Consider the following 55,732-nt stretch of genomic DNA (forward strand, 5'->3'; position numbering starts at 1 on the left):
GGCGGCGTCGCCAGCGGCGTGGTGCAAGAAGATGTTGCGGTGTCCGGTGGCAGCCTCGCGGCCAGCGGCACGTTGACGATCGCCGATGTGGATGCGGGCCAGTCGAACTTCGCGTCCCAGGGGAGCACCGCCGGCAGCAACGGCTATGGCAGCTTCACGCTCGCGGCCAATGGCAGTTGGACCTTCACGGCCAACAACGGCCAGGCGGCAATCCAGCAGCTTGGCGCCGGTCAATCGATCAGCGACAGCTTCACCGCNCGGCTATGGCAGCTTCACGCTCGCGGCCAATGGCAGTTGGACCTTCACGGCCAACAACGGCCAGGCGGCAATCCAGCAGCTTGGCGCCGGTCAATCGATCAGCGACAGCTTCACCGCTGTGTCGTCCGACGGAACCGCCAGCCAAGTAGTGACCGTGACGATCACCGGCACCAACGACGTACCGACAATTGGTGGTGTGGCCAGCGCTGCGGTGCAAGAAGACGTTGCGGTGTCCGGGGGCAGCCTCGTGGCCAGCGGCGCGCTGACGATTGCCGATGTCGACGCGGGTCAGTCCAGCTTCACAGCCCAAGGCGGCACCGCCGGCAGCAACGGCTACGGCAGCTTCGCATTGGCAGCCAACGGCAACTGGACTTACACGGCCAACAATGGCCAGACGGCAATCCAGCAGCTGGCTGCAGGTCAATCGATCAGCGACAGCTTCACCGCGGTCTCGTCCGACGGGACCGCCAGCCGGGTGGTGACCGTGACCATCGCCGGCACCAACGATGCACCGGTCCTGAGTGCTGCCGCGACGCCCGCCCTGGCATCGGTCAACGAGGACGCCGGCGCACCGGTCGGGGCTGTCGGGACGCTCGTATCGAGCCTGGTGAACCTGAATCCGCCGGTCGGCGGCCTCGACAACGTGACCGATGCGGACAACGGCGCCATCACCGGAATTGCGTTGTCGGGCGTGAATGCGGCCAACGGAAGCTGGTGGTATTCCACCAACGGCGGCGCCAGCTGGGCAGCGGTGGGTGCGGTGTCGAACGCGTCCGCGCTGCTGTTGGCCGCCGACGGGAACACGCGTGTCTACTTCCAGGCGAATTCGAACTTCAATGGAACAGTCAGCGATGGCATCACCTTCCACGCCTGGGACCAGACGAGCGGCACGGCGGGCAGCATGGCCAGCACTTTGACGAACGGAGGCAGCTCTGCGTTTTCGAGCGCCACCGATACGGCGAGCATCACCGTGGCGGCCGTCAACGACAACCCCGCTCCGGCCAGCGACGTGCTCTACGTGTCGAACGGCACCGACGTGACGCTGTCAACCAGTGTGCTGCTGACCAATGACACGGACATTGACGGTGCCGCGCTCAGTGTGATCGCGATCAGCGTCGTTACCGGAACGTTGGCCACCCCGGTCACCATCAACCCGAATGGGACCTTCTCGTTCACGACAGGATCGGCCGGGGGCACGGTAGCCAGCCCGACAGTCGTCACGCTCAACTACACGCTCAGCGATGGCGCCGGCGGGACCGCGACCGGCTCCGTTACGCTGAACGTGCTGGACACGACCTCGGGCGCAAACACCGTCGACCTCACGGGCGTCGCGAACTACCAAGGCTCCTATATCGACGGCAAGGCGGGTGGCGACACCTTGAGCGACGGTGCATTCCAATCGGTTCTCGTCGGCAGCAGTGGCAACGATCAGCTGAATGGCAACTCGGGATCGGACCTGCTGATTGGCGGCGATAACAACGACAACCTCAACGGCGGCGACGGAAACGACGTGCTGCGTGGAGGCGCCAACAACGACAATATCGACGGCGGGGCCGGCACGGAGGATCTGATCGACTTCTCCGATGCGACGGTTGGTGGCCCCGGTATCACCTTCACGCTGACGCAGTCCGGCAGTGACACCACCTTCAACGGACCCAGTTCGCTTGGAACCGATACCTACCGGAACATCGAGGGCGTCATCGGCACTGGCAACGCCGACACCCTCACCGGCAGCGCCTCGAACGACATCATCCGCGGCGGCGGCGGCAACGACACGCTCGATGGGGCAGTTGGCGCCGGCGACCTGCTCGACTTCTCGGACGGCACCGCCGGGCTCACGTTCACGCTGACGCAAAGCAGCAGCACGACGATCTTCAATGCCAGCGCGGCCGGGCTCGGCACCGACAGCTACAGGAACTTCGAGGGCGTCATCGGCACGGCCTTCGCCGACACGATCACCGGTTCGGCGTCGAATGACCAATTGCGCGGCGGCGGCGGCAACGACGTGATCAACGGCCTTGCGGGCGACGACCGCATCGTCGGTGGGGCCGGCGCCGACATACTCACCGGCGGCGCGGGCCACGACACCTTCGTCTTCGACTCGGCACCCAACGCTGTGGATTCGATCACCGACTTCGATGCTTCGGGATCGGTGGCGAACAGCGACCTGATCGAGCTGTCGCGCGGCACGTTCACGGCGCTCACGACTGCAAGCGGAAGCACGCTGTCGGCAGCCGAGTTCGCGTCCTTGAACGGCGGCGGCGCGGGAGACGTGGTGGGGGCGGGCGTGCACGTGATCTACGACAGTGCGACGGGCAACCTGTACTACGACGCCGACGGCCTGGGCGCTGCCAACCGCACGCTCGTGGCAACGTTGACGCTGAGCAATCCGGCCGACACCTTCGACAGCAACGACATCAAGGTCGGCCTGTGAGAAACCGCCCGCCACCCGCGCATGCAGGTGGCAACACCGGAGAGAAATCGACATGAAGCCTCTTCTCCAGCTTCTCGAGCGACCGCTTCTTTTTGTCGCGGGCTTCTCGTTCTTCGTGAACCTGCTGCTGCTCGCCCCAGCGCTCTTCATGCTGCAGGTCTTCGACCGCGTGCTGACGAGCCAGAGCCGGGAGACGCTGCTGGTGCTGCTGCTCGGCGTCGCCGTGGCGCTCGGCCTGATGCTGATGCTGGACTACCTGCGCAGCCGGCTGCAGGGCGTCGCGGGCAATCTGATCGCCGATCAGCTGTCTCCGGTGGTGGCCAAGGTCATGCTGGCCCGCACGGCGCGGCGCGCCGAGCGCGTGCCTTCCGAAGGCTTGCGCGACGTCGCGGCGCTGCGCAGCCTGTTTTCCGCCCAGGGCCTGCTGGCCCTGTTCGATGTGCCATGGACATTCGTCTATGTCGCGGTCATCTGGATGGCGCATCCGATGCTGGGTATGGCCGCCGCTGCCGCGTCGGTGCTGATGCTCGTCCTTGCCGTGGTGAACGACCGCATCACGCGCCGCGATATCGAAGCCCTGCAGAAGGAGGCCGCCAGGGCCACGCGCTACCTCGAAGCCTCGATGCAGAACGCAGAGCTGGCGCAATCGCTCGGAATGGGGGAGGCGGTGATCGGGCGCTGGCGGGATCTCAATGCCGGCGTCGCCGCGCGGCAGGGGCCGACCGCACGCAAGTCGGTGGCGATGGCAGCGCTCACGCGCGCCACGCGCCAGGCGGTGCAGGTCCTGCTGCAGGCACTGGGCGCCTACCTCGTCATCACGGGCGAAGGCACGCCGGGCATCCTGGTGGCTTGCACCATCCTGCTCGGCCGGGCGCTGGCGCCAGTGGAACAGGTGGTGGGGAGTTGGCGCGTGCTGGCCGAGGGGCGCCTGGCCTTCGCGCGCCTGTCCGAGGTGCTGGGTGCCGCCGAGCGGCAGCCGCAACGCATGGCGCTCCCGGCGCCGAGCGGCCGCCTGCACGCGGAGGGCCTCGTGTTCCGTCCTCCGCAGGGCGAGCGGATGATTCTCGCCGGCGTATCGCTGAGCCTGGAGCCCGGCGAGTCGCTGGCCATCACTGGCCCGAGCGGTGCCGGCAAGTCGACCCTGGTGCGCCTGCTGACCGGCCTGTGGCGGCCCCATGCAGGTGTCGTACGGCTGGATGAGGTCGACCTCGCGCAATGGCCGCGCGAAGAACTCGGCCCCTGGCTCGGCTATGTGCCGCAGGACGTCGAGCTGTTCGCGGGCACCGTCGCCGACAACATCGCGCGGCTGGGCGAGGTCGATCCGGACAAGGTCGTGCAAGCGGCGCAGCGTGCCGGCGTGCATGCGCTGATCCTGGCACTGCCCGAGGGCTACGACACCGTCGTCGACAACATGGGCGTGATGCTGTCGCCGGGCCAGCGCCAGCGCATCGCGCTGGCACGCGCGCTCTATGGCAACCCGAAGCTGCTGGTGCTGGACGAGCCCAACTCCAACCTGGACGGGGCGGGCGAACTGGCGCTGGGCGAGGCCTTGAAGGCGCTGCGCGGGCAGGTCACGGTGGTCGTCGTCACGCACCGCAGCGCGCTGGTGCAGCACATGGACAAGCTGCTGGTGCTGGAGGCCGGCCGCGTCAAGCAGTACGGACCGGCGGCGGAGGTGATGCAGACGATCAGGCGTTCGGGCCAGAACGCGGGCAGCGCCCAGGTGGTGATGATGCCGGCGCGCCCTGCGGAGAAGGTGTCATGAGCGCCGCGCCGGGCCGCCCCAAGCAAGCTCGCACCGGAGTGCGAAGCACGGAGGTACTCCGATTTGCCGCGCCGGGCCGCCCCAAGCAAGCTCGCACCGSAGTGCGMAGCACGGAGGTTGTCCGATGACTCACACAGCGCATGCGATCGCGGCCAACGACCCTCTGGCGCTGCATATGCGCGAAGCGCGTCGCCTGACGCAATGGGGCCTGGCCGTGCTGGTCTGCGGATTGCTGCCGGCCGCCGCGTGGCTGGGCTTCGCCCCGCTGTCGTCCGCCGTGGTGGCGCAGGCCCATGTGAAGGTGGACCTGAACCGGCGCCCGGTGCAGCATGCCGAAGGCGGCATCGTGCGCGAGGTTTTGGTGCGCGACGGCCAGCATGTGCGGCAGGGCGAGCCCCTGCTGGTGCTGGGCGACGTCTCGGTCGATGCCGACAGGAACCGGCTGGACCACCGCGTCAAGACCGAGCGCGCCAGCCTCGCGAGGCTCGACGCGGAGCAGACCATGGCACGCGCGATCACCTTCGCTCCCGACGTGGTCGAGACCGCGGCAGCCGACCCGCGCCTGGCAGCGCAGCTGGACAAGGAGCGCGCCCTGTTCGAGGCGCGGCGCGATGCGCTGGTGGGGCAGGTGCGCCTGCTGCGTTCGCAGCGCGAGAAGGTCACTGAGGAGATCGTTGCGCTGCGCGCCCAGATCTTGCAGGCGAGCGAGTCGATGAAGTTCCAGAAGAACGAACTCGAGACCAACCGCAAGCTGCTCAAGGATGGCTTCATCTCGGCCACGCGCATCGCGCAGCTCGAAGGCACCGTGGCCGACTACGGCGTGAAGATCGAGGAGCGGCGCGCGGAGCTGGCGCGCGCCGAGCAGCGCACGGTCGATGCCGATCTGCGCATCCGCTCGCTCGAGAGCGACTACCGCCAGCAGGCGAGCGACCAGCTCAAGGTCACGGCGGCGCGGCTGGCCGAGATCGAGCAGGAGCGGCGCAAGTCGGCCGACGCCTCGGAGCGCCAGGTGATCACGGCGCCGGCCAGCGGCGAGATCATCGATCTGAAGTATTCGACGCCCGGCGCGGTGATTCCGCCGCGCGAGACCATCGCCGACGTCGTGCCGGACGACACCCGCCTGGTGACCGATGCGCGCGTGCGCCCCGAGGACATCGGCCGGATCCAGCGCGGGCAGCCGGCCGAGATCCGCTTCACGGCATTCAAGTACCGCACCACGCAACTGGTGCACGGCAAGGTGGTCTATGTGTCGGGCGACCGCCTGATCGACCATGCGACCGGCGCTCCGTATTACTCGGTGCTGGTCGAGGCCGACCCGGCGTCGCTCGCGACGGCGGGAGACCTGAAGCTGCTCGCCGGCATGCCAGCCGAGATCTACCTGCAGGGAGAGGAGCACACCGCGCTCCAGTACATGGTGGAGCCGATCACCCAGGTGCTGCGCCGCGCCGCGCGCGAGCGTTGATGCGCCGCGGCCCCGCGTGCGGCGGCGCTGGCGCACGGGGGCAAAATGCAGGCATTCGCCGTGCGCGCCTTGCGCTTGAAAAACGTTCATGGTCATTCGTCCGTGCCGTTGCTGGCGGATACCAGAGCAGCAAGGTTTGTCCATCCGCGTCGTCCGGATCGCGCTCCAGTTTCACGCGGCCCTTCCCAACGGCATCGACGCGCTGCGCAAGCTGGCTCGTCAACGAACCGTTGATGAATGCCTGACAGGCCTCGCGGATTGCATCGAGCCTCTTGCGTTGCTGCTTCCCGCTGAGCGCATCAAGTTCGGCGGGCTCGACGGCCTGTCCGATGTCTTCGCGGAACACCGTGATGTCGATGTCCTCAGAGAAGCGGGGGATGAGGTCGAAGGCTTTCGAGGGGAATGTCCCGCCCCTCATAGGCTGTATTCATCGCGACACCGCCGGGGTGCTGCACGCGGGCGAAGGCCTGCGCCGTGAGGCGGCCTTCGCCGGATCAGGCGGATCAGCGGATGGCATCGGGTCGAAGCCAGGAATGGTCCTGAGGAAGCTTTGCATCGCGGGCAAAACGCTGAAGCCTTGCGTCAAGTCGTTCCGGATGCCGTCGCCGTGTTTCGGATCGCCGAGAAGGCGCGCCAGCGTCTTTCTGATGCGATCGCCGTCGCCGGGCAGCGTGTCCTTGAGCCAGTGCAACGCCGTCCGGTGAGGCGGGCGCTTGGTGAGACTGTTGAGGGCAGGGCGGTCGTACAAGCCGCGGTCGATCCGGCGCAACGCGCCACCATGCGTTGCAGCGTCTTGTCGATGGCGGCGCGCGTTCCTGGAAATTCTGTCGCAGCGCCGAGCGACTGCTCCTTGCCAGGGGTCGTCGTTAGACGGTGCCGAGCGCCTGCATGACGGCCAGCCACTGCGCTCGGCTGCTCGCGCCCACCGCCTTGAATGCGGCCTGGAAGTGAACCCGGACCAGGGCCGTGATTTGCTGTTCCAACGCAAGACCCGCTGGCGTCAGAACAAGCTGATGAATGCGCCGATTCTCGGGCGATACCAACGTCTGCACCAGACCCGCGCGATGCAGGTCATTCAGCGGTCGCTGAAGCGCTTGGCGCGATACGCCGATGAAGTCGCGAACCTCCGACACCGGACAGCACGGATGCCGCGCCGTATGAAACAAGATTTTGTGATGCGTTCGCCCCATGCCTTGCTCGGCCAGCTTTTCGTCGGCGCCGTCGACAACGTTGCGAAACGCAACATGGAACGCCACGATGGCTTCGTCGATGGCATCGATCTGAACCAGCGCCCCTGGCTTCGGGTCTGCAAGGGGGGAGGCAGTCTTTCTTGGCGTGCGAGTGGTCATCGGTGCATGTGATGCATGGCGCGAGGGCGATGCGGGATTGTACTTACCGTATCAATAGTAAACAGAGTTGATATTAGCAATGGTATTTATATACTCGCGCTGTGCAGCACGGACCATCGACCGCGCTGTGCCAGCCCCAACGAACCTCACCCGGAGACAAACGACATGACAACACTGAGTGACCAAGAGCGCGTCGCCCTGCAGCGCGCCTGCATCGTCGAGCACATGCGTGGCGAAAATGCGCACGACTGGCCGGCGGTCTACGAGACCTTCATCCGTGATGAACGCGCGTCGTACGACGTTGTGCCGCTTTCGACGCACTTCGCGGGATTCAAGGGGGTGGTCGACTTCTACACGGCGTTCGACGCAGCGGTGCCGGACTTTAAGCTGGTCAACACTGCGGAGTACGACGTGCCTGGCTGCTCCATCCGCGAAGTCACCGTTACTGGGACCCATCGGGCCGAGTTCTGCGGGGTTCCACCCACCGGCCAGAAAGTGAAGTTCGAACTGGCGGCCTTTTACCTGTTCGGCAGCGGCGCTGAATCCGGCAAGCTTCTGACCGAGCGCGTGTACTTCGACCTGGAGACCGTGTTGCGCCAGATGCGCGGTGAGGCAGATGCGCCCACCGGCGTGGGACTGGCCCAACGCGTGGCCTGAGCCCTGGCTTGCGAGTGGCCCCGGTCGGCATTCCAGCGACCGGGGCCGCGTATTCACTTCATCAACGGATATCCCATGCAACGAAAATCAATCACCGGTGGCGGCGGCCTTGCCCTGAGCGTGCTCGACTCGGTCGCGGGCCAGGGCGCTCCCATCATCTTTGTCCATGGCTTCTCCCAGAGTGCGCTCAGCTGGAAGCACCAGTTCGCCAGCCCGCTTCTGGGCCACCATCGCCTGGTGGCGATGGACCTGCGCGGCCACGGCCAGTCCGACAAACCCACCGATGCTGGCCACTACACCGACAGTGATTTGTGGGCGGAGGACGTCGCGCGTCTGATTGACGCAGTCGACGCACCGCAAGTCGTGCTTGTCGGCTGGTCGTACGGGGGGCTGGTAGTGTGCGACTACCTGCGCCGCCACGGGCAAGACCGAGTGGCCGGCTTGGCACTGGTAAGCGCCGTGACCAAAGTCGGAAGCCCGGAGGCGATGGCCCTGCTGGGCCCGAAGCTGACGCAGCACATCCCGGCGCTCTTCAGCAATGACGCGGCCGAGGCAGTCACGACGCTGGGCCAGTTCGTACGCGACTGCGAGGCCGCGCCGATGTCGGACAGCGACTACTACGAGACCCTCGGATTCAACTGCGCGGTTCCGCCGGCGGTGCGGCTGGGACTGTTCAGTCGCCAACTCGACAACGATGACGTGCTCACGTCATTGCAACGGCCGGTCATGCTGGTCCATGGCAGCGACGACGGCATTCTGCTGCCGGCGGGGAGCCAGCATATCCAGGAGCGGGTGCCCGCCGCGAAGATGCATCAAGTCCCGAACGTCGGCCACGCCGTGTTCCGCGAGAAACCGGACGTGTTCAACCGTCTCCTGGCGGACTTTGCGGCAGCTGTTGGCACATAGGAGGGAGGCTAGGGCGCCCGCGATGCTCGGGTGCTGCCCCGGAAGACGCATCCTGCAAGCCCGTAACTCGATGGGAGACCATCATGGACCCCACCTGGGGACTCGCCAGTACGCCCGAATTCTTGGGCGCTGGGGTTGATGAACCGGGACTGGATCGTGCCGACTATGTGACCCATTCGATGCAGCACACAAAGGCGACGTTGATCTATCGACGCACAAAGAACTTGCGCGCGGTGCAGTTGCTCCTCGGGCACTCTAAACTCGAGTCCATGGTGAGATACCTCGGCATCGAGGTGTCACGCGGGCAGGAGTCGGACAACCCTGACCATTGCGGACGGAGCGTGTCGCTGAATCGGAACTGACGCGGCGAACCCGTCGCAGTCGCAGTCGGATAATGCCGTGCGTTGATCGCCCAAGACCTCTCGAAGACCTCCCCCGCCGTGCCCACCGCAGATTTTCCAGTCTTCGACAGCTCCGACTTCAGCGGTGAAGAGGGGGCGTTCTATTTCGACCTCGTGCGGCTCGAGGATCGACCGGATATCCCGCGGGGCTTTCCGCACCGCCACAACTACTATCACCTGCTTTGGATGAGCGAGGCGGCCGGCACGCACCTGCTCGACTTCGAGACCTTCGAGGCGCGGGCCAATGCGGTGTTCTTCGTGTCACCCGGCCAGTTGCATGCCTGGAGTTCGACCGTGCAGCCGAAGGGCTTCGTCATCAACTTCAGCACGGAGTTCTTCGTGCAGATGTTTCCTCGCGCCGACGACATCGCGCAATATCCCTTCTTCCACATCGCCTCCGACTCGCCCGTGCTCTACCTCGACCAGGCCCGGCACGACGCGCTGCTGCCGCTGCTGCAGGAGATGGAAAGTGAAATGCTCGGCGGGGCCGAAGGACGGCTGGACATCGTGCGCTCCTACCTGCTCGTGCTGCTCACGAGGCTGCGGCGGCTCTATCCGGCGCGCAGCGCCCACGGCGCGTCGCCGCAAAGCTACTCCCTGACCAGGCGCTTCAAGGTCCTGATCGACCAGCACTACCTCGACTTCGGTCCGCTGCGCGACTATGCGCAACGGCTGCATGTCACCGAGCGCCAACTCAACGACGCGGTCAAGCGAACGCTCGGCAAGACCGCCGGTGAACTGGTGCACGAGCGCCTCGTGCTCGAGGCCAAGCGGCTGCTGTCCAACACCGACAAAGGGGTCGCGGAGATTGCATTCCACCTTCACTTCGAGGACCACGCCTACTTCAGCCGCTTCTTCAAGAAGCGAACACAGCTGACGCCTGGCGAGTTCAAGAAGCGCTACGGCACGCCTCGCTAGCGGGTTGCCGAAAAGTACAAGACGAGCTCGCAATCGTCCTACCACCCCAGGCGCTCGGCTGCCTAAAGTTCATCCCTCCTCAACTCCGCCGCCGTGATGGCGGTCCGATGGCTGGCGATGAACGACTCCCCTAAACTCCGTACCGGCGGCCAACTGATCGTCGACGCGCTTCTCGCGCAGGGCACCGACACCATCTTCTGCGTGCCGGGCGAAAGCTACCTCGATGTGCTGAATGCACTCCATGCGCAGCAGGACGCCGTGCGCGTCGTGGCCTGCCGGCACGAAGGCGCTGCTGCCTTCATGGCGGAGGCCCACGGCAAGCTCACCGGTCGGCCCGGCATCTGCATGGTCACGCGCGGCCCAGGCGCCACCAATGCGAGCATTGGCGTGCACACCGCCTTTCAGGACTCCACACCGATGATCCTGCTGATCGGCCAGGTGGGGCGCGACATGATCGAGCGCGAGGCCTTCCAGGAGATCGACTACCGGCGCATGTTCGGCCCGTTCGCGAAATGGGTGGCGCAGATCGACGACGTTGGGCGCGTTCCTGAATTCATGGCGCGCGCCTATACGGTGGCGATGTCCGGGCGCCCCGGCCCCGTGGTGCTGGCGTTGCCCGAAGACATGCTGACCGACTCCGCCTTTCCGGTCACGGTGTCGCGCGTGGAAGTGCCGCAGGCGCACCCCGCACCCGACGCGATGCTGCGCCTGCGCGAACTCCTCGCGGCCGCGCAACGGCCGCTGCTGCTGCTCGGCGGTCCGGGCTGGAATGCACCGGGCCGCGACGCAATCGAACGATTTGCGGTGCGGAACGGGTTGCCGGTGGCATGCGCCTTTCGACGGCAAGATCTCTTCGACAACCGCCACCCGCAGTACGCAGGAGAGGTCGGCATCGGCGTCAATCCCGAGCTGGCCGAGGCAGTGCGCGAGGCTGACCTGCTGATCGCCGTGGGCACGCGATTGGGCGAGATCGTCACCAGCGGCTATACGCTGCTCGACGTTCCCGTGCCGCGCCAGCGGCTGGTGCATGTGCTGCCCTGCGCCGAGGAACTGGGGCGCGTATACCAGCCCGCACTCAAGATCCTGAGCAGCATGGACCCCTTCGCGCAGGCCGCGGCCGCCATGCCCCCGGTCGAGGGCGGGCCCCGGCGCGCATGGCTCGACCGCTTGCGCGCCAACTACGAGCGACATGTCGCGCCCTCGACGCGCCAGGCGAAGCTAGACCCGGCCCGCGTCATCCAGACGCTGCGCGACACGCTCGAGCCTGATGCGATCCTCACCAACGGCGCCGGCAACTACAGCGCCTGGGCGCACCGCTACTACGCCTTCTCCCGGCCGCACACGCAGCTCGCGCCCACCAGCGGCGCGATGGGCTACGGCGTGCCGGCGGCCATCGCGGCCAAGCTCCGGCATCCGGCGCGCCAGGTGGTTTGCCTGGCCGGGGACGGCTGCTTCCTGATGAGCTCGCAGGAGCTCGCGACCGCGAAGCGCCACGCACTTCCGATCGTCTTCATCGTTTTCAACAACGGCATGTACGGAACGATCCGCATGCACCAGGAAGCGAACTACCCCGGCCGGCCCATTGGCACCGACCTCTGCAATCCGGACTTCGTGGCCTACGCCCAGTCCTTCGGCCTGCAAGCCGAGCGGGTCGAGCGCAGCGAGGACTTCGCGCCTGCGCTGCAGCGCGCCCTCGCCACGGGTGGGGCGCTCATCGAGCTGGTGATCGAGCCCGAGATCCTGACGCCGCGCGCGACCCTGACCGAACTGCGCGAGAGAGCCTTGCGCGCGGCCGCCTGATCCGCATTCCTGCTTTCAACGACAAGGAGACATACATGATCAAACCGCTGCGGGCTTCGGCCCTCGCGGCACTGGGCGCCTGCGCGCTCGTGCAGGCCCACGCGCAGAGCTCGGCCGATTTCCCGACGCGCCCGATCCGGATCGTGGTGCCTTTCGCCGCCGGTGGCGCTACCGACGTGATCGCCCGCGTGGTGGGACAGAAGCTCTCGGAGCAGCTCGGCCAGCCCGTCGTGGTCGACAACAAGGCCGGCGCCAACGGCAACATCGGCGCCGTGGCCGTGGCGCGCGCCGCGCCCGACGGCTACACCATCCTGATGGCGACGTCGAGCCACGCGATCAACGCGACCCTCTACCGCAAGCTTGATTACAGCCTGACGAAGGACTTCGCGGCGCTGTCGAACCTGGCCTCGGTGCCGCTGGTGCTGGTGGTGAATCCCGGCGTACCGGCGCGCAGCGCGGCCGAGTTCGCGGCCTTCGCGAAAGCGCAGGGCGACAAGATCAATTTCGCCTCCGGCGGCACCGGCACCGCGGCGCACCTTGCGGGCGAGCAGTTCAACACCCTGGCAGGTATCCGCATGCTGCACGTGCCCTACAAGGGTGGCGCACTGGCACAGACCGACCTGATCGGCGGCCAGGTCCAGGCGATGTTCGCCAACCTGCCCGAGGTGCTCACCAAGTGCAGGCCGGCAAGCTGCGCCCGCTCGCGGTGACCGGCAAGGCTCGCCGCACCAGCCTGCCCGAGGTGCCGACCTTCGCCGAGGCCGGCTATCCGCAGATGGAAGCGCGCTCGTGGTTCGGCCTCTTCGCGCCGGCCGGCACGCCGGCGCCGGTGGTGGCGAGGCTGTCCGCATCGATCGCGCAGGCGGTGGCCGGCACGGGGGTGCAGGCGCGCCTCAAGGAACTCGGCGCCGATCCGATTGGCGACCGGCAGGAAGTCTTCCAGCCCTTCGTCGCGCAAGAAGTGAAGCGCTGGGGTGCGCTGGTCGAGCGCTCCGGCGCGACCGTGGATTGACGCCGCAGCAGAACCCTTTTTATTGAAACCCGAGGAATCGAGAACCCACATGCTCTACGACGTACGCACCTACACCTGCCGGCCCGGCACGCTGAAGCGCCATCTCGCGCTGTATGCCGAGCACGGCTTCGACATCCAGCGCCGCCACCTCGGCGAACCGCTGGCCTATCTGCAGACCGAGACGGGCAACGTCAACAGCTACACGCACATCTGGGTCTTCGCCGATGCAGCCGACCGCGCCAGCAAGCGCGCGGCGATGCAGCGCGACCCCGCCTGGGCCAGCTATCTGGAGAAAAGCGCGCAAGCCGCCTACCTGCTCTCGCAGGAGACGAAGCTGATGGTGCCGACACCGTTCTTCAAACCCTGACGCACGGCCTCTCTCACGCGCAATCCGATGGCCGCGAAAAGACGGCCGCGCCCCCGAAGCCCCTTTGGAGACATTCCCTTGTATCAACAGATCTACGACCCGGTGGGCGGGTCCCTTCTCCTGTCGTCGGCGCTGGCAGCGCTGCCGCTCATCGCCATGTTCGTCATGCTGGGCTGGCTGCGTGTCGCGCCGCCCGTTGCAGCCTTCGTCTCGCTCGCCATCTGCGTTCTGGTGGCCGTGTTCGCCTACCGCATGCCTTGGGGCATGACGCTCAACGTCGGGCTTTATGGCGCCGCCTTCAGCGTGCTCACGGTGCTGTGGATCATCGTGAACGCGATCTGGCTTTACAACCTGACAGTGCAGTCGGGCCATTTCGCGGTACTCAAGGACAGCTTTGCGCGGATCAGCCCGGACCCGCGCATCCAGTCGATCATCATTGCCTACAACTTCGGTGCGCTGATCGAGGCGCTGGCAGGCTCCGGAACGCCGATCGCCATCTCCGGCGCCATGCTGCTGGCCATCGGCATCAGGCCGATGAAAGCCGCGGTGCTGGCCCTGGTTGCCAACACTGCGCCCGTTGCCTTCGGTGCGCTCGCGGTGCCGATCGTCACGCTGGCCCAGGTCTCGGGCGAGCCCTTTGGCCTGCTGGGGGCGATCGTCGGGCGCCAGACGCCGATCCTGGCTGCGTTCGTCCCGCTCATCCTGGTCGGGCTGCTCGACGGCAGACGCGGTCTTCGCCAGACCTGGCCTGCCGCCGCGGTCGCGGGCCTCGCGTTCGGCGCTGCACAGTGGATCGCCGCGAACCATATATCAGTCGAACTGGCCGACGTGTTCGGTGCCCTGGGCTCGGCCGCCGCGCTCATCCTGTTCCTGCGAATCTGGCAACCGTCTCGCCCCGAGCGCATCGAAGACGTGGAACCATCGCCGCTCGAGACCACACGGCACGACACGCGCACCGTGTGGCTTGCCTACGCGCCCTACATCCTGATCATCGCCATCTTCTCCCTCGCGCAAGCCAAGGGTGTGCAGCATTGGCTCTCTGCGGGCACCCTGCGCTTCGGATGGCCGGGGGTGGACATCGTCAACGCAGCGGGCAAGCCCGTGGCTTCGGTCTTCACGCTCAATTCGTTGTCGGCCACCGGCACGCTGCTGTTCCTTGCCGGGCTGCTGTCCGCGATGCTGCTGCGCGTACGTCCTGCCACGGCCCTCGGCACCTATGGCGCCACGTTCAAGCAGTTGCGCTGGGCCATTCCGACCGTCCTGTGCGTGCTGGCCCTCGCCTTCGTGATGAACTACTCCGGACAGACGATCACGCTGGGCCGCTGGATGGCGCAGACGGGCCCCGCCTTTGCGTTCCTCTCGCCGGTCATCGGCTGGATCGGCGTCGCCGTGACTGGATCCGACAATTCTTCCAACGCGCTGTTCGGCGCGTTGCAGGTCGCTGCCGCGCACGAGACAGGCATTCGCCCCGCATTGCTGGCTGCGGCCAATGCCTCCGGCGGCGTCCTGGGAAAGATGATCTCGCCCCAAAGCCTGGCAGTCGGTGCGGCGGCGGTCGGCATCATCGGGCAGGAGGGCGCAATCTTCCGCAAGGTGATCGGCTGGAGCCTGCTTCTGCTGATGGCGCTTTCCACCCTGGTCTACTTGCAGACGGGCCCGCTGGCCTGGATGCTTCCCTGAATTTCAGTACTTTCCTTCGAGGACCTCAAGCATGCAGAACTATCGCCAACTCTTCGATCTCACCGGCAGGACAGCCGTGGTGCTCGGCGCAGCGTCCGGGATCGGGCAGGCATCGGCCCATGCATTGGGCGCGATGGGTGCGCACGTGGTGTGCGCGGACCGCGACGCGGACGGTGCGAAGGCAACGGCCGAGCAGATCGAGCAATCGGGCGCAGGCTCTGCCGAAGCCCGAAGCACAGACGCCGCGAGCGGCGCGGACATCGCCGCCCTGGCGGAGCACACACTGAGCGCGCGCGGACGCATCGATATCGCGGTCGCAACGCCGGCGCTCAACATCCGCAAGTTGATCGTCGACTACACCGACGAGGAGTTCGACCAGGTCGTAAACCTGAATCTGAAAGGTGCCTTCCACTTCATGCGCCGCTTCGGCGCGCCGATGATGAAGCAGGGAAGCGGCAGCCTCATCCTGTGCTCGTCGATGCGCGCGGTGACGATCGAGCCCGGCCTCGGAATCTATGCAGCCACCAAGGCAGGCATCGCGCAGATGGTCAAGGGCTTCGCGTCCGAGGTCGGCCCCTACGGCGTGCGCGTCAACGCGGTCATGCCGAGCGTCATCGAGACGCGGCTTACCGCACCGCTCAAGGAGCGCCCGGCGATCTACGACACCTATGCGGCCCACACCGTCTTCAATCGCTGGGGGCAGCCGTCGGAGGTGGGGTCTGCCGTGGCTTTTCTTGCATCCGACGCCGCCAGCTACATCACGGGCAGTTCGCTGTCGGTGGATGGCGGCTGGACGGCGATCGACGGCCCGCCCACCGGATTGACGGCGACGCGACCCTCTGAATAGCAAGGGACTAGGGTTCAATCGGTCATCGCGCGTTCGAGTGGCGATATTCGAATGCTCGCGCTCTGCCTCGGAACCAGGCATTGGAGTGGCTACGTTCGCGAGGATTGCCGACCAAGCCCAGGCGCTTGAGTGCGATGCGGGCCAGATCGATGGGTTCTACCTGGACGCGAATCCCATGAACGGCCGCTGCATGAGAAACTACCAGCTTGATGTAGCCGATGTCCATGCTGATGGTCGCAGGACCGGCGCCTTCCCTGGCGCGATCCTTGCCAAATTGGATGAGCCGTTCGCGAGTGAGATCCTTCAACTTCAGCTTGCCCAGCTTCGTCTGAAGCGAATCGAGGGTGAATGCCTTGGATCGGCGCGGAGCCCGCAGCACTTCCTTCATGTATGAGTGATAACGCTAAGTTGTTGAATTTAAAAGAGAAAATCGTCTCCGTTGCGCCGATGATGGATTGGACGGACCGCCATTGCCGGTACTTCCATCGCCTGCTGTCGCGCCACGCATTGCTCTACACCGAGATGGTGACGACCGGTGCGCTGGTGCATGGCGATGTGCCCCGGCACCTGCGCTTCCACGCGGAGGAGCATCCGGTCGCACTGCAACTCGGCGGCAGCGAGCCGGCGGATCTGGCGCACTGCGCGAAGCTCGGCGAAGAGTGGGGCTACGACGAGATCAACCTGAACTGCGGCTGCCCGAGCGAGCGCGTCCAGCGCGGCGCTTTCGGCGCCTGCCTGATGAACGAGCCTCAGCTGGTGGCCGACTGCGTGAAGGCGATGGTCGATGTGGTGAACGTGCCCATCACCGTCAAGCACCGCATCGGCATCGACAAGATCGAGAGCTACGAATTCGTGCGCGACTTCGTGGGCCAGGTGGGCGAGGCCGGCTGCCAGACCTTCATCGTGCACGCGCGCAATGCCTGGCTGAAGGGACTGAGCCCGAAGCAGAACCGCGAGATTCCACCGCTGCGCTACGAGCTGGTGCACCGGTTGAAGCACGAGTTTCCGTCGCTGCGGTTTTCCATCAACGGAGGCATCTCCCTCAACGCGCAGGTGCATGAACACCTGCGCCTGCTCGATGGCGTGATGGTCGGGCGCGAGGCTTATCACAATCCCTGGTGGCTGGCCGAGTGGGACGCGGAGTTCTTCGGCGCAGAAGCGCAATCGCTGACGCGCGACGAGGTCGAGTCGCTGATGTGCGACTACATGGCGCGTGAGGCGGCCGAGCATGGCACGCAGTGGTGGTCGATCGCGCGGCACATGCTGGGCCTGCGCAATGGCTTGCCGGGCGCGCGCCGATGGCGCCAGGTCTGGAGCGATCACCGGCTCAAGACGCTGCCTGCGCACGAGGTGATGGCGATGGCGCGCGAGCCGGCTGCACAAGCCGCCTGAAACCCCACACCATCACACGCTTTCCCCAAAAGCAGGCCCGCCGCGGCTGGCGGCCTTTTGTTGAAACAGTGTTTCAAAATCACTACTTCACGATAAGTGGCGCGTCAACCGTTTTTTGCTGAAAAATGAGGAGCATCAGGGACATAAAAAGGCTTGGATAAATGAATGACGCGGTTGGCGGCAAAGAAGAAGTAAGTGCGCTTGCCAGGGGCCTGGCCCTCCTGAGAGTCATCGGCATGGGATCGGCGCCCATGGGCAATCGCGAACTGGCAGACACCACGGGCATCCCCAAGGCCACGGTGTCGCGGCTCACCGCCACGCTGGTGAGTGCGGGATATTTGCGACAGTCGCAGGACAGCGAGCGCTTCAGCCTCGGCCCAACGCTGCTCGACATGAGCAGCCGCTACTTGCGCCACTTCGACCTGCGCACGGTGGCGCGGCCGCACCTGGCGGCGCTGTCGGAATCGGCGGGCGTGAGCGTGCACATGGGCGTGCGCGACGAACTCGACATGCTCGTCATCGATTCGCTGCGGCCGCGTTCCATGGTCATCAGCTCGCGCATCGAGGTGGGCACGCGCATGACCATCGCCACCTCGGCCGCCGGGCGCGCCTACCTGGCGGCGCTGCCCGAGCAGGAACAGGCCGAACTGCTGGCGCAGATCCAGGCCGAAAGCGGTGAAAACTGGAGCGCCATCGAGCCCAGCCTGATGGCCGGCCTCGACGAGTACGCCCGGCTGGGCTACTGCGGTTCCTTTGGCGAATGGAATCCGCACATCCACGCCATCGGCTTCGCGCTGGAGGGGCCGCGCGGCGAACGCTACTCCGTGAGCTGCGCCGGCCCCGCCTACCTGCTGCCCAAGGACACGATGGTGGCGCGCATCGCGCCGCTGCTGCTGGAGACGGCGCAGCGTCTCGCCGGGGAAGCGGGTACGTCGAGCCGGGAATGAAGAGCGCCCAGCCTTAGTTGCTCAGCTTCAGCACGTAGCCCTGGCCGCGCACCGTGTGGAGTAGCTTCAGGCCGAACGGATCGTCCAGCTTCTGGCGAAGCCTCAGGATGCCGACCGTGACCATGTTGTCCCGCTCGTCGGCATTCGAGCCCCACACGGCCTTGATCAGCCTTGCGCGTGACAGCACCTGGCCCCTGTGCACCATCAGCACATCCAGAAGCTCGAACAGCGTGGCACTCAGGCCGAGATCCATGCCCTGGCGAAACGCCTTGCCGCGCGCCCGGTCGATGGCCAGGTCCGCCAGCCGCAGGACGGGTGCGTCCGGACCATGTCCGCGATCTGCCAGCGCCCAGGCGCGCGCCAGCAGATCGCCGGGCGCGCAGGGCTTGACCAGGTACTCGGTCGCACCCTGTGCCAATCCTTCGAGACGATCGGCCAACGGGTCCCGCTGCGTCAGCACCAGCAGCGGGGCATTGGTATGGCCCCGAACGCAGCGTATTGCCGCGTGAGCCGCCGCCGGCTGCCCGGCGTCGAGAAGAACCAGTGCATACGGTTTGCCCGAGGAAAGCCACGCGCCGACATCGCGCGAGTCGGCCACGTCGACGGCCAAGCCGCATCTTCCGAGTACACCGCCAAGTTCGTCGCGCATGCTGCTTTCGGCCCCGAGAAACAGTACGTTCATGGGCGGGAACCCTTCGCAGTCGGAGCCGGTGCATCCGGCGCATTCAGGGGGGCGTCGGGTTGCCGGTGTGCGCAGCCGTCCATCAGAAAGACGCCGACCACCAGCGCGAGCACTGTGGCGTGGGCGACTGCGAAGTTGGACCGGAAGACCCGGAGGAGGGATGCGGGCTTGCCCCCGCCGTGCGGGGCTCTCGTCATTGCAGGTAGGCGACCAGCTGGTCGGCGCCCTTTTCGATTCCGACCACGGACGCGCTCCGGGCTCCGATGCCGGCCTTGAGATTCCATGCATTCGGGTACTGCTTGGCGACGTAGGCGCCGAGCAGTGCGTTGGTCGAGGCGTCGTAGATTTCGACGGCAAAGCTCACCGAGCCCGTCATCGCCCCTTCCCGGCCGCGGACGGCCTGCACGGCGTTGTAGGGGCCGCCCATCAAGTCGAAGCGCGAGAAGGTGCTGAGAACCGCCGTGTTCAGCTTGGCGCCGGTGAGCGTCAGCTTGATCCGTACGGCATTGGCGCCTCTGCCGGGGGGGGGCGGAAGCGCGCATTCAACTTGTCGGTGAACTGGCTCTGCATGTCGCGGGCCAGGAATGCCTTGTCCTCTTCGGACATTTCTTCGAACTGGCCGTCGTTGCCGCGGTAGATGGCGACGGGGTCGAGGACGAAGGCCGAGTACCGTCGCCAGTCGATGTTCGTCTTGTATTCGAAGGGAATGCGGCCGGAGTCATCGTGCTGGCTGGGGTGCAACTGGGGCGCGGAGGCGATGCCGGTGTACGGAACCGGCTGTGTACTGGCGCACGCCGCAAGCGTCAGGCAAACAGCCAGAGTGATGGCCTTGGAGGCATCGGAAAGAGCACGCATCGCGTTCCTTGCATTAAAAAGAGATTGAATAAAACTGTACGGTACGGTTCATTATTGGGGTGGATTTTGGCTGTGTCAAGAAAACTGTACAGTTGGGTATTCTTTTGAAGGAATGCGATGAAGGTCAGGACAGAAGCGCGGCGCAACGTCATCCTCGAAGCGGCGGTGGCGCTGTTCAAGGAGCTGGGCTACGAGCGCACGTCGATGAACGAGCTCGCGAAGCGGCTGGGCGGGTCCAAGGCGACCCTGTACGGCTATTTCGCCTCGAAGGAGGAACTCTTCATCGCGGTCGTGCAGGCCGTGGCCACTTCGCACCTGGCCGAGGCCGCGGCCGAACTGCAGGACGAGAACGGGACTGCGACACTCGAGTCGCGGCTGACGGGCTTCGGCGAGCGGATGCTGTGCGTGCTGACCAATGACGCAGATGCAATGGCGGTCTACCGGATGGTTATTGCCGAGGCAGGGCGCTCCGACGTGGGGCGGCAGTTCCACGAGTCGGGTCCCGCCGAACTTATCCGCACCCTCGCGAAGTTCATGGATTCGGCAATGGCGCGCGGCGAACTGCGGCGGGCCGATCCGCATGTGACCGCGCTGCAGTTCACCGCTCTGATCACGGCCGAGACTCAGCTGCGCCTCTACCAGGCGAACCCGGCACCCGTGTCGGTGGAGCAGATTCGGGCGCTGGTCCAGCGCGCCGTCGAGATGTTCCTTGCCGGCGCAGCGCCGCGCTGAGTCGGCCGGCGGCTAGTTCGCGGCTTCGAGGCCGTTCTGGAAGTGCTCCCGCATGCGGGCCATGGCGGCTTCCGCGTCGCGCGCCTCAATGGCGGCCATCACCGAGCGGTGCTCCGCCAGCGACTCCGCAATGCGCCCCGCCTTCAATAGCGAGTTGTGCCGGTTGAGCTTCATCACCTTGCGCAGGTCGGCCACCATCTGGTCGCGCCACTTGTTGTTGGCGATGGCCAGCAGCTGCATGTGGAAACGCTCGTTGATCGCGAAGAAATGCTCGCGGTTTCCAACCGCGGCTTCCAGTTCGGCATGCAGCGCCTTCAGCTCCGCGCGCTGCGCGTCGGTGGCGCGCTCGGCCACCACGCCGGCGGCATCGCTCTCCAGCAGCGAGAGCAGGTGGTAGACGTCGGCCAGGTCCTGCTCCGACACCTCGGTCACGTACGCGCCGCGCCGCACCTTCATCGTCACCAGGCCTTCGGCCGCCAGCACCTTCAGCGCTTCGCGCAGCGGGGTGCGGCTGATGCCGTATTCCTCGGCCAGCTTGAGTTCGTCGATCCAGCTGCCGGGCTCCAGCTCGCGGCGGAAGATCCGCTGGCGCAGCAGCTCGGCCACCTCTTCGTAGAGGGCGCGGGGGGTGAGGGTAACGGCGGACATGAGCCGGACTGTACTGCAAGAATGGGGTTTGAATTAATAATTATGGATCGGTTAGACTCGCGGCCGGCCTGCAAATCCGTGCAGGCGAATTTGCGAATACCCTGCAAGACACCGCGAACGGCCCTTCATGAGCAGCACACCCGAACCCTCTTTCAAGCCCGCCGACCTCGAAGCCTGGGCCAAGGCCGCTGCCAAGTCCGCGCCGGGCGGCGACGTGAATGCGCTGAACTGGATCACGCCAGACGGCATTGCGGTGAAGCCGCTTTACACCGCGGCCGACCTGCAGGGGCTGAAGTACGCCGACACGCTGCCCGGCTTCGAGCCCTACCTGCGCGGCCCGCAGGCCACCATGTACGCGGTGCGCCCCTGGACCATCCGCCAGTACGCGGGCTTCTCGACCGCCGAGGAATCGAACGCCTTCTACCGCAAGGCGCTGGCCGCCGGCGGGCAGGGCGTGAGCGTGGCCTTCGACCTCGCCACCCATCGCGGCTACGACAGCGACCATCCGCGCGTGACCGGCGACGTGGGCAAGGCCGGCGTGGCGATCGATTCGGTCGAGGACATGAAGATCCTGTTCGATCAGATCCCGCTCGACAAGGTCTCCGTGTCGATGACGATGAACGGCGCCGTGCTGCCGGTGCTCGCGGGCTACGTGGTCGCGGCCGAAGAGCAGGGCGTGGCGCAAGACCAATTGAGCGGAACCATCCAGAACGACATCCTCAAGGAGTTCATGGTCCGCAACACGTACATCTTTCCGCCGGCGCCGAGCATGCGGATCATTGGCGACATCATCGAGTACACGGCGCAGAACATGCCGAAGTTCAACTCGATCTCGATCAGTGGCTATCACATGCAGGAAGCCGGCGCCAACCAGGCGCTCGAGCTCGCGTTCACGCTGGCCGACGGCAAGGAGTACGTGAAAACCGCGCTGGCCAAGGGCCTCGATGTCGACGGTTTCGCCGGGCGCTTGAGCTTCTTCTGGGCCATCGGCATGAACTTCTACCTCGAAGTGGCCAAGATGCGCGCAGCGCGCCTGCTGTGGTGCCGCATCATGAAGGAGTTCAACCCCAAGAACCCCAAGAGCCTGATGCTGCGCACGCACTGCCAGACCTCGGGCTGGAGCCTCACCGAGCAAGACCCGTACAACAACGTGGTGCGCACCACCATCGAGGCGATGGCCGCGGTGTTCGGCGGCACGCAGTCGCTGCACACCAACGCGCTCGACGAAGCCATCGCGCTGCCCACCGAGTTCTCAGCCCGCATCGCGCGCAACACGCAGCTCATCATCCAGGAAGAGACGCACATCACGAACGTGATCGACCCATGGGCCGGCAGCTACATGATGGAGAAGCTCACGCAGGACATGGCCGACGCCGCCTGGACCATCATCGAAGAGGTCGAAGCGATGGGCGGCATGACCAAGGCCGTCGACAGCGGCTGGGCCAAGCTCAAGATCGAGGCCGCCGCCGCCGAGAAGCAGGCGCGCATCGACTCCGGCAAGGACGTGATCGTCGGTGTCAACAAGTACAAGCTCAAGAACGAAGACGCGATCGACAGCCTTTCCATCGACAACGTGAAGGTGCGCGACCAGCAGGTGGCGCGGCTGCAGAAGATCCGCGCCTCACGCGACGCCGCCAAAGTGCAGGCCGCGCTCGACGCGCTCACCGATGCCGCCGAGAACAACACCGGCAACCTGCTCGCGCTGAGCATCGACGCCGTGCGCCTGCGCGCCACGGTGGGGGAGATTTCGGACGCGCTCGAAAAATCATTCGGCCGCCATCGGGCCGACACGCAAAAGGTGACCGGTGTGTACGCTGCAGCCTATGACTCCGCTGAGGGTTGGGAAACGCTGAAGACCGAAATCAATGCCTTCGCCGAAGAACAGGGACGCCGTCCGCGCGTGATGATTTCCAAGCTCGGCCAGGACGGACACGACCGCGGTGCCAAGGTGGTGGCCACGGCCTTTGCCGACCTGGGTTTCGACGTCGACATGGGCCCGCTGTTCCAGACGCCCGAGGAATGCGCGCGGCAGGCCATCGAGAACGACGTGCACGCCGTCGGCGTCAGCACGCTGGCCGCCGGCCACAAGACGCTGGTGCCGGCCATCATCGACGAGCTGAAGAAGCAGGGCGCGGACGACATCATCGTGTTCGTCGGCGGGGTGATCCCGAGGCAGGACTACGACTTTCTCTACGAGGCCGGCGTCAAGGGCATCTACGGCCCGGGCACGCCCATTCCCGCCAGCGCCAAGGACGTGCTGGAACAGATCCGCGCGGCGGTCTCGGCCTGAGAAGCGACGTGGGCGATCTCTTGTCGCGGCTGTCGCTGCAGCCGGTGGATTCCAGCGATTTCGAGGCCATGCTGGCCTTGCGCATCGACGCGATGCGCCCGAGCCTGGAGCGCGTAGGCCGCTTCGACCCGGCGCGTTCGCGCGAACGCCTGAACGCGGGCTTCGTGGTGCCTTACATGCATCACATCGTGCTCGACGGCGACCAGCGCATCGGTTTCGTCACACTCAAGCCCGAGGGAGCCGATGCGCTGCGCCTCGACCACCTCTACCTGCGCACCGGCTTCCAGGGCCTGGGCATCGGCGAGTGGGTGATCGAATGGGCCAAGTCGCAGGCGCGCGAGCAGCAACTGGACATCAAGCTCACCGCGCTCGTGCAGAGCGACGCCAACCGCTTCTATCTGCGGCACGGTTTCGTGCTCGAAGGCGAGGAGGGCGTCGACCTGCACTACCGCTGGCGCGTGGCCCCGGAGGACGCGTGCTGAACACCGTGCCGGCGCTGGAAAGCGCGGTCGTCGATACGTCGGGCATGCCGCAGCGCCGCGCGATCGCCAAGGCGATCACGCTGCTCGAATCGACCCGTGACGACCACCGCGCGCAGGCCGACGAACTGCTCACCGCGCTGCTGCCGCGCACCGGGAATTCATTTCGCCTCGGCATCTCGGGTGTGCCGGGCGTTGGCAAATCGACCTTCATCGAGACGCTGGGCCTGCTGCTGATCGGCAAGGGGCATCGCGTGGCGGTGCTCACCATCGACCCGTCGTCCACCGTCTCGGGCGGCTCCATCCTCGGCGACAAGACGCGTATGGAGCACCTCTCGGTGCACGAGCGCGCCTACATCCGCCCCAGCCCGTCGAGCGGCACGCTGGGTGGCGTGGCCGAGAAGACGCGCGAGGCGATGCTGGTATGCGAGGCGGCCGGCTACGACGTCGTGATCGTCGAGACCGTGGGCGTGGGCCAGTCCGAGACGGCCGTGGCCGGCATGACCGACATGTTCGTGCTGATGCAGCTGCCCAACGCGGGCGACGACCTGCAGGCGATCAAGAAGGGCGTGATGGAGCTCGCCGACCTGGTCGTCATCAACAAGGCCGACATCGACAAGGACGCCGCTACGCGCGCGCAGGCACAGATCACCTCGGCACTGCGCCTCTTCGGCCACCAGGGCAACCCGGACCACGCGCATGCGGTGCACGACGCGCACAGCGGGGTGGAGCTGCGCTTCTGGCTGCCCAAGGTGCTGCAGATCAGCGCATTGGCAGGCACGGGCGTCGACGCCTTCTGGGACGCCGTCACGCAATTCAGGCAACTGCAGACCGCCAACGGCAAGCTCGCCAAACGCCGCGAAAAGCAGGCCACCGCGTGGATGTGGGAGCGCATCGACGCCGGGCTCAAGCACGCCTTCAGGCATCACCCGCAGGTGCGCGAGCTGCTGCCCGAGCTCACGCAGCAGGTGGCGCAGGGCACGTTGCCCGCATCGACCGCGGCGCGCCATTTGCTTGCGGCAGCCGCCATCACCGCCAGGCCATGACATCACACGAAATTCAGGACCATAGCTTCGGAAGCACACCATGCAAGAACTGATCGAACATCTCGAAAAGCGCCGCGCCCAGGCGCGTCTCGGCGGCGGGCAGAAGCGCATCGATGCGCAGCACGCCAAGGGCAAACTCACCGCGCGCGAACGCATCGAGCTGCTGCTCGACGACGGCACCTTCGAGGAGTGGGACATGTTCGTCGAGCACCGCTCGGTGGACTTTGGCATGGCTGAGCAGAAGATTCCCGGCGACGGCGTGGTCACGGGCTACGGCATGATCAACGGCCGCCTCGTGTTCGTGTTCAGCCAGGACTTCACCGTCTTCGGCGGCGCGCTCAGCGAGGCACATGCCGAGAAGATCTGCAAGGTGATGGACCAGGCCATGAAGGTCGGTGCACCGGTCATCGGCCTGAATGATTCGGGCGGCGCGCGCATCCAGGAGGGCGTGGCCTCGCTCGGCGGCTATGCCGACGTGTTCCAGCGCAACGTGATGGCCTCGGGCGTGGTGCCGCAGATCAGCATGATCATGGGCCCCTGCGCGGGCGGCGCGGTGTATTCGCCCGCCATGACCGACTTCATCTTCATGGTGAAGGACTCGAGCTACATGTTCGTCACCGGCCCCGAGGTGGTGAAGACCGTGACGCACGAAACCGTGACGGCCGAGGAGCTGGGCGGCGCCGTGACGCACACCACGCGCAGCGGCGTGGCCGACATGGCGTTCGAGAACGACGTCGAGGCGCTGATGATGCTGCGCCGCCTGTACAACTACCTGCCGCTCAACAACCGCGAGAAGCCACCGGTGCGCCTGGGCAACAACGGCCAGGGCGACCCGGCCGACCGGCCCGACTATTCGCTCGACACGCTGGTGCCCGACAACCCGAACAAGCCCTACGACATCAAGGAGCTGATCCTGAAGGTGGTCGATGACGGCGACTTCTTCGAGCTGCAGCCCGACTACGCGAAGAACATCGTGATCGGCTTCGCGCGCATGGAAGGCCAGACCATCGGCATCGTGGCCAACCAGCCGCTGGTGCTGGCGGGCTGCCTCGACATCAAATCGAGCATCAAGGCCGCGCGCTTCGTGCGCTTCTGCGACGCCTTCAACATTCCCGTGGTTACCTTCGTCGATGTGCCCGGCTTCATGCCCGGCACAGGGCAGGAGTACGGCGGCATCATCAAGCACGGCGCCAAGCTGCTCTACGCATATGCCGAATGCACGGTACCGAAGATCACCGTCATCACGCGCAAGGCCTACGGCGGTGCTTATGACGTGATGGCCTCGAAGCATCTGCGCGGCGACGTCAACCTCGCCTGGCCGCGCGCCGAGATCGCCGTGATGGGTGCGAAGGGCGCGGTGGAAATCATCTTCCGCGAAGACAAGAACGACCCCGAGAAGCTCGCAGCCCGCGAGGCTGAGTACAAGGCCCGCTTTGCGAACCCCTACGTGGCCAGCGCACGCGGCTACATCGACGACGTGATCCTGCCGTACGAGACGCGCAAGCGCATCTGCCGTTCGCTGGTGATGCTGCGCGAGAAGAAGCTCGAGAACCCGTGGCGCAAGCACGGAAACATTCCGCTCTGAGCCGTACGGAGAAAGAAGAACATGTTCAAGAAGATCCTGATCGCCAACCGCGGTGACCAGCCGCGTAGCGGCGCAGCGACGAAGTCAAATTGCACGGCACGCGAAGCGTGCGGCGGTTTCACCGCGGAGACCACAAATGTTTAAGAAGATCCTGATCGCCAACCGCGGTGAAATCGCCTGCCGCGTGATTCAAACGGCCAAGAAGATGGGCATCCTCACCGTCGCCGTCTACTCTGACGCCGACAAGGAAGCCCGCCACGTCGAGCTGGCCGACGAGGCCGTGCACATCGGCGCCGCACCGAGCCGCGAGAGCTACCTGCAGGCCGACCGAATCATCGCGGCCTGCAAGAAGACCGGCGCCGAGGCGGTGCACCCGGGCTACGGCTTCCTGTCGGAGAACGAAGCTTTCGCGCGCAAAGTCGAGGAAGAGGGCATTGCCTTCATCGGGCCGAAGCACTATTCGATCGCCGCCATGGGCGACAAGATCGCCTCGAAGAAGCTCGCGAATGAGGCCAAGGTCAACACCATCCCGGGCTGGAACGACGCCATCGAGACGGCCGAGCGCGCCGTCGAGATTGCCAAGGACATCGGCTACCCCGTGATGATCAAGGCCTCGGCTGGCGGCGGTGGCAAGGGCTTGCGTGTGGCCTTCAACGACAAGGAAGCTTTCGAAGGATTCACCTCGTGCCGCAACGAGGCGCGCAACAGCTTCGGCGACGACCGCGTGTTCATCGAGAAATTCGTCGAGGAGCCGCGTCACATCGAGATCCAGGTGCTGGGCGATTCGCACGGCAACGTGATCTACCTGAACGAGCGCGAGTGCTCCATTCAGCGGCGCCACCAGAAGGTGATCGAGGAGGCGCCTTCTCCTTTCATCAGCGACGAGACGCGCAAGGCGATGGGCGAGCAGGCGGTGCAACTGGCCAAGGCCGTGAACTACCAGAGCGCGGGCACGGTGGAGTTCGTGGTCGGCAAGGACCAGAGCTTCTACTTCCTCGAGATGAACACGCGCCTGCAGGTGGAGCATCCGGTCACGGAGTGCATCACGGGGCTGGACCTGGTCGAGCTGATGATCCGCGTGGCGGCCGGCGAGCAGCTGCCGCTCACGCAGGGGCAGGTGAAGCGCAACGGCTGGGCCATCGAATGCCGCATCAACGCCGAAGACCCGTTCCGCAGCTTCCTGCCTTCGACCGGCCGCCTGGTGAAGTTCCAGCCGCCCGCCGAGACCATGTTCGCGAGCGACACCGAGCACCTGAACGGCGTGCGCGTGGACACCGGCGTGTACGACGGCGGCGAGATCCCGATGTATTACGACTCGATGATCGCCAAGCTCATCGTGCACGGCAAGGATCGCCAGCATGCGATTGCCCGCATGCGCGAGGCGCTCAATGGCTTCGTGATCCGCGGCATCAGCAGCAACATCCCGTTCCAGGCGGCGCTGCTGGCGCATCCGAAGTTCGTGGCGGGTGATTTCAACACGGGCTTCATCGCCGAGCACTACGGCAAGGGCTTCCATGCGGAAGACGTGCCGCACGCCGATCCGTCGTTCCTGGTGGCACTGGCCGCCTATGTGCATCGCCGCTACCGCGCGCGCGCATCGGGCATCAGCGGGCAGCTCGAAGGCCACGGCGTGAAGGTGGGGGAGCAGTTCGTGGTGGTCGAACTGGGGCCGGAGGGCAAGCATGTGCACCATCCGGTCTCGGTCACCGACTTCCATGGCAAGACCGGTGCGAGCGCGGTCGCCGTGGGCGGCAAGAACTACAAGATCGACAGCGGCTTTGCGCTCGGCGCCATCCGCGTGCAGGGCACGGTCAACGACCGGCCCTTCACCGCGCAGGTCGAGCGCGGGGCCGGCAAGAACCCGCTGGCGCTGCGCGTGTCGCACGACGGCACGCAGATCGAGGCGATGGTGCTGTCGCCGCTGGGCGCGCGCCTGCTGGAGCAGATGCCCTACAAGGCACCGCCGGACCTGAGCAAGTTCCTGATGTCGCCGATGCCGGGGCTGCTGGTCGAAGTGTCGGTGCAGCCGGGGCAGCAGGTGCGTGCCGGTGAGAAGCTGGCCGTGATCGAGGCCATGAAGATGGAAAACGTGCTGTTCGCTTCGCAGGACGGCGTGGTCGGCAAGGTTTCGGCGGGCAAGGGCGAATCGCTCGCCGTCGATCAAATCATTCTGGAGTTCAACTGATGGGTGCCAACGACTTGCAACAGACGATCACGATGCACCGGCCCGCAAAGCCGGTGACGCCGCAGGGCCCGTGGTCCGTGGAGGCGATCCAGGCGCTGCTCGACAAGCCGCTGATGGACCTGCTGTTCGAGGCGCAGACGGTGCACCGCGAGCACTTCCCGGCCGGCGACATCGAACTGGCTACGCTGCTGTCGGTGAAGACCGGCGGCTGCCCGGAGAACTGCGGCTACTGCCCGCAGTCAGCCGAGTTCGATACCGGCGTGAAGGCGCAGAAGCTCATGGAAGTCGACGAGGTGGTGCGCGCCGCGCAGGCCGCAAAGGACGCCGGCGCCACGCGCTTCTGCATGGGCGCCGCATGGCGCGCGCCCAAGGACCGCGACGTGGAGAAGGTGGCCGTGCTGGTCGAGGCCGTGAAGGGCCTGGGCCTGCAGACCTGCGCCACGCTCGGCATGCTGGAGCCGCACCACGCGCACCAGCTCAAGGCCGCGGGCCTCGACTACTACAACCACAACCTCGACACCGCGCCCGAGTACTACACCGACGTGGTCGACACGCGCACCTACCAGGACCGGCTCGACACGCTGGCCCATGTGCGCAGCGCCGGCATCAGCGTGTGCTGCGGCGGCATCGTGGGCATGGGCGAGCAGCCGGTGCACCGCGCGGGGCTGATCGCGCAGCTGGCCAATCTGAACCCGTACCCCGAGTCGGTGCCGATCAACAGCTTGGTGCGCGTGCCCGGCACGCCGCTGGCCGACTCGGAGCCGGTCGATCCCTTCGACTTCGTGCGCATGATCGCGGTCGCGCGCATCACCATGCCGACCGCGCGCGTGCGGCTGTCGGCCGGGCGCCAGCAGATGGGCGATGCGGTGCAGGCGCTGTGCTTCATGGCGGGTGCGAACTCGATCTTCTACGGCGACAAGCTGCTCGTCACCGGCAACCCCGACGTCGAAGCCGACACGGTGCTGCTGCGCAAGCTCGGGCTCAATGCGCGTCAGGTGCAGGAAACAAGCGAAGAAGGATGCGCCGCATGACCACACGTCCGTTCAAGGTGCTGGGCATCCAGCAGATCGCCATCGGCGGGCCCGACAAACTGCGCCTGCAGAAGCTGTGGGTCGACATGCTGGGGCTCGAAGTCACAGGCACCTTCAAGAGCGAACGCGAGAACGTCGACGAGGACATCTGTTCGATGGGCAGCGGGCCGTTCAAGGTCGAGGTCGACCTGATGCAGCCGCTGGACCCCGAGAAGAAGCCCGCCGTGCACACCACGCCGCTCAATCACGTGGGGCTTTGGATCGACGACCTGCCCAAGGCCGTCGAGTGGCTCACGGCGCAGGGCGTTCGCTTTGCGCCGGGCGGCATCCGCAAGGGCGCGGCGGGCTTCGACATCTGCTTCCTGCATCCGAAGGCGAGCGACGAGTTTCCGATCGCGGGCGAGGGCGTGCTGATCGAGATGGTGCAGGCGCCGCCCGAGGTAGTGGCCGCCTTCAGCGCGCTCGCCGCTACGCGTTGAGCACTTTCCTGATCGGCGGTTTCACGTCCGAACGCCGAGGCGGCAGCATTGGCTGGTGCTCGCGCGCCGGGTTCAGGATGATCGAGGTTGCCGTCTCGGTGAGGATGCAGAACTTGGTGACCACCGCATCGAGGTGGCTCACGTCGATCACCGCGATCTCCAGGATCCAACTGTCGTCTCCGGTCACGTTGTAGGCATTGACGCATTCGGGCGTCTGCTGCACCAGTTCGACCACGCGCGCATAGTCGGCGCGGCCCACGCGGATGATCGCGCGGATGCCGTAGCCGAGCTTGCCCAGGTTCACCGTCGCGCGGTAGCCGCTGATGACGCCTGCCGCTTCGAGCTTCTTCACGCGCTCGGTCACGGCGGGCTGGCTCAGGTGCACGCGGCGGCCCAGTTCGGCCATGGTCAGGCGCGCGTCGTTCTGCAGTTCGGCGAGGATGCGGGTGTCGTGGGCGTCCAGCGCGGGGTTCAAGGAAAAGTCCATGCAACTCCTTCAAATCGACGGTTTGACGAGGGCAGAACCATGAATTTTGCATGGCTGCCGGGGAATGGCTTTCATACCATGAGCGGCATTCCACACCAAGAAAAAACACCCTCCACATGCCGACCCTCGCTTCTCCCGCCCAAGCCGCACCCATTGCTGCGCGCCCTGGGCTGCCGCCGCTGCTGTGGCTCTGCCTCGCCGCCACGTGGGTGGTCTGGGGCTCGACCTACCTCGCGATCAAGTACGCCCTGATCAGTTTTCCGCCGTTTTTGCAGATGGGCTCGCGCTTCCTGTTCGCGGGCGCGCTGCTGGCGCTGTGGATGCGCTGGCGCGGCGCGCCGTGGCCATCGCTCGCGCAGTGGCGCAATGCCTTTGTCGTCGGCGCGCTGATGCTCGGCGGCGGCATGGGCGGCACGGCGAATGCCGAGGTGTCGATCGGCTCGGGGCTGGTGGTGGCGTTCATCGCGGTGATCCCGCTGCTGATTGCGCTGATGAACCTGATCTGGGGCGTGAAGCCGTCGCGGCTGGAGGCTGCTGGCATCGCGCTCGGCCTCGTCGGCGTGCTGATGCTGACGCAGGGCAGCGGTTTCCGTTCCTCGCCCGAGGGGCTGATCGCCATCTGCATCGCCTGCGTCTGCTGGTCGCTGGGCAGTGTGCTGAGCCAGCGCAGCCTGCCGCTGGCGCCCGGCGCGATGGGCTTTGCGAGCGAGATGCTTTGCGGCGGCCTGGTGCTGATGGGGCTTGCCGCGATCTCCGGCGAAACAATGAACTGGCCGCTGCAGCCAGAAGCGATCGCCGCGTGGATCTACCTCGTGGTGTTCGGTTCGCTGATTGCCTTCAACGCCTACATGGTCCTGCTCGCGAAGGCGCCTGCTGCACTGGCGGCGAGCTACACCTTCGTCAATCCGGTGATCGCGATGCTGCTGGGCGTGTGGATCGCCAACGAGACGGTCACTCGCTTCGAGTGGTACGCCGTGGCCGTGGTGTTGGCCGGCGTGTTGCTGATGCTCTTCAAGCGCCGGGGCGGCGCCACACAGCAAGGGTAGCGGCGAGCAGCCACATGCCGGCCGCGCAACCGCGGTTCATGGCCTTGAGGCCGCGCTGCGAGAGAAAGCGCACGGCCTGCGTGCCGGCCGACGCATAGGCCAGCATCACGCAGGTGTCGAGTGCGACGAACACCGTGCCAAGCAGCAGGTACTGCGGGCCTTGCGGCTTCGCGATGTCGATGAACTGCGGCAGGAAGGCAGCGAAGAACAGCACCGTCTTCGGATTCGACAATGCCACCGCGAGGCTGCGCATCAGCGCAACGCGGCCCTGTGGCCGGACCTCGAGCGGCGACTTGGCCAGCGCGGTGCGCAGGTCGGTTGCCTCGCTGCGCCAGAGCTTGGCGCCCAGCCACACGAGGTAGACCACGCCGGCCACGCGGATGGCATTGAAGAGCCACTCCGAAGCTGCGAGCAGCGAGCCCAGCCCGAGCGCGACGACGGCGATCAGCGTGACGCTGCCGAGCGACGCGCCGGCAATGCCCCAACTTGCACGGCGCATGCCGCCTTCGATGCCGTTGGACAGCGCCAGCAGCATCGTCGGCCCCGGAATCAGGGCCAACGCGAGCGAGGCGACGATGTAGATGAGCAGGGTGTCGAGCGTCATGGCTTGGTGGTGGCCGGCGGGCGTTGTTGCGAGGCGGCGCGGGCACGCGCCAGTGCGGCTTCGACGATGGCGCGCTTGCGGGCGCCGGCGTCTTGCAGGGCTTCGGGTTCGGGCGCCTTGTCGGCCAGCCGCGCATCGGTGTTGCGGTGCCGGCCATGCACCTCGTAGCGGCGCCGCGCGCTGGCAGCCTGTTCAGTCGACCAGGCCTGCCAGCCACTGAGGCCGGGCGTCTCGACTTCGAGCGAGATGCAGTCGACGGGGCAGACCGGAATGCACAGCTCGCAGCCCGTGCAGTGGGCTTCGATCACGGTGTGCATCCGCTTGTTGATGCCGACGATGGCGTCGGTGGGGCAGGCGTCGAGGCATAGCGTGCAGCCGATGCACCAGGCTTCGTCGATGACCGCCATGGCGCGCGGGCCTTCGGTGCCGAATTGGGCATCGAGGGGAAGGGCGGCGCGGCCGGTGAGTTGCGCGAGCCGCTCGATGCCTTCGGCACCGCCCGGCGGGCACTGGTTGATGCCGGCCTCGCCGCCGGCCACGGCCTGGGCGTAGCCTGCGCAATCTGGGTAGCCGCACCGTGTGCACTGCGTTTGAGGCAGTGCGTCGTTGATGCGTGCGGCGAGCCCGTCCATGGGGTGAAGCTGCGCGCGCTTCAGCGCGCAGCCGGCTTCTTCTTCACGGCCACGGTCGCGGCCTTCTTCACTGGAACTTTCTTGGCCGCGACGGCGGCCGTCTTGCGCTCCGGCTTGATCGTGTCCTCGGCTGCGAGGCCGCCGCGGTTGCCGGAACGGCTTTGCGGCTGGTCATTGGCCGCGATGAACTTCAGCACCTTCGGATAGACCAGTTCGCGCCAGCGGCGGCCGCTGAAGATGCCGTAGTGGCCCGCGCCCTTGACTTCGTAGTGCTCGCGCTTGTCGTCGGCGATGCCGGTGCACAGGCTGTGCGCGGCTTCGGTCTGGCCCGAGCCCGAGATGTCGTCGAGCTCGCCTTCGACGGTGAGCAAGGCGGTGGAATGGATGTCCTGCGGATGTACGCGCTCCACCTGGCCCTTCGGGTTCCTGACGTCCCAGGTGCCATTGACCAGGTTGAACTCCTGGAACACGGCGCGGATCGTCTCGAGGTAGTAATCGGCGTCCATGTCGAGCACGGCGTTGTACTCGTCGTAGAACTTGCGGTGAGCCTCGGCGCTGGCGTCGTCGCCCTTGATCAGGTCCTTGAAATAGTCGTAGTGGCTGCTGGCGTGGCGGTCGGGGTTCATTGCCACGAAGCCGGTGTGCTGCAGGAAGCCCGGATAGACCTTGCGGCCAGCGCCCGGGAAGCTTTGCGGCACGCGGTAGATCACGTTGTTCTCGAACCACTCGAAGCTCTTGTTCATCGCGAGGTTGTTGACCGCGGTGGGCGACTTGCGCGCATCGATGGGCCCGCCCATCATGGTCATGGTCAGCGGCAACTGCTCGCCGCGGCTGGCCATCAGCGACACGGCCGCCAGCACCGGCACCGTCGGCTGGCACACGCTCACCACGTGGCAGTTGCCGTATTCCGCCTGCAGGCGGCGGATGAACTCCTGCACGTAGTTGATGTAGTCGTCGAGGTGGAACTCGCCTTCCGACAGCGGCACGAGGCGCGCGTTCTTCCAGTCGGTGATGTAGACCTTATGGTCCTGCAGCATGGTGCGCACGGTGTCGCGCAACAGCGTGGAGTAATGGCCCGACAGCGGCGCCACGATCAGCACCACGGGTTGGCTCTTGAGCGTCTTGAGAATGTGCGGCTCGTCGGTGAAGCGCTTGAAACGGCGCAGCTCGCAGAACGGCTTGTCGAGCTCGACGGCCTCCTGGATCACCACATCTTCACCGTCGACCTTCACCGACTTGATGTTGAACTCGGGCTTCTCGTAGTCCTTGCCGAGGCGGTAGAGCAGGTCGTAGCCCGCGGCCATGCGCTGGGCCATGGGCACCTGGCCCCACACGGCGCCCTGGCCGTAGAGCTTGGAGGCCGCCTGGGCGAAGTCCGAGAAGGGCTCCATCAAGGAACGCTGGGCTTCGTAGAGTTGGTAGAGCATCGCGGGTGTTGGAGTGGAATGTTGCGGTGCAATATATCAGCGCCATCGGCAGGGCGCAGGGGGCCTTACCCTACGTAGATCCCCCGCCGGGGCCGTTTTTCACCAAATGTGAAGGAATTGTCGTGAAACGAATTTCCTCACATCTAGCTGACGGTCAGATGACCTTGGCAATCGACGCGCAGACGTAGTCGATGTTCTTGCTGTTGAGCGCGGCCACGCACATGCGGCCGGTGTCGGTGCCGTACACGCCGAACTCATTGCGCAGGCGCACCATCTGGTCCTTGGTCAGGCCCGAGTAGCTGAACATGCCGATCTGCGTGGTGATGAAGCTCATGTCCTGCTTCACGCCGGCGGCCTTGAGGCCGTCGACCAGCTTCTGGCGCATGGCCTTGATGCGCACGCGCATCTCGCCCAGTTCCTTTTCCCAGAGCGCGCGCAGTTCGGCATTGCTGAGCACTGCAGCCACCACTGCGCCGCCGTGGATTGGCGGGTTGCTGTAGTTGGTGCGGATGGCGATCTTGAGCTGCGACAGCACGCGGCCCGCTTCTTCCTTGCTTTCGCACAGCACCGACAGGGCGCCCACGCGTTCGCCGTACAGGCTGAAGCTCTTCGAGAAAGAGGTCGATACGAAGAAGGTCAGGCCGGCATCGACGAACTTGGCGACGGCAGCGCCGTCTTCCTTCAGGCCGTAGCCGAAGCCCTGGTAGGCCATGTCGAGGAAGGGCACGAGGCCCTTGGCCCTGACGGCGGCGACCACCTGGTCCCACTGGGCCGAGGTGATGTCGTAGCCAGTCGGGTTGTGGCAGCAGGCATGCAGCACGACGACGGTGCCGGCCGGCGCCGCGTTCAGGGCGGCCAGCATGCCGTCGAAGGTGATGCCGCGCGTGGCCGCGTCGTAATAGGGGTAGCTTTCGACTTCGAAGCCCGCGTTGGTGAACAGCGCGCGGTGGTTTTCCCAGCTCGGGTCGCTGATCAGCACCTTGGCGTTGGGGTTGAGCTTCTTGAGGAAGTCGGCGCCGACCTTCAGGCCGCCGGTGCCGCCGATGGCCTGGATGGTGGCCACGCGGCCCGAGGTGACGGGTTCGCTGTCGGCGCCGAAGACCAGCGCCTTCACGGCGTTGTCGTACGCGGCAATGCCGTCGATCGGGAGATAACCGCGCGCCGTGGGCGCTTTCATCATGTTCTGCTCGGCCGCCTGCACGCACTGGAGCAGGGGCAGCTTGCCGTTGTCGTCGTAATAGACGCCGACGCCGAGATTGACCTTGCTGGGGTTGGTATCGGCCGCAAATTGCTCGTTGAGGCCGAGGATCGGGTCGCGCGGTGCCATTTCGACCGCGGTGAACATAGACATGGAAAGGTCCTTTGGGATGAAAGCTTCGCTGCAACCGGAGGAGGCTTTATCCTTTCCGGTTGCCTTGAATTTTACCGGCGCGAGCGCCACCTGTCGGGAACAGCCATGCCAGAGAACAACGAAGCCATAGCAGACCTGAAGAAACTGGACCCGATCGGGCCAGCGAAACAGGGGGAATTCGTCCGCTATCCGGGCTCGCCCTTCGAGCTTTTTCAGCCTTATCCGCCGGCCGGCGACCAGCCCACGGCGATCGAGGGGCTGGTCGAGGGTGTGATCGACGGCGAGGTGTTCCAGACCCTGCTGGGCGTGACCGGCTCGGGCAAGACCTACACCATGGCCAACGTGATCGCCCGGCTGGGCCGCCCGGCCATCGTGTTCGCGCCCAACAAGACGCTGGCGGCGCAGCTCTACAGCGAATTCCGCGAGTTCTTCCCGAAGAACGCGGTCGAGTACTTCGTCAGCTACTACGACTACTACCAGCCCGAGGCCTACGTGCCGCAGCGCGACCTGTTCATCGAGAAAGACTCGTCCATCAATGAGCACATCGAGCAGATGCGCTTGTCGGCCACCAAGAGCGTGCTGGAGCGGCGCGACACGGTGATTGTGGCCACGGTGAGCGCCATCTACGGCATCGGCACGCCCGAGGACTACATGGAGATGCGGCTGATTGCCCGTGTCGGCGACAAGGTCGGCCAGCGCGACCTGATCTCGCGGCTGATCCGCATGCAGTACCTGCGCAACGAGCAGGACTTCGCTCGGGGCACCTTTCGCGTGCGGGGCGACACCATCGACGTGTTTCCGGCCGAGCACAGCGAACTGGCGATCCGCTTCGAACTGTTCGACGACGAGATCGAGTCGCTGCAGCTCTTCGACCCGCTGACGGGGCGCATCCGGCAGAAGGTGCCGCGCTTCACCGTGTACCCGTCGAGCCACTACGTGACGCCGCGCGACAAGGTCATGGCGGCGGTGGAAACCATCAAGATCGAGCTGGGCGAACGGCTCAAGGAGCTGGTGGGCGCGGGCAAGCTGGTCGAGGCGCAACGGCTGGAGCAGCGCACCCGTTTCGACCTCGAGATGCTCGCCGAGATCGGCCACTGCAAGGGCATCGAGAACTACACGCGCCACCTCTCGGGCGCTGCGCCGGGTGAGCCGCCGGCCACGCTGACGGACTATCTGCCGAAGGACGCGCTGATGTTCCTCGACGAGAGCCACCAGATGATCGGCCAGCTCGGCGGCATGTACAACGGCGACCGGGCGCGCAAGACCACGCTGGTCGAATATGGTTTTCGCCTGCCGAGCGCGCTGGACAACCGTCCGCTCAAGCTCGAGGAGTTCGAGACCCGCATGCGCCAGTGCATCTTCGTCTCGGCCACGCCGGCGCAATACGAGAAGGACCATGCCGGCAACGTGGTCGAACAGCTGGTTCGGCCCACCGGGCTGATCGACCCCGAGGTCGAGGTGCGACCGGCGACGCATCAGGTTGACGACGTGCTGGGCGAGATCCGCATCCGCGTCGAGAAGCACGAGCGCGTGCTCATCACCACGCTGACCAAGCGCATGGCCGAGCAGCTGACCGACTACCTGGGCGACAACGGCGTCAAGGTGCGCTACCTGCACAGCGACGTCGACACGGTCGAGCGGGTGGAAATCCTGCGCGATCTGCGCCTGGGCACTTTCGACGTGCTGGTGGGCATCAACCTGCTGCGCGAGGGGCTCGACATTCCGGAGGTTTCGCTGGTGGCGATCCTGGACGCCGACAAGGAAGGCTTCCTGCGCGCCGAACGTTCGCTGATCCAGACCATCGGCCGGGCGGCCCGCAACCTGAACGGCAAGGCCATCCTGTATGCCGACCGGATGACAGAGTCGATGAAAAAGGCCATCGGCGAAACCGAGCGCCGCCGCGCCCGACAGATCGCCCACAACGAAGCCAACGGCATCACGCCGCGCAGCATCGTCAAGCAGGTGCGCGACCTGATCGACGGCGTCTACAGTGAGAAGACCGGCAAGGAAATGGCCAAGCTCGACCTCGAACGCGCCAAGGTCGAGGACATGAGCGAGAAGGACATCGCCCGGGAGATCAAGCGGCTCGAAAAGCAGATGCTGGAACACGCCCGCAACCTCGAATTCGAGAAGGCGGCCCGGGTGCGCGACCAACTGGCGCTGCTGCGGGAGCAGGCATTCGGGGCGTCGGGCAGTGACAACATCGCGATCCTGCCGCAGTAGGCGGGACGCGCTAGTTCGGAGTTCGCATTCTTCAAGCGAACCGCGCTGGGGTTTACCCCAGCGCGGTTCAGGGCCTTCTGCTATACTTGACCGAAATACTCAACAACAAAAAAGAACTTCGCGATGAAGGACCGACTCCCACCGGCTGGTTCACCAGCGTCAGGGATCGGGCAGGGCGGAGACGAAGTCACCGCGGTCCAGGCCACGGTGTCATTTCAACGGTAAGCACTTGAAGGAGCTTGCGATGCGTCTCACTACCAAAGGCCGTTTTGCGGTCACGGCAATGATCGATCTGGCGCTGCGTCAGAACACCGGTCCGGTCACGCTGGCCGCGATCAGCCAGCGGCAGCAGATTTCGCTGTCGTACCTCGAACAGCTGTTCGGCAAGCTGCGCCGCCACGAGCTTGTCGAGTCGACCCGCGGCCCCGGCGGCGGTTACAGCCTCGGTCGCAAGGCTGTGGATATCACCGTGGCCGACATCATTGTTTCCGTCGATGAGCCTATCGATGCCACTCAGTGCGGCGGCAAGGAAAACTGCCTGGGCGAAGCCGGCCGCTGCATGACGCACGAACTCTGGGCCTCGCTGAACCAGCGCATGGTCGAGTTCCTCGATTCCGTCACCTTGCAGAAGCTGGTCGACGACCAGATCGCCAAGGGCGTGCAGATCGAGAACAAGCCGGTCGTCAAGCGTGCCATCTCGGCGCAGCCGGTGGTCAAGCCGATTCGCGTGAATGCGCCGAATTCGGTGTTCGCCCTCGGCAACGCCTTCGCCAAGTCCTGAGACCTGATTTCAGGCGGCGCCTCCGGGCGCCAGCACGAGCAGCCCAGATCAAAAAACAACCCCCCGCCAGCACGAGCCAGCCATGGACGTAACTCCTCATTTCCCGATCTATCTCGATTACGGCGCGACCACGCCGGTCGACCCGCGTGTGGTCGACGCCATGATTCCCTGGTTGCGCGAACACTTCGGCAATCCGGCATCGCGCAGCCATGCCTGGGGCTGGGAGGCTGAAGAGGCGGTCGAGAAAGCGCGCGGCCAGGTGGCTGAGCTGATCAACGCAGATTCTCGCGAAATCGTGTGGACCTCGGGCGCTACCGAGTCGATCAACCTCGCGCTTAAGGGCGCGGCCCACTTCTACAAGGGCAAGGGCAAGCACCTGATCACGCTGAAGACCGAGCACAAGGCCGTGCTCGACACCATGCGTGAACTGGAGCGCCAGGGCTTCGAGGTTACTTACCTCGACGTCGAGGAAAACGGTCTCGTCGACCTCGAGAAGTTCAAGGCGGCCATTCGTCCCGACACCATCCTGGCCAGCGTGCTGTTCGTGAACAACGAGATCGGCGTGATCCAGGACGTGGTAGCGCTCGGCAATGCCTGCCGCGAAAAGGGCGTGATCTTCCACGTCGATTCGGCCCAGGCCACCGGCAAGGTCGAGATCGACATCACGAAGCTGCCCATCGACCTGATGAGCCTGGCTTCGCACAAGACCTACGGCCCCAAGGGTATCGGTGCCTTGTACGTGCGCCGCAAGCCGCGCATCCGCCTCGAGGCGCAAATGCACGGCGGTGGCCACGAGCGCGGCATGCGTTCGGGCACCCTGCCGACGCACCAGATCGTCGGCATGGGCGAGGCCTACCGCATCGCCAAGCTCGAGATGAAGGACGACATCGCCCATGCGACTCGCCTGCAGAAGCGTCTGCTCGACGGCCTGAAGGACGTCGAACAGGTGTTCATCAACGGCGACCTCGAGCACCGCGTGCCGCATAACCTGAACATGAGCTTCAACTACGTCGAAGGCGAGTCGCTGATCATGGGCATCAAGGGCCTGGCGGTGTCGTCGGGTTCGGCCTGCACTTCGGCCAGCCTCGAGCCCAGCTACGTGCTGCGCGCCCTGGGCCGCAGCGACGAGTTGGCCCACAGCAGCCTGCGCATGACCATCGGCCGCTTCACGACCGAAGAAGAAATCGACTACGCCATTTCGACCATCAAGCACAACGTTGCCAAGCTTCGCGAGCTGAGTCCCCTGTGGGAGATGTTCCAGGACGGCGTCGACATCAGCACGATCCAGTGGTCGGCCCACTGATACAGGGCAGCCCAAGGCTCCACGATTGAACAAAGTTTGAGAGGTACACCATGGCATATTCTTCCAAGGTCATCGACCACTACGAAAATCCCCGCAACGTCGGCTCCTTCGAAAAGGGCGACGACTCGGTAGGCACCGGCATGGTCGGCGCGCCGGCCTGCGGCGACGTGATGAAGCTGCAGATCAAGGTCAACCCCGAAACCGGGGTGATCGAAGATGCGCGCTTCAAGACCTACGGCTGCGGCTCGGCCATCGCCTCGTCGTCGCTCGTGACTGAATGGGTCAAGGGCAAGACGCTGGACGAAGCGGCTGCGCTCAAGAATGCGCAGATCGCCGAAGAGCTGGCGCTGCCGCCCGTGAAGATCCACTGCTCCATCCTGGCCGAAGACGCGATCAAGGCCGCTGTGAGCGACTACAAGGCCAAGCACGGCGTCAAGACCGCCGAGTCCGCTGCCGAAGCCGTCCACTGACATGGCCGTTACGCTGACCGAAGCCGCTGCGCGACACGTCACCCGCTACCTCGGCAAGCGAGGCAAGGGCGTGGGCGTGCGGCTGGGCGTGAAGACCACGGGCTGCTCGGGCCTGGCCTACAAGCTCGAATACGTGGACGAGTTCACGCCTGAAGACGTGGTGTTCGAAGACCACGGCGTGAAGGTGCTGGTCGACCCGAAGAGCCTGGCCTACATCGACGGGACGCAGCTCGACTTCGTGCGCGAAGGCCTGAACGAAGGCTTCAAGTTCATCAACCCGAACGAGCGTGATCGCTGCGGTTGCGGGGAAAGTTTTCGCATTTGACGCGTCGTCGCTGAGCGCGACCACAGCCGCCACCATGTCATGTGCTGGCGGTTTTTTCTTGCCATGAACCTGAACGACACCGACTTTCAACTGTTTGCCGTCCCGGCGACTTTCGCGCAGGACCGCGCCGTGCTCGACGCGCGCTGGAAAGAACTGCAGCGCGAGGTTCACCCAGACCGCTTTGCCGCGCAGGGAGCCGCGGCGCAGCGCGTGGCCATGCAATGGTCGGTGCGCATCAACGAGGCCTACCATCGGCTCAAGGACCCGATCCGCCGCGCCAGCTACATCTGCGAATTGCACGATGCGCCGCTGAACACCGAGAACAACACCGCGATGCCGCCGGAATTCCTGATGCAGCAGATGGAGTGGCGCGAGGCGCTCGATGAGGTCGAGGGCACCGCCTCGCTCGAGAAGCTGCAGGCCGAGGTCGAGACCGGCCGCGCCCGCGCACTTTCGTCCCTCGACTGGCTGATCGACGAAAAAGGCGACTACCCCGCCGCCGCACAACAGGTGAGAGCCCTCATGTTCATTGAGCGCTTCGGACAGGACGTCGAAGCCAAATTCGATCAATTGGGACAATAAGGGCCATGGCTCTCCTTCAGATTTCCGAACCCGGCCAGGCGCCCGACCCGCATCAGCGCCGCATCGCCGTGGGCATCGACCTTGGCACCACCCATTCGCTGGTGGCCGCGGTGCGCAACGGCGTGGCTGAATGCCTGCCCGACGACCAGGGCCGCGTGCTGCTGCCTTCAGCGGTGCGCTACCTTGAAGGCGATCGCCGCCAGATCGGCTTCGACGCAGCGGCCGCGCGCGCGCAGGACCCCGCCAACACCATCACCTCGGTCAAGCGGCTCATGGGCCGCGGTCTCGCCGACATCGCGAACCGCGACGCCATGTCGTACCGCATCGGCGGTGATGACGGCGGCATGGTGAAGGTGCAGACCTTGGCCGGCGAGAAGTCGCCCGTCGAGATCAGCGCCGAGATCCTGGCCACGCTGCGCTTCCGCGCCGAAGACACCTTCGACGACGAGCTCTACGGCGCCGTCATCACCGTACCGGCGTATTTCGACGAAGGCCAGCGCCAGGCGACCAAGGACGCCGCGCAGCTGGCCGGCCTCAACGTGCTGCGACTGATCAGCGAGCCCACCGCCGCCGCCATCGCCTACGGCCTGGACAACGCCAGCGAGGGCGTCTACGCGGTTTACGACCTGGGCGGCGGCACCTTCGACATCTCGATCCTGCGGCTCACTCAGGGCGTGTTCGAGGTAATTGCCACGGGCGGCGATTCCGCCCTCGGCGGCGACGACTATGACCACGCGCTGGCCGGCTTCGTGCTCGCCCAGACGGGCCTGCACGCCGGCAGCGATGCCGACAAGGCGGCGTTGCTGGTTGCCGCGCGGGCCGCGAAAGAGGCGCTGACCGATTCGGAATCCACCGTCTTCCGCGCGGAAGTGGCAGGCGCAACCGCCAGCCTCGACCTGACGCGCGAGCAGTTCTACACCGCCACCCAGCCGCTCACCGACCGCACCATCGCCGCCGTGCGCAAGGCGCTGCGCGACGCGAAGCTCAAGCCCGACGACCTGAAAGGCATCGTGCTGGTCGGCGGGTCCACCCGCATGCCTCAGGTCCGGCGTGCCGTTGCCGATTTCTTCGGCCGCGATCCGCTGGTCAACCTGAATCCCGACGAGGTCGTGGCGCTCGGTGCTGCCATCCAGGCCAACCAGCTGGCCGGCAACAACGGTGCGGGTGAGCTGTTGCTGCTCGACGTGATTCCGCTGTCGCTTGGCATCGAGACCATGGGCGGCCTGGTCGAGCGCATCGTGCCGCGCAACCAGACCATTCCGACTGCGATGGCGCAGGACTTCACGACCTATCAAGATGGTCAGACGGCGATGACGCTGCACGTGGTGCAGGGCGAGCGCGATCTCGTGTCCGACTGCCGCAGCCTCGCGCGCTTCACGCTGCGCGGCATTCCGCCGATGGTGGCCGGCGCGGCACGCATCCGCGTGACCTTCACGGTCGATGCCGACGGCCTGCTCAGCGTGAGCGCGAAGGAGCAGGGCAGCGGCGTCGAAGCCAGCGTGGCGGTCAAGCCGTCGTACGGCCTGTCGGACGACCAGATCGCGACCATGCTGCAGGAAAGCTTCTCCACCGCGCAGCAGGACATGCAGGCCCGCGCGCTCGTGGAAGCACGCGTCGACGCCGACCGCATGCTGCTCGCCACGCAGAGCGCGCTCGATGCAGACGGCGACCTGTTGAACGTTGAAGAGCGCGCGGTCATCGACGCATCGATGGCGCAGTTGCGCGAGACCGCCAAGAGCAGCAACGAGGCCGCCGCCATCGAAGCGGCCACCAAGAAGCTGGCCGACGACACCGAGGCCTTCGCCGCCCAGCGCATGAACGCGGGCATTGCGCGCGCGCTTGCCGGGCGCAAGGTCGAATCTCTCTAGAACAACAACATGCCCACGATCAAGATCTACCCGCATCCCGAGTATTGCCCGCAAGGCGCCGAGATCACCGCGCCGGCCGGCACCTCGATCTGCGAGGCCCTGCTCGACAACGACATCAACATCGAGCACGCGTGCGAGATGAGCTGCGCCTGCACCACCTGCCACGTGATCGTGCGGGAGGGCTTCAACTCGCTCAACGAAGCGGAAGAGGGCGAGGAAGATCTGCTCGACCGTGCCTGGGGGCTGGAGCCGCAGTCGCGCCTGAGTTGTCAATCGATCCTGGCGCAGGAAAATGTGACTATCGAGATTCCCAAGTACTCGATCAACCACGCCAAAGAGAATCATTGAAAGAGCCAACGTATGTCGCGCCAGATCGTCCTCGACACTGAAACCACCGGCCTTTCCGCCGAGAACGGCGACCGCGTCATCGAGCTTGGCTGCGTGGAGCTATTTGCCCGCAAGCTCACCGGCAATGACCTGCACATCTACTTCAACCCCGAGCGCGAGAGCCATGAGGACGCGCTCAAGGTCCACGGCCTGACGACCGACTTCCTGCGCGACAAGCCGAAGTTCGCCACGCTGGCCAACGACATCGTCGAATACCTGCGCGATGCCGAGCTGATCATTCACAACGCGGCCTTCGACGTCGGTTTTCTCAACAAGGAATTCGAGCGCGCCGGTTTGCCGCTGCTGCGCACCTTCGTCGGCGAAGTGACCGACACGCTGGCCATGGCCAAGCAGGTCTACCCGGGCAAGCGCAATTCGCTGGATGCGCTGTGCGACCGCTTCGGCGTCGACCGCTCCAACCGCACCTTCCACGGCGCCAAGCTCGACGCGCAGCTGCTGGCGGACGTCTACATCAACCTCACGCGCGGCCAGGATGCGCTGCTGATCGACGTGGCCTCGAGCGAGCCCGCGCAAGGCACCACCGTGGTGGCCATCGACCTGAGCCAGTTCGATCTGCCGGTGATCGTGGCGGCCGAGCACGAACTGACCGCGCACGAGGCGGTGTTGGTGCAACTCGACAAATCGAGTGGCGGCCGCACGCTGTTTCGGGAAAACAGCTGAAAAGCTATGGCATAATCTGAGGCTTCGCACAACGCGATACGTTTTCAAGGCGCTGAGGTCGAACAGCAGCGTTTCGGGGCGGTTAGCTCAGGGGTAGAGCACAGCATTCACACTGCTGGGGTCGGAGGTTCGAAACCTCCACCGCCCACCAAAATCAAAAAGCGACCTGGATTTCCAGGTCGCTTTTTTGTTGCGCGTTTTCTTCTGGATCCACTGAGCGCCGAACAGGTCGCGGTTCTCCGGAATGCCTGGCGCGCGGCCAATGAGCTGTCGGTCCGCACCGACGGCAAGTGCAGCCAAGGGCCGTTTGAACTTTCCATGCCGGAGTTCTAGAACCAATGGGAAAGGAGCGCCACCATGGCCACCCATCCCGACCTTCCGACACCTGTCACACCGGATCTGCCCGTCGAGCCCGACGAAGGGCCGAGCACGCCACCCGACGAACCTACCGATCCCGAGCCGCCACCCTCCGTGCATTGAATTCCGCGCGTGGGCCGCGCTAAGCTCGCGCGATGGAAGAAATTGATTGCGCCGTCATCGGCGCCGGTGTGGTGGGGCTGGCAGTGGCGCGCGCCTTGGCGCTCGCCGGCCGGGAGGTGCTGGTGCTCGAGTCCGAACGTGCCATCGGCACGGGCACGAGTTCGCGCAACAGCGAGGTCATTCATGCGGGCATCTACTACCCAGAGGGCTCGCTGAAGGCGAAGCTTTGCGTCGAAGGGAAGGAACTGCTGTACGCCTACGCGGCGGAGCGCGGTGTGCCGCATCGGCGCTGCGGCAAGCTCATCGTGGCGACGTCGCCAGGACAGGCGGACCAGCTCGAAGCCATTCGGGTCAAGGCTGCGGCGAACGGTGTCGGCGACCTGGCGATGATGACCGCGCAGCAGGCCATCGCGCTGGAGCCGCAACTTCATTGCGTCGCGGCGCTGCATTCGCCGAGCACCGGCATCGTGGACAGCCATGCGCTCATGCTGAGCCTGCTCGGCGACATCGAGAACTCAGGCGGCATGCTGGCACTGAAATCGCCAATCACGCGCGCCGAATGTGGCGATGGGACTGTCGTCCTGATCGCGGAGGACGGCACGGCGTTGCGTTGCCGTAGCGTGGTCAATGCGGCAGGTCTCGGCGCGCCGTCGCTGGCACGGCGATTCGAGGGCCTGCCGTCTTCGGCGGTGCCCAAGGAATACTTCGCCAAGGGCAACTACTTCACCCTGTCGGGCCGGGCGCCGTTCGGGCGCCTCGTCTATCCCGTGCCCGAGCCGGGCGGATTGGGCGTGCACCTCACGATCGACCTGGGCGGCCAAGCCAAGTTCGGGCCCGACGTGCAGTGGGTGTCCTCGCCTGACGACCTGGTGGTGGACCCCACGCGCGGCGACGATTTCTATGCCGAGGTGCGCAAGTACTGGCCCGCGCTGCCCGACGGTGCCTTGATCCCGGGCTATGCGGGCATGCGGCCGAAAATCTCTGGCCCGGGCGAGCCGGCGGCGGACTTCATGATCGACGGACCCGACTCGCATGGCGTGCAAGGACTGGTCAATCTCTTCGGTATCGAGTCGCCGGGCCTCACGAGCAGCCTGGCCATCGGGCGGCACGTCGCGCGCCTGCTGGCGGACGAATGAAGCGCGCTCGTGCGCAATGAAGTGGCATCTCGCGCCAAAGTCTGCACATCTGTCGCGCCTGAGGGCCTTTTGTGCCTGTAACATGACAGGACGCCATCGCTGGCGTGAAAGCCGCCGGCGCGGTGCCGGTGTCATCAATGGAGGAAAGATTCCAATGAGTGCATCCCAAAATCTTGAAGCAGCGGCCGAAGACATCGCAAGCGACGTGCGCGGCGTGCTGGCAAGCAAGGACCTGGATTCGGTTCCCCACATCAAGGCGCTGCGCCAGCGCATCGACACCAAGCTGGCCATCGCCCGCGAACTAGCGGCCGAGAAGAGCAAGCTCGCCGCCAAGAAGGCCCGCGAAGCGGCCAATTCCGCCAACGCCTACGCCCATGACGAACCATGGCAGATCGCCGGTGCTGCACTGGCTGTCGGCGTGCTGGTGGGCCTATTGCTTGGCCGCCGCTGACCTGAGCATTCGCCGCCGCAGCATCGTTCGCCCAGACATGGCCGGAGCCAGCCCATGAGGCTGTCGTCCCTGTTCGGGCTGAACGCCCGGATTCGGCGGCTGCGCATCGCCGCCGCCGAAGGCGCGCTGGCGGCTGAAGACCGGGTGCAACTGCTGCACATGGCCTGGGAGGACGAGAAGCAGCGTCTCAAGTTGATGCTCGTTTTCAGTCTGGCCGTGCTGGGGCTGACCACGGTCACGGTGGCCCTGCTGTCCGTGGCGGTGGTGGTTCATTTCTGGGAAACGCCATATCGCATCACTGCCGCATGGTCCGTGGCGGGCGTGTGGATCGTGCTCTGGCTGGCGGCCGCCGTCGGCTTGCTGCTGACGTTGCGTAATGCATCCAACGCCTTCGTGCCGGCGCGCCGCGAGTTCGAACGCGACTGGGACTGGGTCCAGGACCGCTTCGGGCTGGGCAAGGACCCGGAGCAGGACGAAGGAGCACCGCGCCCTCCACGTCCCGCCACGCGCGAGGAACTGCTGGCGCGCATGGACCGCCAGCGCCAACGCATCGCGACGATGCAGGGCGGACGCGAGGCGCAGCCGGCAGACGGTTCGGGTTCGGGCGAGGGCGAAGCGCCTCCGCCCAACGAATCGGCCCCCGCTGCCGCACTGCGCATCGCGCGTGCGCATCCAGTGGCCACCGGCGTTGTTGCCGCCGTTGCTGTGGTGGTGGTCCGGCCGAAGCGGCTGTTGCGCTGGGCCGCGGTCATCGCGCCAATACTCTGGCGCATGCGCTGAACGAGAAGAACGAAGCTCAGGCCTTGCTGCGATCCCGCAGCAGGGCCTGGGCGGCTTCGCGGACCAGCGCGGGGCCGCGATAGATCAGGCCGGTGTAGATCTGCACCACGTCCGCACCCGCGGCGATCTTGGCCCTGGCATCGGCACCGCTCAGGATGCCGCCAACACCGATGATCGGAAAGCCCGATCCCAGCGCCGCGCGCAGTTGCGCCACGACGCGGTTGCTGGCCTCGCGCACCGGTGCACCCGACAGTCCACCTGCTTCCTCGGCATGCGGCAGGCCCTTGACTGCATCGCGCGCGAGCGTTGTGTTGGTGGCGATCACGCCATCCATGCCGTGGCGCTTCAGCGTGGCGGCAATCACCGCGACCTGGGCCTCGTCGAGATCGGGGGCGATCTTCACGAACAGCGGGGAGCGCTTGTTGTGGCGCGCGGCCAGCGCCTCGCGCCGTTCGGCGACTGCGCCGAGCAGTGCGTCGAGCGCCTCATCGCTCTGCAGCGTGCGCAGGTTGGCGGTGTTGGGACTCGAGATGTTGATCGTCACGTAGTCGGCATGCGGGTACACGCCGTCGAGGCAGAGCAGGTAGTCGTCCACCGCGCGCTCGATCGGCGTGGCGGCGTTCTTGCCGATGTTCAGGCCCAGCAGCATCGGCGACCTGGCGCCGCTGCCGGCCTTGCGGAAACGCGCCTTCTGCACATTGGCCAGGAAGGCGTCGAGCCCTTCGTTGTTGAAGCCGAGCCGGTTGATCAGCGCATCGCGCTGCGGCAGCCGGAACACGCGCGGCTTGGGGTTGCCCGGCTGGGCCTTCGGCGTCACCGTGCCGACCTCGACGAATCCGAAGCCCATGGCGGCGAAGGCATCGATGCAGCGTGCGTTCTTGTCGAGGCCGGCCGCCAGGCCCACGCGGTTCGGAAAGCTCAGGCCGGCGAGCTGGATCGGATCATTCACGCGCGGTGCCGAATAGGCGCAGGCCAGCGGCGTGTTCTGGGTGCGTGCCAGGCCGTCCAGCGTGAGTTCGTGGGCGTGCTCGGGGTCGAAACCGAACAGGAAAGGGCGGGCCAGGCCGTAGAGCGAAGAGGGCATCAGCAGGGGCATCGGATAATTCTGAACTTCTATGAGCCAAGGATTCTCCGCGATGACCGCACCCGCCACCCCAACCCCTCTTTCTCAGGACGAACTCAAGGCCCAGGTCGGCCTTGCCGCGCTGGCCTATGTGGTCAAGGGCGAGATCGTCGGCGTCGGCACCGGCTCCACGGTGAACAAGTTCATCGACGCGCTGGCCACCATCAAGGACGAGATCAAGGGCGCCGTCTCCAGTTCGGTAGCCTCGACCGAGCGCCTGCGGGCACTGGGCATCCCGGTGTTCGACAGCAACGAGGTGGAAGAACTGGCCGTCTACATCGACGGCGCTGACGAAATCGACCACCGCGGCTTCATGGTGAAGGGCGGCGGCGCCGCGCTCACGCGCGAAAAGATCGTGGCGGCGCAGTCGCGCAAGTTCATCTGCATCGCCGATGCGTCCAAGCTGGTCGATGCGCTGGGTGCGTTTCCGCTGCCGGTGGAGGTGATTCCGATGGCCGCGCGCCGGGTGATGCGCCAGTTCGCGAGCATGGGCGGCATTGCCCAGGTGCGCGAGAGGGACGGCCTGCCGCTGGTTACCGACAATGGTCAGCACATCGTGGACGTGACTGGCCTGCGGATCACCGATCCGCTGGCCTTCGAGTCCGAGGTGAGCCAATGGCCGGGCGTGGTGACGGTGGGCGTCTTTGCGCACCAGAAAGCCGACGTGTGCCTGCTGGGCACCCCGACGGGCGTGAAGACGATGCAGTTCGCCTGACGATCCGCGGCCGCCAGCGCGGCCTGGGTCAGAACTTGATGCCGGCCGGGTTGCTCGGGGTCGGTTCGCTCGAGGCGGGCGGCGGCGGGGCGGGCTGCGCAGCCGGCGCCGCAGGAGTCCGGGCTGCGGGCGCTGCCTGTTGCGCGATCAGTGGCCGCACCAGGCCATTGCGGTAGCCCGCAGGCAGGCTGTTGCTCTTGGGATAGCCGGCCGCGTCGAGGTACTGCGACCACTCGGCATCCGAGAAGCCCTTGAGCTGCTGCGACCCGATGGTCAGCAGCGGCAGCGAACTCTGACTGCTCAGGCGCTGCAGCGCCTGGACTTCCTCGTTGCTCTTGACGGTTCGCTCATCGAACGGGATGCCGCGCGTGACGAGCAGCGAGCGGGCTACGCTGCAGGGCCCGCAATCGTCGCTGCTGTACAGCGTGACGGGGTAGCGCTGCGCCACCTGCCGCAATTCGTACGGCAGGCCAGCGTTGGTGGGCGTGGTGACGCCGCCTTGCGGCCCCGAAGCCGCTTCGGCGCTGGCGGTCGGGGCGCGGTCCGAGAAGGTGACCTTGCCGTTCTTGTCGACCTGGCGGTAGACAGGCTGTGCCATCGCACCCGCGGCAACGAGCACAAGGGCGAGGCCGGTCAGGCGATGCAGTGAGAATTTGTAAATCGGATGCATCGCCCGAGTATCGCAAGCTTCAGCGCCGCATCAAGCGGGCTGGGGCTCCGCCATGCCTTGGTGTCGCAGCAGCGCATCAAGCTGGGGCTCGCGGCCGCGGAAGGCCTTGAACGAATCCATGGCGCTGCGGCTGCCCCCGGCCTCCAGGATGGCCTGGCGGTACTTGCGGCCGGTCTCGATGTTCGGCTCGCCGTCGGCGCCCACGGTTTCCTCGAAGGCCGCGTAGGCATCGGCGCTCAGCACCTCGGCCCACTTGTAGCTGTAGTAGCCGGCCGCGTAGCCGCCCGAGAAGATGTGGCTGAAGGTATTCGGCGTGCGGCTGAACGGCGGCGAGGGCATCACGGCCACCTCGGCGCGTACCTTGCCGAGCAGCGCCATCACGTCGCCGGGTTGGGCGGCGGCCGCGTGGTACTCGGTGTGCAGCAGCATGTCGAACAGCGAGAATTCGATCTGGCGCAGCGTCTGCAGGCCGCTCTGGAAGTTCTTGGCGGCCGTCATCTTGTCGAACAGCGCGCGCGGCAGCGGCTCGCCGGTGTCGACGTGGGCGGTCATGTGCTTGAGCACGTCCCACTCCCAGCAGAAGTTTTCCATGAACTGGCTCGGCAGCTCGACCGCGTCCCACTCGACACCGCTGATGCCCGAGACGTCGCGCTCGTTCACCTGCGTGAGCATGTGGTGCAGGCCGTGGCCGAACTCGTGGAAGAGGGTGGTCACGTCGTCGTGCGTGAGCAGCGGCGGCTTGCCGTCGACGCCGCTGGCGAAGTTGCACACCAGCTGTGCGACCGGCGTCTGCAGCACGCCGTTGTCGGGGCGCAGCCAGCGGGCCCGCACATCGTCCATCCAGGCGCCGCCGCGCTTGGCGGCGCGGGCCGAGGGGTCGAGGTAGAACTGGCCGACCTTCTGGCCGGCGCGTTCGATGCGATAGAACTCGACGCTCGGATGCCACGTGGGCGCCGAATCGCGGCGGATCGACACCTCGAACAGCGTCTCGACGATCTTGAACAGACCGGCCATGACCTTCGGCGCCGGGAAGTACTGCTTCACCTCCTGCTCGCTGAAGGCATAGCGCGCTTCCTTGAGCTTCTCGCCGATGTAGCTCCAGTCCCAGGGTTGCGGGTCGGTGATGCTCAGTTGCTCCGAGGCGAAGACCCGCAGGTCGGCCAGGTCGCGCTCGCCATAGGGCTTGGCCTTGGTGGCGAGATCGCGCAGGAACTTGACGACTTGCTCGGGCGATTCGGCCATCTTCGGCACGACGGACAGCTCGCCGTAGTTCCGGTAGCCCAGCAGCTTCGCTTCTTCCCCGCGCAACGCGAGGATCTCGGTTATGAGCGCGGTGTTGTCGAAGGCGGTATCGCCGAATTCGCTGGCGCGCGTGACGTAGGCGCGGTAGAGCTTCTCGCGCAGCGCGCTGCTTTTGGCGAACTGCATCACCGGCAGGTAGCACGGCATCTTGAGCGTGAGCTTGTAGCCTTCCTTGCCGTCGGCTTCGGCGGCCGCACGTGCGGCGCTCACGACGTCCTCGGGCACGCCCTCGAGTTCGCCCAGGGCGGCGTAGTAGGCGAAAGCATCGGTCGCGTCGAGCGCGTTTTCGCTGAACTTCTGGCTGAGCTCGGCCTGGCGTTCCTGGATGTCGGCGAAGCGCTTCTTGGCATCGCCCTGCAGCTCGGCGCCGCCGAGCACGAAGTTGCGCACGGCGTTCTTGTGCGCCTGGCGCTGCTCGGGGTTCAAGGTGGCGACGTCGATGGCTTTGTACTTGGCGTAAAGCCGCTCATCGGAACCCAGGCGGGTCCAGAAGGCGGTGACGCGCGGCATGGCCTCGTTGTAGGCAGCGCGTAGCTCCGGCGTGTCAGCCACGGCGTTAAGGTGGCCGACGGCACCCCAGGCGCGGCTGAAGCGTTCGGAGGCCACGTCGAGCACCTTGGAGATCGCGTTCCAGTCGGCCGGGAATTCGGACGCCGTCACCGTCTGCAGCGCGGTCTCGGCATCGGCCAGCAGCGTGTCGACCGCGGGCGCCACATGCTCGGGCTTGATGCGGTCGAACAGCGGGAGATCGTTGAAGTCGAGGAGGGGGTTGTTCGTGGTGGCCATGGAAATCACTTGGCGGCGCGTTCCGCAGCTTCAAGGGTGTTGACGAGGAGCATGGCGCGGGTCATCGGGCCGACGCCGCCGGGCACGGGCGTGATCCAGCCGGCCACTTCCTTCACGCTGTCGAAATCGACGTCGCCGGCCAGCTTGCCGTCTGCCTTGCGGTTCATCCCCACGTCGATGACGATTGCACCGGGCTTCACCATGTCGGCCGTCAGGAGATCGAGCTTGCCCACGGCAGCCACGATCACGTCGGCCTGCCGCGTGATGGCGCCGAGGTCTTGCGTGGCGCTGTGGCAGATGGTCACGGTGGCGCTCTTGGCCAGCAGCATCATGGCCATCGGCTTGCCGACGATGTTGCTGCGGCCGATGACCACCGCGTGCTTGCCGCGCAGGTCGTAGCCGATGGATTCGAGCATCTTCATGCAGCCGTGCGGCGTGCAGGGCCAGAAGCCGGGGGCGCCGGTCATCAGCGCGCCGGCGCTGGCGACGTGGAAGCCGTCGACGTCCTTGGCAGGCGAGATCGTCTCGATGACCTTCTGGCTGTCCATGTGCTTGGGCAGCGGCAGCTGAACCAGGATGCCGTGCACCTTCGGGTCGTCGTTGAGGGCGCGGATGCGGGCCAGCAAGTCAGCTTCGCTCAGGTCGGCGGGGTAGGTCTCGAGCGTGGCCTGCAGGCCGGTCTCGGTGCTGTCGTTGACCTTGTGCTTCGTGTAGACCTGGCTCGCCGGATCGCTGCCCACCAAGATGATGGACAGCGCCGGGTTCACGCCGCGCGCCTTCAGCGCGGCGGTGCGGCCGGACACCTCGGCACGAATGGTTTTGGCGAGGGCGTTGCCGTCGATCAGTTGGGCGGTCATCGGTTTCGATTTTCCAAGTAAAAACGCCCGCTTGCGCAGGCGTGGGGGACATGCATTGCTATCGAGGGGATAGCTTCTAGGCCTTGGCCGCGGGTGCCGCCTGTCCGAGCGCGATCTTGAGCAGATCGGCCACGGTGTTGGCGTTGAGCTTTTCCATGATGTTGGCGCGGTGCGCCTCCACCGTCTTGATGCTGATGCCCAGGTCGTCGGCGATCTGCTTGTTCAGGCGCCCGGCGACGATGCGTTCGAGCACCTGCGCCTCGCGGCCCGTGAGCTTGGACAGCAGCGCATCGCGGCTGGCGGACTGCTGGTGCTGCGTGAAAGCGCCGCGCGCATGTTCGAGCATGCGCTCGACCAGCGTGACGAGCTCTTCGTCGTTGAAGGGCTTCTGGATGAAATCCATCGCGCCCTTCTTCATGGAGTCGACCGCCATCGGCACGTCGCCGTGGCCGGTGATGACCACGATCGGAAGCGGGGAGCGCCGTTCGATCAATCGATCCTGCAGTTCGAGGCCGGTCATGCCGGCCATGCGGATGTCGACGATCAAACAGGCGACTTCGCGCGGGTCGTATCGGGAGAGAAAGGATTCGGCGGAATCGAAACAGCGGACTCTGTAGTCCTTGCCCTCGAGCAGCCATTGCAGCGAATCGCGTACGGCTTCGTCGTCGTCGACGACATAGACCGTGCCCTTCTTCGGAATCAAACTCATGCAGGTACCTTTGCCTCGTCGCTAGCTACGGAACTGATAGCGTCCAACACCGGAATCCAGAAGGAAAAACGGCATCCGATCACATCCGGGCCATTGTAGATGTTCTCCGCCTGCATCCGGCCGCGGTGCGACTCGACGATGGTGCGGCACAGATTCAGGCCGATGCCCATGCCCTCGGGCTTGGTGGAGAAGAAGGCCTCGTAGAGCCGGTCCATCACTTCCGGAGCGAGCCCCTTGCCGGTGTCCTGCACCGAGAACTCGATGGCGTTGTGGCCTTCGATGACCTTGGGCAGCACGCGCAGCTCGACGCTGCGGCGCGCCAGCGGGCGCTCGGCGATGTCGATGGATTCGGCCGCGTTCTTCAGCAGGTTGACCATCACCTGCTCGATGAGGATCGGATCGACGCGCACCACCGGCAGCCGCGCGGCCACGTAGTGGTTCAGGCGCACGTTGCGCCGGCGCAGCTCGATGCCCGCCAGCTCGACCGCCTCGCTCACCATGGTGGCCACGTCGGCCGGCGTGCGGTTGGGTTCGCTGCGCTTCACGAAGGAGCGGATGCGCTGGATGATCTGGCCTGCGCGCTGAGCCTGCTTCGACGTCTTCTCGAGCGCGGCGAGCAGCGCGTCGTTGTCGATCGATTGGCCCTTGATGCGCGACATCATCCCGTTGCAGTAGTTGGTGATGGCGGTCAGCGGCTGGTTGAGCTCATGGGCCACGCTGGAGGCCATTTCGCCCATCGTGATGAGGCGGCTCGCAGCCTGGGCCTTGTCGGCCTGCGCGGCGGCCTGCTCCTCGGCGTCGCGGCGCGGCGTGATGTCGGTGGCGATCACCAGCTGCGCGAGGCGGCCGTCGACCCATGTCAGGTAGCGCGAACGCACTTCGAGCCATTTGCCGAGGTGCGGCACGAAGATTTCGTTGTTGGCCGCCTGCGCCGCGGTGAGCGTGTCGATCGGCAGGCCCGCGTACGGATCGACGTCGTCGAGGCCTTCGTCGTGCGCATTCGAGGCTGGCACACCTGCCTGCGCGACCATGCCCAGATGGCCCACGGTGTCGGAGCCGAACCAGAGCCGGTACAGCTTGTTGGCGAACAGCAGTTCCTCGCTGCCGATGGGCGCGACGGACACGGCCGCATCGAGCGCTTCCAGCACGGTGGTGAAGCGTTCGTACGAAGCCGACAACTGCTCGCGGATGCGTGTGGGCTCGGTGATGTCGGTCATTGACGTCATCCAGCCGGTCTGGTGGCCGCGCGCGTCGATCAGCGGCGACACGTAGAGCCGGGCGTTGAACACGCTGCCGTTCTTGCGCTTCACGCGCACCTGGAAGCCGCCGGGCAGGGCACGGCCATGCAGCTCTTCTTCCAGGCGCTCGTTCATCACTTCGCGGTCGGATTCGAGCCAGTAGGGGAAGGGCGGCGACTGGCCGACGAGCTCGGCCTCGCTCCAGCCGGTCATCGCGCAGAAGGCGGCGTTCACGTAGGTGATGCGGCCTTGCAGGTCGAGCACGCGCATGCCGGTCAGCATGGAGTTTTCCATCGCCCGGCGGAAGTTGGTTTCGGCCACCAGCCGCTGCTGTGCCTGCAGCCGCCGCCGCGTGTGCCGCCAGGTGCCGATCAGCATCCAGCTCGTGAGCACGCTGAGCGCGCAGACCAGCCAGAACAGCCCGTTGCCGACCACGCCCTGCGAGGTGCGGTAGGCCTGCGCCCGCAGCACCAGCGCATTGCCCACCGGAGACACCGGCACTTCGTATTCGTTGGTCCGCTCGGTCCAGGGCAGCAGGCGCGTGCCGCCTTCCTTCAGGCTGGTGGTGTTGCCCGCGATCGCATGGCCCTTGGCATCGAGTAGCGACACCGCATAGCGCGCCTGTACTTCGGACGGCATGCCGTAGCGCAACAGCCCGTCGACCGAGAACTCACCGAGCACGACGCCCGCGAACAGGCCTTGATCGAAAAGGGGGATGTGCAGCTGCAGCATCGCAGGGGGGTCGCCCCCGGCCACGGGCTGCGAATACACCGGCTGGCGCAGCTCGCGGGCCAGCGCATAGTTGCTCTCGATGTCGCCGGGACGCAGCACGTCGCCGATCAGGTGCTGCTGGGCCGGATGCACGCTGGGTGCCGCATAGCCGGCCTTGAAGCGGCGGCGGTCGTCGATCCAGGTGATGGTCTGCAGCTCGGGGAACTGGCTCACCAGCGACTCGGCGCGGCTGGTGAATTCGACCGGGTCGATCTCGCGGTTGGAGGCGTCTCGCGCGATGCGCATCAGCTGCTCCTGCCGTTCCAAAAGCCGCAGGCGCATGCGCTGCTGCGCGTATTCGACGTCGCGGCGCACCGACTCCTGCTCGCGCTCGACTTCC

At 65.9% G+C, this 55,732-nt stretch carries 55 protein-coding genes, 1 tRNA gene and 3 pseudogenes (1 of these 59 only partly in view); 40 read left to right on the forward strand and 19 right to left on the reverse strand.

Going from position 1 to position 55,732, the window contains the following annotated elements:
• Window positions 1-39: 39 nt before the first annotated feature.
• The 4 genes and pseudogenes from ASC92_RS29700 to ASC92_RS25650 all read left to right on the forward strand — a co-directional run.
• Window positions 40-257: VCBS domain-containing protein (locus tag ASC92_RS29700; RefSeq protein WP_414820432.1), on the forward strand; the 218-nt coding region annotated here is incomplete at its 3' end.
• Between the two features lies 1 nt (window position 258).
• A pseudogene (locus ASC92_RS29705) lies at window positions 259-2,692 on the forward strand (beta strand repeat-containing protein); the annotation flags it as partial.
• Window positions 2,693-2,744: 52 nt separating this feature from the next.
• Window positions 2,745-4,457, forward strand: coding sequence for a type I secretion system permease/ATPase (locus tag ASC92_RS25645; protein ID WP_056521494.1), 1,713 nt, complete (start codon window positions 2,745-2,747; stop codon window positions 4,455-4,457).
• A gap of 124 nt (window positions 4,458-4,581) precedes the next feature.
• Entirely contained in the window at window positions 4,582-5,919 is a 1,338-nt protein-coding gene (locus tag ASC92_RS25650; protein WP_056521497.1) for an HlyD family type I secretion periplasmic adaptor subunit, read from the forward strand.
• Here ASC92_RS25650 and ASC92_RS28345 read toward each other — a convergent pair.
• The 3 genes from ASC92_RS28345 to ASC92_RS25660 form a co-directional block, all read right to left on the reverse strand.
• Window positions 5,882-6,337, reverse strand: a complete 456-nt coding sequence (locus tag ASC92_RS28345) for a nucleotidyl transferase AbiEii/AbiGii toxin family protein (protein ID WP_082519721.1) — start codon at window positions 6,335-6,337, stop codon at window positions 5,882-5,884. The two genes, ASC92_RS25650 and ASC92_RS28345, sit on opposite strands and share 38 nt — an antisense overlap.
• Window positions 6,338-6,346: 9 nt before the next feature.
• On the reverse strand, window positions 6,347-6,688 hold the full coding sequence (locus ASC92_RS25655; protein ID WP_056521501.1) for a hypothetical protein: 342 nt from the start codon (window positions 6,686-6,688) through the stop codon (window positions 6,347-6,349).
• Window positions 6,689-6,785: 97 nt separating this feature from the next.
• Window positions 6,786-7,268: a MarR family winged helix-turn-helix transcriptional regulator gene (locus tag ASC92_RS25660; protein WP_056521504.1), complete on the reverse strand. Its 483-nt coding sequence runs from the start codon at window positions 7,266-7,268 to the stop codon at window positions 6,786-6,788.
• A 165-nt stretch (window positions 7,269-7,433) separates the two neighbouring features.
• Here ASC92_RS25660 and ASC92_RS25665 point away from each other — a divergent pair, with 165 nt between their 5' ends.
• The 9 genes and pseudogenes from ASC92_RS25665 (at window position 7,434) to ASC92_RS25705 (ending at window position 15,856) form a co-directional block, all read left to right on the forward strand.
• On the forward strand, window positions 7,434-7,925 hold the full coding sequence (locus ASC92_RS25665) for an ester cyclase (RefSeq protein ID WP_056521506.1): 492 nt from the start codon (window positions 7,434-7,436) through the stop codon (window positions 7,923-7,925).
• Between the two features lie 75 nt (window positions 7,926-8,000).
• Entirely contained in the window at window positions 8,001-8,831 is an 831-nt protein-coding gene (locus ASC92_RS25670) for an alpha/beta fold hydrolase (RefSeq protein ID WP_056521509.1), read from the forward strand.
• A gap of 79 nt (window positions 8,832-8,910) precedes the next feature.
• A pseudogene (locus ASC92_RS25675) lies at window positions 8,911-9,193 on the forward strand (tyrosine-type recombinase/integrase); the annotation flags it as partial.
• 42 nt (window positions 9,194-9,235) lie between these two features.
• Window positions 9,236-10,150 (forward strand): helix-turn-helix domain-containing protein, encoded by a 915-nt coding sequence (locus ASC92_RS25680; protein ID WP_235506007.1) that lies wholly within the window; start codon window positions 9,236-9,238, stop codon window positions 10,148-10,150.
• Window positions 10,151-10,267: 117 nt separating this feature from the next.
• A complete protein-coding gene (locus tag ASC92_RS25685; RefSeq protein WP_056521512.1) occupies window positions 10,268-11,950 on the forward strand; it encodes a thiamine pyrophosphate-binding protein in 1,683 nt (560 codons plus the stop codon).
• A 35-nt stretch (window positions 11,951-11,985) separates the two neighbouring features.
• A pseudogene (locus ASC92_RS25690) lies at window positions 11,986-12,962 on the forward strand (tripartite tricarboxylate transporter substrate binding protein).
• 49 nt (window positions 12,963-13,011) lie between these two features.
• The gene (locus ASC92_RS25695; RefSeq protein WP_056521517.1) at window positions 13,012-13,329 is read left to right on the forward strand and encodes an NIPSNAP family protein; all 318 of its coding nucleotides are present in this window, start codon (window positions 13,012-13,014) and stop codon (window positions 13,327-13,329) included.
• A gap of 78 nt (window positions 13,330-13,407) precedes the next feature.
• Window positions 13,408-15,009, forward strand: coding sequence for an L-lactate permease (locus ASC92_RS25700; protein WP_056521520.1), 1,602 nt, complete (start codon window positions 13,408-13,410; stop codon window positions 15,007-15,009).
• A 31-nt stretch (window positions 15,010-15,040) separates the two neighbouring features.
• The gene (locus tag ASC92_RS25705) at window positions 15,041-15,856 is read left to right on the forward strand and encodes an SDR family NAD(P)-dependent oxidoreductase (RefSeq protein ID WP_056521523.1); all 816 of its coding nucleotides are present in this window, start codon (window positions 15,041-15,043) and stop codon (window positions 15,854-15,856) included.
• Window positions 15,857-15,878: 22 nt separating this feature from the next.
• On the opposite strand, the gene ASC92_RS28350 is transcribed toward ASC92_RS25705, so the two are convergent.
• Window positions 15,879-16,244 (reverse strand): hypothetical protein, encoded by a 366-nt coding sequence (locus tag ASC92_RS28350; RefSeq protein WP_082519723.1) that lies wholly within the window; start codon window positions 16,242-16,244, stop codon window positions 15,879-15,881.
• A gap of 2 nt (window positions 16,245-16,246) precedes the next feature.
• On the opposite strand from ASC92_RS28350, the gene dusA reads away from it, so the two are divergent.
• A complete protein-coding gene (gene dusA / locus ASC92_RS25715) occupies window positions 16,247-17,248 on the forward strand; it encodes a tRNA dihydrouridine(20/20a) synthase DusA (protein ID WP_082519724.1) in 1,002 nt (333 codons plus the stop codon).
• A gap of 161 nt (window positions 17,249-17,409) precedes the next feature.
• Window positions 17,410-18,195 carry an IclR family transcriptional regulator gene (locus ASC92_RS25720; protein WP_056521533.1) on the forward strand — a complete coding sequence of 262 codons (786 nt, stop codon included), beginning with the start codon at window positions 17,410-17,412 and terminating at the stop codon, window positions 18,193-18,195.
• A 13-nt stretch (window positions 18,196-18,208) separates the two neighbouring features.
• Here ASC92_RS25720 and ASC92_RS25725 read toward each other — a convergent pair whose 3' ends face one another.
• The 3 genes from ASC92_RS25725 to ASC92_RS29715 all read right to left on the reverse strand — a co-directional run bounded on the left by ASC92_RS25725 (window position 18,209) and on the right by ASC92_RS29715 (window position 19,732).
• Complete coding sequence (locus tag ASC92_RS25725) at window positions 18,209-18,877, reverse strand: response regulator transcription factor (protein ID WP_056521536.1); 669 nt, start codon at window positions 18,875-18,877, stop codon at window positions 18,209-18,211.
• 193 nt (window positions 18,878-19,070) lie between these two features.
• Entirely contained in the window at window positions 19,071-19,463 is a 393-nt protein-coding gene (locus tag ASC92_RS29710; RefSeq protein ID WP_414820433.1) for a DUF3313 domain-containing protein, read from the reverse strand.
• The gene (locus ASC92_RS29715; RefSeq protein WP_414820428.1) at window positions 19,364-19,732 is read right to left on the reverse strand and encodes a DUF3313 family protein; all 369 of its coding nucleotides are present in this window, start codon (window positions 19,730-19,732) and stop codon (window positions 19,364-19,366) included. Before ASC92_RS29715 ends, ASC92_RS29710 begins: the two co-directional genes overlap by 100 nt.
• Before the next feature lie 117 nt (window positions 19,733-19,849).
• On the opposite strand from ASC92_RS29715, the gene ASC92_RS25735 reads away from it, so the two are divergent.
• Complete coding sequence (locus ASC92_RS25735) at window positions 19,850-20,464, forward strand: TetR/AcrR family transcriptional regulator (RefSeq protein ID WP_056521538.1); 615 nt, start codon at window positions 19,850-19,852, stop codon at window positions 20,462-20,464.
• A 12-nt stretch (window positions 20,465-20,476) separates the two neighbouring features.
• Here the strand turns inward: ASC92_RS25735 and ASC92_RS25740 are convergent, their stop codons facing one another.
• Entirely contained in the window at window positions 20,477-21,112 is a 636-nt protein-coding gene (locus ASC92_RS25740; protein WP_007828153.1) for a GntR family transcriptional regulator, read from the reverse strand.
• Between the two features lie 127 nt (window positions 21,113-21,239).
• On the opposite strand from ASC92_RS25740, the gene scpA reads away from it, so the two are divergent.
• From scpA to ASC92_RS25775, 8 genes are read left to right on the forward strand one after another with little or no spacing between them, the layout of a single operon-like run.
• Window positions 21,240-23,402, forward strand: coding sequence for a methylmalonyl-CoA mutase (gene scpA, locus ASC92_RS25745; protein ID WP_056521542.1), 2,163 nt, complete (start codon window positions 21,240-21,242; stop codon window positions 23,400-23,402).
• An 8-nt stretch (window positions 23,403-23,410) separates the two neighbouring features.
• On the forward strand, window positions 23,411-23,884 hold the full coding sequence (locus ASC92_RS25750; RefSeq protein ID WP_056521544.1) for a GNAT family N-acetyltransferase: 474 nt from the start codon (window positions 23,411-23,413) through the stop codon (window positions 23,882-23,884).
• On the forward strand, window positions 23,878-24,927 hold the full coding sequence (gene meaB, locus ASC92_RS25755) for a methylmalonyl Co-A mutase-associated GTPase MeaB (RefSeq protein ID WP_056521548.1): 1,050 nt from the start codon (window positions 23,878-23,880) through the stop codon (window positions 24,925-24,927). The genes ASC92_RS25750 and meaB overlap by 7 nt, the downstream gene beginning before the upstream one ends.
• Window positions 24,928-24,967: 40 nt before the next feature.
• The gene (locus ASC92_RS25760) at window positions 24,968-26,512 is read left to right on the forward strand and encodes an acyl-CoA carboxylase subunit beta (protein WP_056521551.1); all 1,545 of its coding nucleotides are present in this window, start codon (window positions 24,968-24,970) and stop codon (window positions 26,510-26,512) included.
• A gap of 21 nt (window positions 26,513-26,533) precedes the next feature.
• Window positions 26,534-26,656 (forward strand): hypothetical protein, encoded by a 123-nt coding sequence (locus tag ASC92_RS29575; protein WP_268810483.1) that lies wholly within the window; start codon window positions 26,534-26,536, stop codon window positions 26,654-26,656.
• The gene (gene accC, locus ASC92_RS25765; RefSeq protein ID WP_056521553.1) at window positions 26,649-28,697 is read left to right on the forward strand and encodes an acetyl-CoA carboxylase biotin carboxylase subunit; all 2,049 of its coding nucleotides are present in this window, start codon (window positions 26,649-26,651) and stop codon (window positions 28,695-28,697) included. The genes ASC92_RS29575 and accC overlap by 8 nt, the downstream gene beginning before the upstream one ends.
• The gene (gene bioB, locus ASC92_RS25770; RefSeq protein WP_056521557.1) at window positions 28,697-29,728 is read left to right on the forward strand and encodes a biotin synthase BioB; all 1,032 of its coding nucleotides are present in this window, start codon (window positions 28,697-28,699) and stop codon (window positions 29,726-29,728) included. Before accC ends, bioB begins: the two co-directional genes overlap by 1 nt.
• Window positions 29,716-30,207, forward strand: coding sequence for a VOC family protein (locus ASC92_RS25775; protein WP_056521560.1), 492 nt, complete (start codon window positions 29,716-29,718; stop codon window positions 30,205-30,207). The genes bioB and ASC92_RS25775 overlap by 13 nt, the downstream gene beginning before the upstream one ends.
• On the opposite strand, the gene ASC92_RS25780 is transcribed toward ASC92_RS25775, so the two are convergent.
• Window positions 30,197-30,694, reverse strand: a complete 498-nt coding sequence (locus ASC92_RS25780) for an Lrp/AsnC family transcriptional regulator (RefSeq protein ID WP_056521564.1) — start codon at window positions 30,692-30,694, stop codon at window positions 30,197-30,199. The genes ASC92_RS25775 and ASC92_RS25780 overlap by 11 nt on opposite strands.
• Before the next feature lie 116 nt (window positions 30,695-30,810).
• Here ASC92_RS25780 and ASC92_RS25785 point away from each other — a divergent pair, with 116 nt between their 5' ends.
• Window positions 30,811-31,740, forward strand: coding sequence for an EamA family transporter (locus ASC92_RS25785; protein WP_056521567.1), 930 nt, complete (start codon window positions 30,811-30,813; stop codon window positions 31,738-31,740).
• On the opposite strand, the gene ASC92_RS25790 is transcribed toward ASC92_RS25785, so the two are convergent.
• From ASC92_RS25790 to ASC92_RS25805, 4 genes are all read right to left on the reverse strand, one after another.
• Window positions 31,706-32,344 carry a LysE family translocator gene (locus ASC92_RS25790; protein WP_056521570.1) on the reverse strand — a complete coding sequence of 213 codons (639 nt, stop codon included), beginning with the start codon at window positions 32,342-32,344 and terminating at the stop codon, window positions 31,706-31,708. The genes ASC92_RS25785 and ASC92_RS25790 overlap by 35 nt on opposite strands.
• Window positions 32,341-32,976: an RnfABCDGE type electron transport complex subunit B gene (locus ASC92_RS25795; RefSeq protein WP_056521573.1), complete on the reverse strand. Its 636-nt coding sequence runs from the start codon at window positions 32,974-32,976 to the stop codon at window positions 32,341-32,343. The genes ASC92_RS25790 and ASC92_RS25795 overlap by 4 nt, the downstream gene beginning before the upstream one ends.
• A gap of 20 nt (window positions 32,977-32,996) precedes the next feature.
• Window positions 32,997-34,403, reverse strand: coding sequence for a polyhydroxyalkanoate depolymerase (locus ASC92_RS25800; RefSeq protein ID WP_056521577.1), 1,407 nt, complete (start codon window positions 34,401-34,403; stop codon window positions 32,997-32,999).
• A gap of 154 nt (window positions 34,404-34,557) precedes the next feature.
• A complete protein-coding gene (locus ASC92_RS25805; protein ID WP_056521580.1) occupies window positions 34,558-35,754 on the reverse strand; it encodes an amino acid aminotransferase in 1,197 nt (398 codons plus the stop codon).
• A 105-nt stretch (window positions 35,755-35,859) separates the two neighbouring features.
• On the opposite strand from ASC92_RS25805, the gene uvrB reads away from it, so the two are divergent.
• From uvrB to ASC92_RS25870, 14 genes are all read left to right on the forward strand, one after another.
• Window positions 35,860-37,977, forward strand: coding sequence for an excinuclease ABC subunit UvrB (uvrB, locus tag ASC92_RS25810; RefSeq protein ID WP_056521582.1), 2,118 nt, complete (start codon window positions 35,860-35,862; stop codon window positions 37,975-37,977).
• Window positions 37,978-38,221: 244 nt separating this feature from the next.
• Entirely contained in the window at window positions 38,222-38,758 is a 537-nt protein-coding gene (gene iscR / locus ASC92_RS25815; RefSeq protein ID WP_056521586.1) for a Fe-S cluster assembly transcriptional regulator IscR, read from the forward strand.
• Window positions 38,759-38,840: 82 nt separating this feature from the next.
• Window positions 38,841-40,061 carry an IscS subfamily cysteine desulfurase gene (locus ASC92_RS25820; RefSeq protein ID WP_056521588.1) on the forward strand — a complete coding sequence of 407 codons (1,221 nt, stop codon included), beginning with the start codon at window positions 38,841-38,843 and terminating at the stop codon, window positions 40,059-40,061.
• Window positions 40,062-40,111: 50 nt separating this feature from the next.
• A complete protein-coding gene (gene iscU, locus ASC92_RS25825; RefSeq protein WP_007828189.1) occupies window positions 40,112-40,531 on the forward strand; it encodes a Fe-S cluster assembly scaffold IscU in 420 nt (139 codons plus the stop codon).
• Window position 40,532: 1 nt separating this feature from the next.
• On the forward strand, window positions 40,533-40,856 hold the full coding sequence (gene iscA / locus ASC92_RS25830) for an iron-sulfur cluster assembly protein IscA (RefSeq protein ID WP_007828190.1): 324 nt from the start codon (window positions 40,533-40,535) through the stop codon (window positions 40,854-40,856).
• A gap of 63 nt (window positions 40,857-40,919) precedes the next feature.
• Entirely contained in the window at window positions 40,920-41,438 is a 519-nt protein-coding gene (hscB, locus tag ASC92_RS25835; protein ID WP_056521590.1) for a Fe-S protein assembly co-chaperone HscB, read from the forward strand.
• A gap of 5 nt (window positions 41,439-41,443) precedes the next feature.
• Window positions 41,444-43,306: a Fe-S protein assembly chaperone HscA gene (hscA, locus tag ASC92_RS25840; protein WP_056521594.1), complete on the forward strand. Its 1,863-nt coding sequence runs from the start codon at window positions 41,444-41,446 to the stop codon at window positions 43,304-43,306.
• 9 nt (window positions 43,307-43,315) lie between these two features.
• Window positions 43,316-43,654: an ISC system 2Fe-2S type ferredoxin gene (gene fdx / locus ASC92_RS25845; RefSeq protein ID WP_007828193.1), complete on the forward strand. Its 339-nt coding sequence runs from the start codon at window positions 43,316-43,318 to the stop codon at window positions 43,652-43,654.
• A gap of 12 nt (window positions 43,655-43,666) precedes the next feature.
• Window positions 43,667-44,374, forward strand: coding sequence for a DNA polymerase III subunit epsilon (gene dnaQ / locus ASC92_RS25850; protein ID WP_056521597.1), 708 nt, complete (start codon window positions 43,667-43,669; stop codon window positions 44,372-44,374).
• Between the two features lie 76 nt (window positions 44,375-44,450).
• Window positions 44,451-44,525 (forward strand) — tRNA-Val (locus tag ASC92_RS25855).
• Between the two features lie 206 nt (window positions 44,526-44,731).
• On the forward strand, window positions 44,732-44,854 hold the full coding sequence (locus ASC92_RS28355) for a stereocilin (protein ID WP_082519726.1): 123 nt from the start codon (window positions 44,732-44,734) through the stop codon (window positions 44,852-44,854).
• A gap of 32 nt (window positions 44,855-44,886) precedes the next feature.
• Window positions 44,887-45,990 (forward strand): NAD(P)/FAD-dependent oxidoreductase, encoded by a 1,104-nt coding sequence (locus ASC92_RS25860; RefSeq protein ID WP_056521601.1) that lies wholly within the window; start codon window positions 44,887-44,889, stop codon window positions 45,988-45,990.
• A 154-nt stretch (window positions 45,991-46,144) separates the two neighbouring features.
• Window positions 46,145-46,441, forward strand: a complete 297-nt coding sequence (locus ASC92_RS25865) for a glycine zipper domain-containing protein (protein WP_007828200.1) — start codon at window positions 46,145-46,147, stop codon at window positions 46,439-46,441.
• Window positions 46,442-46,495: 54 nt separating this feature from the next.
• A complete protein-coding gene (locus tag ASC92_RS25870) occupies window positions 46,496-47,221 on the forward strand; it encodes a phage holin family protein (RefSeq protein ID WP_056521604.1) in 726 nt (241 codons plus the stop codon).
• Between the two features lie 16 nt (window positions 47,222-47,237).
• Here the strand turns inward: ASC92_RS25870 and ASC92_RS25875 are convergent, their stop codons facing one another.
• The gene (locus tag ASC92_RS25875) at window positions 47,238-48,317 is read right to left on the reverse strand and encodes a quinone-dependent dihydroorotate dehydrogenase (protein ID WP_157609137.1); all 1,080 of its coding nucleotides are present in this window, start codon (window positions 48,315-48,317) and stop codon (window positions 47,238-47,240) included.
• Between the two features lie 40 nt (window positions 48,318-48,357).
• Between ASC92_RS25875 and rpiA the strand changes: the two genes are divergently transcribed.
• Window positions 48,358-49,059, forward strand: coding sequence for a ribose-5-phosphate isomerase RpiA (rpiA, locus tag ASC92_RS25880; protein ID WP_056521608.1), 702 nt, complete (start codon window positions 48,358-48,360; stop codon window positions 49,057-49,059).
• A 28-nt stretch (window positions 49,060-49,087) separates the two neighbouring features.
• Here rpiA and ASC92_RS25885 read toward each other — a convergent pair whose 3' ends face one another.
• From ASC92_RS25885 to ASC92_RS25905, 5 genes are all read right to left on the reverse strand, one after another.
• Window positions 49,088-49,729, reverse strand: a complete 642-nt coding sequence (locus ASC92_RS25885) for a glutaredoxin family protein (RefSeq protein WP_056521611.1) — start codon at window positions 49,727-49,729, stop codon at window positions 49,088-49,090.
• Between the two features lie 30 nt (window positions 49,730-49,759).
• On the reverse strand, window positions 49,760-51,817 hold the full coding sequence (locus tag ASC92_RS25890) for a M3 family metallopeptidase (RefSeq protein ID WP_056521616.1): 2,058 nt from the start codon (window positions 51,815-51,817) through the stop codon (window positions 49,760-49,762).
• A 5-nt stretch (window positions 51,818-51,822) separates the two neighbouring features.
• Entirely contained in the window at window positions 51,823-52,674 is an 852-nt protein-coding gene (gene folD, locus ASC92_RS25895; protein ID WP_056521619.1) for a bifunctional methylenetetrahydrofolate dehydrogenase/methenyltetrahydrofolate cyclohydrolase FolD, read from the reverse strand.
• A gap of 76 nt (window positions 52,675-52,750) precedes the next feature.
• Window positions 52,751-53,383 (reverse strand): response regulator transcription factor, encoded by a 633-nt coding sequence (locus tag ASC92_RS25900; protein ID WP_012747279.1) that lies wholly within the window; start codon window positions 53,381-53,383, stop codon window positions 52,751-52,753.
• Window positions 53,380-55,732, reverse strand: the 3' portion of a protein-coding gene (locus ASC92_RS25905; RefSeq protein WP_056521622.1) for a PAS domain S-box protein. The gene runs 188 nt beyond the window's last position; only the last 2,353 of its 2,541 coding nucleotides appear in the window; its start codon lies off the right edge, out of view; it ends in the stop codon at window positions 53,380-53,382. Before ASC92_RS25905 ends, ASC92_RS25900 begins: the two co-directional genes overlap by 4 nt.

Origin of the sequence: Variovorax sp. Root411 (assembly GCF_001425205.1) — a bacterium.
In the GTDB taxonomy this organism is placed as follows: Bacteria; Pseudomonadota; Gammaproteobacteria; order Burkholderiales; family Burkholderiaceae_C; genus Variovorax.

Excerpts from the sequence above, each read along its gene's own strand:
- ASC92_RS25645 (WP_056521494.1), top strand. The coding sequence starts at position 2,745 with ATGAAGCCTCTTCTCCAGCTTCTCGAGCGACCGCTTCTTTTTGTCGCG.
- ASC92_RS25650 (WP_056521497.1), top strand. The coding sequence starts at position 4,582 with ATGACTCACACAGCGCATGCGATCGCGGCCAACGACCCTCTGGCGCTG.
- ASC92_RS28345 (WP_082519721.1), bottom strand. The coding sequence starts at position 6,337 with ATGAGGGGCGGGACATTCCCCTCGAAAGCCTTCGACCTCATCCCCCGC.
- ASC92_RS25660 (WP_056521504.1), bottom strand. The coding sequence starts at position 7,268 with ATGACCACTCGCACGCCAAGAAAGACTGCCTCCCCCCTTGCAGACCCG.
- ASC92_RS25665 (WP_056521506.1), top strand. The coding sequence starts at position 7,434 with ATGACAACACTGAGTGACCAAGAGCGCGTCGCCCTGCAGCGCGCCTGC.
- ASC92_RS25670 (WP_056521509.1), top strand. The coding sequence starts at position 8,001 with ATGCAACGAAAATCAATCACCGGTGGCGGCGGCCTTGCCCTGAGCGTG.
- ASC92_RS25685 (WP_056521512.1), top strand. The coding sequence starts at position 10,268 with ATGAACGACTCCCCTAAACTCCGTACCGGCGGCCAACTGATCGTCGAC.
- ASC92_RS25695 (WP_056521517.1), top strand. The coding sequence starts at position 13,012 with ATGCTCTACGACGTACGCACCTACACCTGCCGGCCCGGCACGCTGAAG.
- ASC92_RS25705 (WP_056521523.1), top strand. The coding sequence starts at position 15,041 with ATGCAGAACTATCGCCAACTCTTCGATCTCACCGGCAGGACAGCCGTG.
- ASC92_RS28350 (WP_082519723.1), bottom strand. The coding sequence starts at position 16,244 with ATGAAGGAAGTGCTGCGGGCTCCGCGCCGATCCAAGGCATTCACCCTC.
- dusA (WP_082519724.1), top strand. The coding sequence starts at position 16,247 with ATGAGTGATAACGCTAAGTTGTTGAATTTAAAAGAGAAAATCGTCTCC.
- ASC92_RS25720 (WP_056521533.1), top strand. The coding sequence starts at position 17,410 with ATGAATGACGCGGTTGGCGGCAAAGAAGAAGTAAGTGCGCTTGCCAGG.
- ASC92_RS25725 (WP_056521536.1), bottom strand. The coding sequence starts at position 18,877 with ATGAACGTACTGTTTCTCGGGGCCGAAAGCAGCATGCGCGACGAACTT.
- ASC92_RS29715 (WP_414820428.1), bottom strand. The coding sequence starts at position 19,732 with ATGCGTGCTCTTTCCGATGCCTCCAAGGCCATCACTCTGGCTGTTTGC.
- ASC92_RS25735 (WP_056521538.1), top strand. The coding sequence starts at position 19,850 with ATGAAGGTCAGGACAGAAGCGCGGCGCAACGTCATCCTCGAAGCGGCG.
- ASC92_RS25740 (WP_007828153.1), bottom strand. The coding sequence starts at position 21,112 with ATGTCCGCCGTTACCCTCACCCCCCGCGCCCTCTACGAAGAGGTGGCC.
- scpA (WP_056521542.1), top strand. The coding sequence starts at position 21,240 with ATGAGCAGCACACCCGAACCCTCTTTCAAGCCCGCCGACCTCGAAGCC.
- ASC92_RS25760 (WP_056521551.1), top strand. The coding sequence starts at position 24,968 with ATGCAAGAACTGATCGAACATCTCGAAAAGCGCCGCGCCCAGGCGCGT.
- ASC92_RS29575 (WP_268810483.1), top strand. The coding sequence starts at position 26,534 with ATGTTCAAGAAGATCCTGATCGCCAACCGCGGTGACCAGCCGCGTAGC.
- accC (WP_056521553.1), top strand. The coding sequence starts at position 26,649 with ATGTTTAAGAAGATCCTGATCGCCAACCGCGGTGAAATCGCCTGCCGC.
- bioB (WP_056521557.1), top strand. The coding sequence starts at position 28,697 with ATGGGTGCCAACGACTTGCAACAGACGATCACGATGCACCGGCCCGCA.
- ASC92_RS25775 (WP_056521560.1), top strand. The coding sequence starts at position 29,716 with ATGCGCCGCATGACCACACGTCCGTTCAAGGTGCTGGGCATCCAGCAG.
- ASC92_RS25780 (WP_056521564.1), bottom strand. The coding sequence starts at position 30,694 with ATGGACTTTTCCTTGAACCCCGCGCTGGACGCCCACGACACCCGCATC.
- ASC92_RS25785 (WP_056521567.1), top strand. The coding sequence starts at position 30,811 with ATGCCGACCCTCGCTTCTCCCGCCCAAGCCGCACCCATTGCTGCGCGC.
- ASC92_RS25790 (WP_056521570.1), bottom strand. The coding sequence starts at position 32,344 with ATGACGCTCGACACCCTGCTCATCTACATCGTCGCCTCGCTCGCGTTG.
- ASC92_RS25795 (WP_056521573.1), bottom strand. The coding sequence starts at position 32,976 with ATGGACGGGCTCGCCGCACGCATCAACGACGCACTGCCTCAAACGCAG.
- ASC92_RS25800 (WP_056521577.1), bottom strand. The coding sequence starts at position 34,403 with ATGCTCTACCAACTCTACGAAGCCCAGCGTTCCTTGATGGAGCCCTTC.
- ASC92_RS25805 (WP_056521580.1), bottom strand. The coding sequence starts at position 35,754 with ATGTCTATGTTCACCGCGGTCGAAATGGCACCGCGCGACCCGATCCTC.
- uvrB (WP_056521582.1), top strand. The coding sequence starts at position 35,860 with ATGCCAGAGAACAACGAAGCCATAGCAGACCTGAAGAAACTGGACCCG.
- iscR (WP_056521586.1), top strand. The coding sequence starts at position 38,222 with ATGCGTCTCACTACCAAAGGCCGTTTTGCGGTCACGGCAATGATCGAT.
- ASC92_RS25820 (WP_056521588.1), top strand. The coding sequence starts at position 38,841 with ATGGACGTAACTCCTCATTTCCCGATCTATCTCGATTACGGCGCGACC.
- iscU (WP_007828189.1), top strand. The coding sequence starts at position 40,112 with ATGGCATATTCTTCCAAGGTCATCGACCACTACGAAAATCCCCGCAAC.
- iscA (WP_007828190.1), top strand. The coding sequence starts at position 40,533 with ATGGCCGTTACGCTGACCGAAGCCGCTGCGCGACACGTCACCCGCTAC.
- hscB (WP_056521590.1), top strand. The coding sequence starts at position 40,920 with ATGAACCTGAACGACACCGACTTTCAACTGTTTGCCGTCCCGGCGACT.
- hscA (WP_056521594.1), top strand. The coding sequence starts at position 41,444 with ATGGCTCTCCTTCAGATTTCCGAACCCGGCCAGGCGCCCGACCCGCAT.
- fdx (WP_007828193.1), top strand. The coding sequence starts at position 43,316 with ATGCCCACGATCAAGATCTACCCGCATCCCGAGTATTGCCCGCAAGGC.
- dnaQ (WP_056521597.1), top strand. The coding sequence starts at position 43,667 with ATGTCGCGCCAGATCGTCCTCGACACTGAAACCACCGGCCTTTCCGCC.
- ASC92_RS28355 (WP_082519726.1), top strand. The coding sequence starts at position 44,732 with ATGGCCACCCATCCCGACCTTCCGACACCTGTCACACCGGATCTGCCC.
- ASC92_RS25860 (WP_056521601.1), top strand. The coding sequence starts at position 44,887 with ATGGAAGAAATTGATTGCGCCGTCATCGGCGCCGGTGTGGTGGGGCTG.
- ASC92_RS25865 (WP_007828200.1), top strand. The coding sequence starts at position 46,145 with ATGAGTGCATCCCAAAATCTTGAAGCAGCGGCCGAAGACATCGCAAGC.
- ASC92_RS25870 (WP_056521604.1), top strand. The coding sequence starts at position 46,496 with ATGAGGCTGTCGTCCCTGTTCGGGCTGAACGCCCGGATTCGGCGGCTG.
- ASC92_RS25875 (WP_157609137.1), bottom strand. The coding sequence starts at position 48,317 with ATGCCCCTGCTGATGCCCTCTTCGCTCTACGGCCTGGCCCGCCCTTTC.
- rpiA (WP_056521608.1), top strand. The coding sequence starts at position 48,358 with ATGACCGCACCCGCCACCCCAACCCCTCTTTCTCAGGACGAACTCAAG.
- ASC92_RS25885 (WP_056521611.1), bottom strand. The coding sequence starts at position 49,729 with ATGCATCCGATTTACAAATTCTCACTGCATCGCCTGACCGGCCTCGCC.
- ASC92_RS25890 (WP_056521616.1), bottom strand. The coding sequence starts at position 51,817 with ATGGCCACCACGAACAACCCCCTCCTCGACTTCAACGATCTCCCGCTG.
- folD (WP_056521619.1), bottom strand. The coding sequence starts at position 52,674 with ATGACCGCCCAACTGATCGACGGCAACGCCCTCGCCAAAACCATTCGT.
- ASC92_RS25900 (WP_012747279.1), bottom strand. The coding sequence starts at position 53,383 with ATGAGTTTGATTCCGAAGAAGGGCACGGTCTATGTCGTCGACGACGAC.